Source organism: Litchfieldia alkalitelluris (genome assembly GCF_002153425.1).
In the GTDB taxonomy this organism is placed as follows: Bacteria; Bacillota; Bacilli; order Bacillales; family Salisediminibacteriaceae; genus Evansella; species Evansella alkalicola.
Genome location: NZ_KZ119600.1, coordinates 1,194,071 through 1,243,385 on the forward strand (window position 1 = coordinate 1,194,071; position 49,315 = coordinate 1,243,385).

The following is a 49,315-nucleotide window of genomic DNA, read 5'->3' on the forward strand; positions in this document are numbered from 1 at the left end:
GCAAGGGGAGAAGGGGCATTAAAGCAGGCGAAACTGGAACTCCCTGAAGTGGAATTGATCCAGGCAGATTTATTAAGTGAAAAAGGTCGTGAAGAAGCATTTCAGCAGTTCATTGGTCTGTTCGGTGAGATCGACATTTTGATTAATAATGTTGGTGGAAGCAACGGTGGAGCTGCGGCGGAAACATCATTAGATTTGTTTAAAGACGCAATGAACTTAAATTACTATTCTGCGGTCCACTTCAGTCAAATGGCACTTCCATATATGAAGAAAAACAAGGCAGGATCCATCGTCAATGTTTCTTCAATTTTCGGAAGGGAAGCTGGTGGAAAGGTAACTTACAATTCTGCAAAGGCAGCAATGATTAGTTTTACAAAATCATTAGCTGACGAAGTAGTAAAGGACGGCATTCGAGTGAATGGGATTGCCCCTGGCTCCATTTTACACCCGTCAGGAAATTGGCAGCGGAGAATAGAAGAGAATCCTGAAAAAATGAAGAAGTTTGTTGAAGATCAAATTCCAGCTGGGCGTTTCGGTACGGTGGAGGAAATTGCCGATACAGTTGTATTCATGGCTTCGGAGAGAGCGAATTGGGTGGTTGGTGCCACGCTGAATGTGGACGGTGGGCAGTCACGATCGAATTTTTAGGGGGTAGGTTCGGGGAGAAAGAAATGTGATTTAATTTCCCTTTATGGGGTGTGGCGTCTAGCTCCGGGCACTACCACCCAAGAATAGTGCCCGAAACACACGAATCGATCTAGCTCCGGGCACTATCAACGAGAAATAGTGCCCGAAGCGCTGGAGTCGAGTTTGCTCCGGGCACTATCAACGAGAAATAGTGCCCGAAGCCCCTGAATCGAGCTCGCTTCGGGCACTATCAACAAAGAATAGTTCCCGAAGCACTTGAATCGAGCTTGCTTCGGGCACTATCACCCAAGAATAGTGCCCGAAGCGCCCGAGTCGAGCCTGCTTCGGGCACTATCAACCAAGAATAGTGCCCGAAGCGCTGGAGTCGATCTAGCTCCGGGCACTATCAACAAGAAATAGTGCCCGAAGCACCTGAATCGATCTAGCTTCGGGCACTATCATCAAAGAATAGTGCCCGAAGCGCCGGAGTCGATCTAGCTCCGGGCACTATCAACAAGAAATAGTGCCCGAAGCACCTGAATCGATCTAGCTTCGGGCACTATCAACAGGAAATAGTGCCCGAAGCGCTGGAACCGATCTAGCTTCGGGCACTATCAACAAGAAATAGTGCCCGAAGCGCCGGAGTCGATCTAGCTCCGGGCACTATCAACGCAGAATAGTGCCCGAAGCGCTGGAGTCGATCTAGCTTCGGGCACTATCACCCAAGATTAGGGCCCGAAGCCTCCAAACCGAGCTCGCTTCGGGCACTATAAACGAAGAATAGTGCCCGAAGCGCCCGAGTCGATCTTGCTCCGGGCACTAACACCCAAGAATAGTGCCCGAAGCGGGGAAGTCGATCTAGCTCCGGGCACTATCACCCAAGATTAGTGCCCGAAGCCTCCAAACCGAGCTCGCTTCGGGCACTATAAACGAAGAATAGTGCCCGAAGCGCCCGAGTCGATCTTGCTCCGGGCACTAACAACTAGGAATAGTGCCCGAAGCGCTGGAACCGATCTAGCTCCGGGCACTAACAACCAAGAATAGTGCCCGAAGCGCTGGAATCGATCTAGCTCCGGGCACTAACAACCAGGATTAGTGCCCGAAGCGGGGAAGTCGATCTAGCTTCGGGCACTATCTACCAAGAATAGTGCCCGAAGCGCTGGAACCATTCTTGCTTCGGGCACTATCACCCAAGATTAGTGCCCGAAGCCTCCAAACCGAGCTCGCTTCGGGCACTATAAACGAAGAATAGTGCCCGAAGCGCCCGAGTCGATCTTGCTCCGGGCACTAACACCCAAGAATAGTGCCCGAAGCGGGGAAGTCGATCTAGCTCCGGGCACTAACAACCAAGAATAGTGCCCGAAGCGCGGGAATCGATCTAGCTCCGGGCACTAACAACCAAGAATAGTGCCCGAAGCGCGGGAATCGATCTAGCTCCGGGCACTAACAACCAAGAATAGTGCCCGAAGCGCGGGAATCGATCTAGCTCCGGGCACTAACAACCAAGAATAGTGCCCGAAGCGCGGGAATCGATCTAGCTCCGGGCACTAACAACCAAGAATAGTGCCCGAAGCGCGGGAATCGATCTAGCTCCGGGCACTAACAACCAAGAATAGTGCCCGAAGCGCGGGAATCGATCTAGCTCCGGGCACTAACAACCAAGAATAGTGCCCGAAGCGCGGGAATCGATCTAGCTCCGGGCACTAACAACCAAGAATAGTGCCCGAAGCGCGGGAATCGATCTAGCTCCGGGCACTAACAACCAAGAATAGTGCCCGAAGCGCGGGAATCGATCTAGCTCCGGGCACTAACAACCAAGAATAGTGCCCGAAGCGCGGGAATCGATCTAGCTCCGGGCACTAACAACCAAGAATAGTGCCCGAAGCGCGGGAATCGATCTAGCTCCGGGCACTAACAACCAAGAATAGTGCCCGAAGCGCGGGAATCGATCTAGCTCCGGGCACTAACAACCAAGAATAGTGCCCGAAGCGCGGGAATCGATCTAGCTCCGGGCACTAACAACCAAGAATAGTGCCCGAAGCGCGGGAATCGATCTAGCTCCGGGCACTAACAACCAAGAATAGTGCCCGAAGCGCGGGAATCGATCTAGCTCCGGGCACTAACAACCAAGAATAGTGCCCGAAGCGCCGGAACCGATCTAGCTCCGGGCACTATCACCGGTGCTGCACTAACGGCATTAGTGATTGGTTTCTTGAAAAAGCCAGTGACCAAGTAAATCAAATGAAGAAAAAACGGTTGAGCACCGAGTGGCTCAACTGTTTTTTAGATCTAATAATGTTAGAAATCAAAAATTAGTTAATAAACCATTCGCCACTCGAAATATGTTACGATAAAAAAAACGAATAAAATGGAGGAAGCAGGAATGATTACATTTGATAGTTCACATTACCCTTATCCATCACAACGAAATGTTACATATGGGAAGAACGGCATGGTTGCCACCTCACAGCCACTCGCTTCCCAGGCTGGTCTCGATATATTGAAAAAAGGAGGTAACGCCATTGATGCAGCGATTGCTACAGCTGCATGTTTGACAGTGGTGGAGCCAACTTCAAATGGAATTGGCGGTGACGCCTTTGCCCTCGTGTGGACAAAGGGGGAGCTGCACGGACTGAATGCCAGTGGTCCAGCACCTCAATCCATCTCAATAGAAAAACTGAAGGAGCAAGGGGTGGATGAGATTCCTAAATTTGGTTGGATTCCTGTCACTGTTCCTGGTGTTCCAGCAGCGTGGGCAGAGCTTTCAGAACGATTTGGTAAGCTGCCATTAAAGGAAGTGTTACAACCTGCTATTGATTACGCCAGAGAAGGGTATCCCCTTAGCCCAACTTTAGCGTACTTTTGGGAGCGAGGGGCAGCGGCTTACTCTAGTGTTTTAAAGGGAGAAGAGTTCGAGAATTGGTTTGGAACGTTTGCGCCGAATGGTAAGGCTCCAAAGGCTGGGGAAATGTGGCGGTCTGAGGATCATGCACGTACTCTTGAAGCAATTGCAGAAGCAAATGCAGAGGCTTTCTACCGTGGTGAACTTGCGGAAAAAATCGATGCCTTTTCGAAGAAATACAATGGATTTTTAACAAAAGAGGACTTAGCCTCCTTTAAACCTGAATGGGTGAAGCCGATCAGTGTGAATTACAAAGGCTACGATGTATGGGAAATTCCACCGAACGGGCAGGGCTTAGTGGCATTAATGGCACTCAATATGCTGAAGGAGGATACGTTCCATTCCCGCGATGATGCGGAAACATTCCACAAGCAAATTGAAGCGATGAAGCTCGCCTTTGCAGATGGGGAGAAATACATCACTGAGGAATCAGAGATGAGCAGCTCTTTGTCTGACTTATTGAGTGAAAGCTACGGAAGAGAACGGCGTGGCTTAATTGGAGAGGAAGCGTTGATGCCAGAAGCAGGCGAGCCATCTAAAGGTGGAACAGTTTACTTAGCTACTGCTGACGGGGAAGGAAATATGGTTTCTTTCATTCAAAGTAACTATATGGGCTTCGGTTCTGGACTCGTAGTTCCAGGTACGGGAATTGCCTTACAGAATCGAGGACATAATTTCAGTATGGACCCTGATCATGATAACGCATTGAAGCCAGGAAAACGCACTTATCATACAATCATACCTGGTTTTTTAACAAAGGGTGATGAGCCTGTAGGTCCTTTCGGTGTCATGGGTGGATTCATGCAGCCACAAGGACATATGCAAGTCGTCATGAATACCATTGATTTCGGCTTAAATCCTCAAGCAGCATTGGACGCGCCTCGCTGGCAGTGGATAAAGGATAAGCAAGTATTATTAGAGCAGAATGTTCCGAACCACCTTGCTACTGCGTTGTCTGCAAAAGGGCATGCGGTGCAAGTCACACATCAGTCAGGAAGCTTCGGACGCGGTCAAATCATTTGGCGTGATCCAGTGACAGGCGTGTTGGCTGGCGGTACAGAAGCGAGGACTGACGGCGCGATAGCGGTTTATTAATTATTAGATAACTTTGAGAGGAATTGTAAGATGAAACAAGCTAATTTATTTTTTGCGTTTTTTCGAGTTGGAATGCTTGGGTATGGAGGTGGTCCTGCCTCTATCCCATTAATCCACAAAGAAGTGGTGGAAAAATACAGTTGGATGACAAGCGATGAGTTTTCCGACGTGCTCGCAATCGGGAATACGCTTCCAGGGCCAATTGCAACTAAGATGGCAGGGTACATAGGCTATCGGGTTGGCGGTATTATGGGGATGCTGAATGCTATTGCTGCTTCTGTTATACCAACAGTCGTGCTAATGATTATCCTTCTAGTATCACTATCATCATTTAGGGATTTTGCCTGGGTGCAAGGAATGACCCACGGTGTTTTACCTGTCGTGGCAGTGATGATGGGAGTGTTGACTTGGGGATTCATTGATAAAACAACAAAGGATTTAGGCTGGCTGAAAGTTGTTTTCTTAGTAGTTATGTCAGTCCTACTAATCCAAGTTTTAGGATTGCACCCAGCGATTGTTGTAGGTGCTTTGATTGCATTCGCCCTTTTGAAAAAAACAGATACAGATAAGGGGAAAAAGGGGGAAGCGTCCTCATGATTTATTGGGAAATTTTTCTTGCCTTTTTTATCCCAGGAATTTTAGGTTACGGCGGTGGTCCAGCAACGATACCGCTCATTGAGCACGAGGTCGTTCATCGGTTTGAATGGATGACAGTGGAGGAGTTTGGGGAAGTTCTTGCATTAGGGAACGCCCTTCCTGGCCCAATCGCAACGAAGATGGCAGGCTTCATTGGTTATGAACAAGGCGGGATTTTAGGTGCAGGTGTCGGCCTTTTTGCCACCATTGCCCCTTCACTTATTTTGATGATTGTCTTATTGAGTATTTTGTATCGCTTTAAGGATTCGCCGAAAGTGAAGCTCCTATCAAATATTGTTAGGCCGACAATTGCCGTTCTTCTTGGTGTCTTAACGTTCCGATTTGTGGAGACTTCTTACCTAGAAAGTGGTTGGCTTCAGACTGGATTCCTGCTTGTTGTGAGCTATTATTTGTTGGAAAAAAGAAAGATACATCCTGCTTACGTCATACTCGGTGCCCTCGTGTATGGAGCATTGTTTTTAGCGCCAACGGGGTAAGTCGTTGTAGTGTTGGGTAGGGAGGTTTAAGTTATAAACAGTAGCGTAAGTTAGGTGAGGGCTTTATCTTTTATATGCTGCAACATAGTTTAGTATAAACGAAAGGGTAAAGCTATCACTTTGCTTGAACTATAGGAAAAAGCGCAGTTCACCTTATTGGAAAGGGAGGGACTGCGTTTTTTTAAAAGAATAGCTTGTATATGATGTGATGGCTTCGAATTTAGATTGGAGACTGAACTGAGGTTGAGCTGAAACTTGAGTCTTCATTTTTTGCAGAATAAAGATACAAATGAGGGTGAGATGCAAGTAAGAATTGGCCCGTAAAATGGACGGAGTCTTACTATGTTTAAACATATAGTGGTGTTCGTGGTCAGCACCTAATAAATATAGTAAGAAAGAATGGCTAGGAGGGTTATACCCAAGCCTATTAAAATAAATAGCTTTCTTTTTTTTACCGGAAAATAGGCGCCAAGTAACCAAACTGTTAAACCGATCGCAAAATACAAAACTACTTCAAATTTACTCGGTGTAAAAAATCCTCTTGAGTGGGCTAAAACGATGAAGTTATTGATATTGAACATATCACACCCTCCTCATCTCTCCTAAATGTTGACGTTAAGACAAGGATTCTAAAGCTGCATAAAGTATAGTGGGAACACCTAGCATTAACGTAGTTAGTTCATTTACGTTTTATTGGCGGTTTAGGTTTCTATTTAGGTTACAAATCACAGTGCTCCAAAATACCTTCATGGGGTTACTTGAGAGGTGCAAAATGTCAATTCGTAGAAGTCCCACAGTCTAATTAAAAAAATACATCATAGCGTCATACAAGCTATGATGTATTTTACTCTAACTTTTTTAATTGTCTAGCGTTGTGAATAATGCGAACTATCTCCATTTTTTCATTGTTGAATCTATATATAATTCTATAATTGGTTAATACCATCTCTCTTATCATATCATTGTTTAATTCAGGAACTACCCTACCAGATGAAGGGAATATTGCAATTGTTTCGATTGTGTCAATAACTCTAATAGCGAAAATATTGGCATATTCCTCCGAATCTTGAGCTATATAATTACATATTCCTTCTAGGTCTTTAACTGCAGATTCCGCCCAAACTAATTCAACCATTTCCCTAATTTTTCCTTAACTTCATTATGGGAAACGACTTTTCCATTATTTAGTTCTTGTATTCCTTTTTCAATTTTCTTTCTAACATAAAGTTCCTTGATTATATCTTCAAGAGTCACATTTTCTGGTAAATCTTTTATAAATTTTATTACTTCCTCTTTAGTGCTCATAGCAAACTCTCCTTTCCATTATAATCATTATAAACCAATTAGAAGCAATTATCACCAAACAAGAAGTTGTGTATAAATACTAAAATATTCGTTTCAACTTATATGGATAGGTTGTGTGATGTACTGGATGTTTAGCAATAAAGCCCTAATATCAAAAAATCACATGTGATTTCTGTTGTGAAATCGCATGTGATTCTGCTTGTGAATAGTTTATGTGCACCTCTGAAGTAACTCGTTAAAATTACCTTTATGGTTTTAACTCAGAATTGATTTAAGGGACTAAGACGATGCTTCCGTTCACCTGTTTTTCCTCTAATTTTCTATGAGCTTCTGCTGCTTCTTCAAACGTGAAGGTTGCCCCAACGTGAGGTTTCACGCGTTCATTTTTTAACAACGCACTAATATCTTCTCCAGCTTTTCTAATTTCCTCTTTAGGTGCGGTGAATAATAATATCCCAAGAAGTGCTGCGTTTTTTTGGTTCAATACTCTCCAAGGTAACGTAGGTGTATTGTTGACTGGCGAGCCAATCGTAACAATTCTGCCTCCTACTTTGATGGCTTGAAGATCAGTTTCCAAATTCTCACTAAGTGACATATCTAAAATGACATCAATACCAGCCTCTGAGCCAGTTATATCAGCTAATTTTTCCAAAAGATCCGTTTCTTTGTACAAAATAACGTGGTCAGCTCCAGCTTCTCGGCATATATCAGCCTTCTCCTCATTCCCAGCCGTAGCAATGACGGTGGCCCCAGCGACCTTAGCAAGCTGGATCGCAGCATTTCCAACTGCTCCTGCACCGCCATAAACTAGGACGGTTTCACCTGCTTGGAGATTGGCGCGATAATGAAGGGAGAGGTGAGCAGTGGTGAATGGCATGGCAACCGCTGCCCCTTCCACTTCCGTTATTTTATCTGGGAGCAGGAAGACATCTTCTTGAGTCGCCGTTAAGTATTCAGCTGAAGTACCACTTATGTTTGTCGCCCAGACGCCATCACCAGGCTTCACCTTAGTGATGTTTTTACCCACGCTGTCCACAACGCCCCCTAGATCAAAGTGAGGGATATGAGGAAAGGCAGGAACAGGACGAATTCCTTTTCGAAAATAAGTGTCCACTGGGTTCAAGGCGCTTCCGCCAACCTTGATTAAGATCTCGTTATCTTGAGGGACAGGCTTCTCCATTTCAGTTACGGTTAAAACTTCAGGGCCTCCGTATTCATTGTATACAACAGTTCTCATCAAGCACCTCTCCATTCTATTGGTTTTATTTATCTATTTTTATTGTAATTTGTTTTGAAAAATAAAGCACGGGTTTATGGAAATTACTTAATTAACGGTAGTTTGCTATGTTCCTACTCTTATTTTTTGGAAGTTGTATGGAAAATTCCGTGGTATAATTAAATAGAATAAGATTGTGAAGAAATACACTTGAAATATTTGGAGAGATCATAACAAGATTTTTAATTTTGTTTAAACACTTATTGTGAAAAATATCTTAATTAGATATTTTCAGAGGGGGAGAGAAATGTTAAATTTCGAAAACTTATATGAACACATTATTCTTAATTCGAAGTTTTATTGGAGGGAATTTACAACGGTTGCCTTTGCTTTGTATGATAAAGAAAAGGTGTACTTATACAATCATCCCAATTATTCTAACGAGGGTAAGCACTACTATATAATCCAATGGAATAGCCAATTCAATGGAGCAAATACTCTTATTATGTATGATCATTATCCAACCGCTATAGTTAATTTAGATTATTATAATGATATAGAGAAGATATATGCTATTTTACAACATGAATTATTCCATGGATTACAATATCTAAATGAAGAAAAAAGATTTCCTAACGAATTTTTAGGAATGATCTACCCATTATTAAAAGAGAATTTGGAACTAAGAAGTAGGGAAAGAAAGATTCTTTATAATGCTGTAATAGCACCTTCTCATACTGAAAAGATAAATCTCCTTAAACACTTTATTTCCATACGTGAAAAAAGACGAAGTTATATTAATGACTTCTTGGAGTACGAAACTTCTATCGAAACAGTAGAAGGACCAGCTTTTTATATTGAATTACACGCATACTCACACATTAGTTCCAATAAAAAAGAGGTCGAAATAAAAGAATATGGTTATGATTTACTTGATAACAAAGAATCTGCTTTTAACCTTAGAAAGAGTTGTTATAGTTCAGGATTATATATCTGTTTGTTGCTTGATGAACTTTCCCCTGATTGGAAAGAAGTGTTATTTATGACCGAAAAATCGCTATACGACCTATTGAAAGATACAGTTGATTGGGAAGTTAACGATACCCAAGAAGTGGAAATTAGTTTGGAGACAAATTTTATTTTTAATGCTATAAGAGAAAATACGCAAGAGGTATTCAGGCATTTCGAAAATGATAAGGGCCATCATCTTCTGATTATAGGTGAAATAATTTGCAAGGAATTTGACCCAATGAATGTAGTTGCATATGAAAATCAACTTTTACACAAAACTTTCCTTTCTATCTTAATAAATGAGAAAGAATATTATATTAGCCAGCCTGTTATTACTCACTTTTATCAAAAGGTCAGTTCTATTACTAAATTACATATTGTATTAAATGAAAAACCAGTATATAAGAACGGTGTAGTCAGAATTAAGGGATTAGGAAAGATTAAGGGTCAATACTCTTTTGATAAAGGTTACCATTATGTCGTTATTTAGATATTTATTTGTTTTATTGTGAATTATGGATTAACAAAGCCATTTATTTAAAGATTTTGTTAAAGGATAATGTTGATATTTAACACTGTTGATTTTTATAGATACACCTGTCTCTTTCTCTACGAATAAATGCTCCGTAACGTATCCGTCTAGACAACTGAAGCATACTCGTGATGTTTATGCTTGTTCCTGCGGGATTGAAGTCAGGTAATAAGCCCCGCAGATATTAAAAATACATCGAGGAGGCTTATCAGCCGCCAGCGGAAAGTAAGTACCAGTAACAAAAAATCAACATCAAAGTATAACATAGCCAACAAAAAACCTCACTAGCATTAGCTAGCAAGGTATTAACCACATTAATCAAAGTGTATTCTAGATCCGCTTTCATAATCGGCTTCGTGATGATTAAAGCTGTCACGATTCATAATTTCTTTTACAATCTCCTTATGAATCGTATTCCCCTCCGCATTTAAATATGGCACCATTTGTTGTAGACTATGGTGGAAGTATGCAAGCTCTTTATCTGTCCATTCTGTTTTCGGCAGCATACCGAGCTCTGTCATGTCACGGCCAACGTACATAAAAATCTCCTCCATGAATACGGCTTAAGGGTAGAGACAGTGATCAATTTTTTACGAAAGCGTAAGATGGAAAAGCCATCTCACAGATAGTATCTCTAGAGGACTTGGCCTATATTCGTTATAATGTGAAGTAATCATGACAAAAAAAAAGCTAATAAGGAGAATACATATGGGAAATTCAACGAGAAAAGTTGCCCTCATCACTGGAAGCAGCAGGGGCATTGGAAGACAAATTGCATTATTTTTAGCTGAACAAGGGTATAACATCGTGATTAATTACGCAAGAAGTCGCAAAAAAGCAGAGGAAACTGCAGAAGAAATTCGTGCATTAGGTGTTGAAGTAATGACAGTAAAGGCAAATATTGCCAAGAAAGAAAAGGTGGAGGAAATGTTCCAAGCGATTGATGAACATTTCGGAAGAATTGATGTGTTGATAAATAATGCGGCATCGGGCGTACTCCGACCTGTTATGGAGCTCGAGGAAAGCCATTGGGATTGGACGATGAACATCAACAACAAAGCCATGCTGTTCTGTTCTCAATTGGCCGCAGAACGCATGAGGGCACAAGGGGAAGGCGGATCAATCGTGAGCCTCAGTTCCTTAGGATCACAGCGTTATTTGAAAAACTATACGACTGTAGGTGTATCAAAGGCTGCTGTTGAAGCATTGACGAGATATTTAGCAGTAGAATTAGCACCATTTAATATCAGGGTAAATGCTGTTTCTGGAGGAGCTGTGGATACGGACGCTTTAACACATTTTCCAAATCGTGATGAGTTGTTGTCAGACTCAGCGGAGCGCACACCAGCAGGAAGATTGGTTGAACCTGAGGACTTAGCCAATGCCGTGGTTTTCCTAACGTCACCGCAAGCTAAAATGATCTGTGGTCAAACGATTGTAGTGGATGGTGGAATATCGCTTTTAACGTAAGGGTCGAGTTAGTTTTGTTTGGTAAAGGGTGTTGTTCATTTAAGTTATAAAAACAGGCTTCCATTTTAACGGAAGCCTGTTTTGCTGTTCTAACGTTTGTGTTTAGTGGCGTGGAATTATTTGCCGAAAAGTAAACACCATCTTTGGTGTTTGTTCCAATTTATCTTTCTTAAGGCTTCATCTGTTATCCATAAGAAAAGCGCAACTGTAATCGCTGAAAGGAATGCTATGTCTACTTCCATACCGAATAGTGGAGTTGGCCAGTTCATTGGATAAACGAAACCAAATATTATGGCAAAAATCATATGTACAAATAAGGCAATGAGTGATTTTGCTTTCCTCGATTTTTTCCTAGCAAAGTCTGATAAATAAGTAACTGGTATTCCGTACAATAAAATAAATGGCGATATGATAAGGGTATAAAGAGCTGTTAAAACAACTAACTCAAAAGGGTGCATCCAGGCATCAAAAAACACTGTAAGAATGAGGAGGAGAGAAACAGGAGTTGCTATTAGGGCTGTCGTTAATTTTCTTTTCATGAACGTAGTCTCCTTTGGGTTAGTTTGTTATCTTCTCAGATATAGTAGTGCGTCGTTGTTGTTTCTCTAGGCTATGTCCGTTATGTAAGCTATGTGGTTATACTAGTTAAACTTTATTTTATCATAAGTTTCTAAATATTCGTTAATCTAATTTCTGAGTAGATTACTTTGCAGAATTTATCATTTTCATACGAACCAAAAATTGTGAAAAATTTGTCATTCTTTATCGGGATAAATGAATCGTCACCGGGACATTCTAATCTACGTGGAGGTGATAAGCCATGGCAAGAAGACAACAACAACAAGCGTCTCAAACTAACGCTCAAGAAGTTCGTCGTCAAAACCAACAATCTGCACAAGGTCAGAGCCAGAACTTTGAATTCGCGAGTGAGACTGACGCTCAAGAAGTTCGTCAACAAAACCAACAGTCTGCTGCTCGTAAACAGCAAGCTTCTGGTGGGCAACAACAACAGTAATTAATTTACTGTAAGAATGTTCGCTCTAATTTATTTCATTACCCCTTTTTCCGATTCGGAAGAAGGGGTATTTTTTAGTTTGTCGAGCGTCTTCGGGCACTATTCCTTGATGTTAGTGCCCGGAGCAACCTTGAGACGAGCGCTTCGGGTACTATCCTGTGATGATAGTGCCCGGAGAAACCTTGATGCGAGCGCTTCGGGCACTATTCCGTGATGATAGTGCCCGGAGAAACCTTGATGCGAGCGCTTCGGGCACTATTCCGTGATGATAGTGCCCGGAGCACCCTTGATGCGAGCGCTTCGGGTACTATCCCGTGATGATAGTGCCCGGAGTACCCTTGAGGCGGGTGGCGGTTTGCTTTCTTTGGTCAATTCTGATTGGAAATTGTGTTTAATTTCCCTTTACGAAAGCAGACGCATTGCTTCGGTAAAATAAATCAAGTTTAATTTCCCTTTACAAAGGCATGCGCATTGCTACGGGTAAATAAACCGCATTTAATTTCCCTTTACGAAGGCATGCGCATTGCTACGGGTAAATAAATCAAGTTTATTTTCCCTTTACGAAGGGAGGCGCAATGCTTCGGGTAAATAAACCGCATTTAATTTCCCTTTACGAGGTCAGGCATAGTGCTTCCGGTAAATAAATCAAGTTTAATTTCCCTTTACGAGGTCAGGCACATTGCTTCGGGTAAATAAATCGCGTTTAATTTCCCTTTCCGAGGTTAGGCATAGTGCTTCGGTAAAATAAATCAAGTTTAATTTCCCTTTACAAAGGCATGCGCATTGCTACGGGTAAATAAACCGCATTTAATTTCCCTTTACGAAGGCATGCGCATTGCTACGGGTAAATAAATCAAGTTTATTTTCCCTTTACGAAGGGAGGCGCAATGCTTCGGGTAAATAAACCGTATTTAATTTCCCTTTGCAAGGTCAGGCATAGTACTTCGGGTAAATAAATCGCGTTTAATTTCCCTTTCCGAGGTTAGGCATAGTGCTTCGGTAAAATAAATCAAGTTTAATTTCCCTTTACAGAGGCATGCGCATTGCTACGGGTAAATAAATCAAGTTTATTTTCCCTTTACGAAGGGAGGCGCAATGCTTCGGGTAAATAAACCGTATTTAATTTCCCTTTGCAAGGTCAGGCATAGTACTTCGGGTAAATAAATCGCGTTTAATTTCCCTTTACGGTGTCAGGCACATTGCTTCGGGATAATAAATCGCGTTTAATTTCCCTTTCCGAGGTTAGGCATAGTGCTTCGGTAAAATAAATCAAGTTTAATTTCCCTTTACGAGTTCATGCGCATTGCTACGGGTAAATAAACCGCATTTAATTTCCCTTTACGAAGGCATGCGCAATGCTACGGGTAAATAAATCAAGTTTATTTTCCCTTTACGAAAGCAGGCGCACCGCTTCGGGTAAATAAATCAAGTTTAATTTCCCTTTACGAAAGCAGACGCATCGCTTCGGGTAAATAAATCAAATTTAATTTCCCTTTACAAAGCCAGGCGCACCCCTTCGATCAAATAAACAAAGCACTAATTAGAACTTTCAAGAAGCTGCCAGTGAAATAGCCTTCAAGTCACCTTATCCATGCATTAATTCTCTTCCAAGACCAAGCCCCTTTTCGCTTTTCTACTATAGAAACATTTTAAATTTGGTTAAACAATAGTATAATGATGATGATAGAAACAGGAAAAGAACCACCATTTTTTCCAATAGTATAATATAGGCTCTGATGGAGTAACTTTAGGAGGGAATTGCATTGTTCAATTGGGGGAACCGCAAGAAACCTAAGGGGGACGCAAAAGGAAAGTCGTCAGAGAAAGAAAAAAAGATCATCAATGCGTCTATTGACGAAGTGAGACAAGCAGTAAATGCTTACGCTTCTTCCATGAAAAAAGGGATATCACTAAGAAGTGTGATACAGGAAGATCATAAAATTGACTATGATATGATCTACTCTTATTTAGGGGGCATACCTGATAAGCAGTTTTACATGTCAAGGGAGACATTTGAAATTTTTGAAGACCCGCAATATCCCAAGTATATTGATCTTTGTCAAATTGCCTGTGACCAATACTATCTGGAAAAAAACGAAGAGCCAGTTACGCCTGGTGATCCGTATAGGAAGTTAAATTATTTGAAGCTTAAAGATTATTTAAAGGAAAAGCCACCATTTCAGCTTTATTTGCACCCACGGGATAAAATGGTGACACATCGATCTCCAAAAGAATAAGAGAGAAAGGAGCAAAACTGTGATTTTTCCCAAGACTGGCAGTAATATTTTAGTACAAAGCTATAAGCATAATGGACAGCTTCATCGAGTCTGGGAAGAGACAATCATTCTCAAAGGTACGTCCCATGAGGTGATTGGGGGAAACGATCGAATTATGGTGCAGGAATCAGATGGGCGACAATGGCGGACGAGGGAACCTGCTATCTGCTATTTCACGGCACACCATTGGTTTAATGCTATCGGTATGATCCGCAATGACGGAATTTACTATTACTGTAATTTAGGTACCCCATTTACATACGATGAAGAAGCATTGAAATACATTGATTACGACTTGGACATTAAAGTTTTTCCAGATATGACGTACAAGCTGTTAGATGAAGATGAATTTGCATTACATAAAAAGCAAATGAACTATCCTGACGAAGTGGAAGTCATTCTGCGCAGAAGCGTTGATGAGCTAGTATCTTGGATTGGTCAACGGAAAGGGCCATTCGAACCTGGTTTTATCGAATATTGGTATGAACGTTTTTTACACTATCGATAAAAGTAGAGTGGACAAGGCATGATAGATGGTTATATGTTCGGACCGGGATCTAATAACTAAGTAACTGAGGTCCGAAGCGTGCCAGTCATTAAAGTTTTACCAAAACATAAGAATAATTTAATATAGGAAGAGGAGAGTGCGGTTTTAATGAAAACCGTCTTTTCTTTTGGGGAAAAATAAGGTTGCGAGACATGAAACAGATGATCATCAAGCTTTATTTTTCTCGGAAAAAAGCAGGGGTGAGAGTAAGTTCAGATCCCCCAACTCAGTGATCTATCACATGGATTGAGAATGTAGAAGGTGGTTGAAAGATGGATAGTATTAAGCGGTACATGACATACATAAAGCCGTATTGGAAAGAAATAACAGTGACAGTACTCATCGGGATGCTAAAATTCGGTATTCCGTTATTAATTCCATTGATTTTGAAATACGTCATCGATGACATTATCGGTGCGACAGGATTAACGAACGACGAGCGATTAACGCAATTATATTGGCTCATGGGTATTGTACTTGTCGTATTTATTTTCCTGCGACCGCCAGTGGAATATTACCGACAATATTTCGCACAGTGGACTGGAAGCAAAATCTTGTACGATATAAGGGAACAACTTTTTTCCCACTTGCAAAAACTTAGCTTAAAGTTTTATTCCAACAGGAAGTCTGGAGAAATCATTTCAAGGGTCGTTCACGATGTGGAGCAAACGAAAAACTTCATCATCACAGGAATGATGAATATTTGGCTAGATATGTTTACCATCGTTGTGGCTATCGTCATCATGTTAACGATGGACGTGTGGCTCACGATAGTAGCCATTGCATTATTACCTTTCTACGGATTTGCCATTAAGTTTTTCTACAGCAGGCTTCGTGATCTTACTCGGAAACGTTCGCAAGCCCTAGCAGATGTCCAAGGCCATTTGCACGAGCGACTTCAGGGAATGAATGTCATTCGGAGTTTTGCCTTGGAGGATCACGAGCAGAAGGCATTTAATAAACAGAACGCAAATTTTTTACAAAAAGCATTGGACCATACGCGTTGGAACGCGAAGACGTTTGCTGTCGTGAACACGGTGACGGACATTGCGCCGATTCTAGTCATTGGTGTCGCTGGATACATGGTGATCCAGATGAACCTCACTGTGGGTACGCTCGTGGCATTCACTGCCTATATGGACCGCCTGTACAATCCACTGCGCCGACTTGTTAATTCGTCGACGACTTTGACGCAGTCCATTGCGTCTATGGACCGAATGTTTGAGCTAGCTGATGAAAAATATGATATTACTGACAAACCAAATGCAGTTCCATATTCCATGCCGCAGGGAGAAGTCGTGTTTGAAGGTGTAGGCTTCAGCTATGACAACGATCATTCAATCTTGAAGGACATCAACTTCCGCGCCAACCGTGGCGAGACGATCGCAATCGTTGGAATGAGTGGTGGTGGAAAAAGCACGATTATGAGCTTGATTCCAAGGTTCTACGATGTTACTTCAGGAAGAATTCTCATTGACGGCAAGGATATTCGCGACTATCAAGTGCGCACCTTGCGTGATCGCATTGGAATGGTGCTTCAGGACAATATCATTTTCAGCGACTCGGTCCGCTTCAATATTTTGATGGGAAAACCTGATGCGACTGAAGAAGAAGTCATTGCAGCAGCCAAAGCGGCCAACGCCCATGATTTTATAATGGAGCTTCCAGAGGGCTACGATACGAACATTGGAGAGCGTGGCGTCAAGCTTTCTGGTGGGCAAAAACAAAGAGTTGCTATTGCACGCGTGTTTTTAAAGAGTCCAGAAATCTTGATTTTTGATGAAGCGACAAGTTCGTTGGACTTAGAAAGCGAGCATCTCATCCAGCAATCCTTGTTCCGATTAGCGGAAAACCGCACTACCTTCATTGTGGCTCATCGTCTATCAACGATCACCCACGCCGATAAAATTATCGTCATTGAAGATGGGCTCTTGAAAGAAGTAGGCAACCATGAAGAGTTGATGGAACGGCAAGGAGCTTACTATAACTTGTTCCAAGTGCAGAAGTTGAATTAGAGGTTAGGGAACGGGTTTGAAGTAGTGGTGAATGAAAGCTGGGGAGTAGGACTTGGGTTTAGCGCGGGTGTGTGGTGAGTGGGAAATTGAAATGTGGGAGTTAAATGGTAGGAGATCTAAAAAAAGCTGCAGTTTGCAGCTTTTTTTAATGGGTAATAGAGCTTTTTCGATTTTAGAACCAATGATTGTTTGTTTCTAACTGGGGGATTAGTTCCCTTTGCAATGGTCTTGCTGAGGTTTCGGGCACTATGAACCAGGAATAGTTCCCGAAGGCCTCGTCTCAAGGTTGCTTCGGGCACTATGAGCAAGGAATAGTGCCCGAAGCGCTCGTCTCACCGTTACTCCGGGCACTATGAGCAAGGAATAGTGCCCGAAGCCCTCGTCTCAAAGCTGTTCCGGGCACTATGAACAAGGAATAGTTCCCGAAGCCCTCGTCTTACTGCTGCTCCGGGCACTATGAACAAGGAATAGTGCCCGAAGCGCTCGCATCAAAGTTGCTCCGGGCACTATCAGCTTGTAATAGTGCCCGAAGCGCTCGTCTCAAGGTTACTCCGGGCACTATTTGTACGGAATAGTGCCCGAAGGCCTCGCATCAAAGTTGCTCCGGGCACTATGAACAAGGAATAGTGCCCGAAGCGCTCGCCTCAAGGTTGCTCCGGTCACTATCAACACAGAATAGTTCCCGAAGGCCTCGTCTCACTGCTGCTCCGGGCACTATGAACAAGGAATAGTGCCCGAAGCGTTCGTCTCACCGTTACTCCGGGCACTATGAACACGGAATAGTGCCCGAAGCGCTCGTCTCACCGTTGCTCCGGGCACTATGAACAAGGAATAGTGCCCGAAGCGTTCGTCTCACCGTTACTCCGGGCACTATGAACACGGAATAGTGCCTGAAGCGCTCGTCTCTCCGTTGCTTCGGGCACTATGAGCAAGGAATAGTTCCCGAAGCCCTCGTCTTACTGCTGCTCCGGGCACTATGAACAAGGAATAGTTCCCGAAGCGCTCGCATCAAAGTTGCTCCGGGCACTAACAACAAGGTATAGTGCCCGGAGCCCTCGCCTCAAGGTTACTCCGGGCACTATCACCAATTTTTAGTTCCTTATCTACTGGCAGATTAATCCCCTTACCAAAAGGCAACACAATTTTTTTTACCCAAAAGAAAGGGTTTTGAAGTATGGTCTTGAACATGTAAAGGAAGTTATTTAACGCTTGGAGGTAGTCAGATGATAATAGATGACGCGTGGTTTACTGTGCAAGAAATTGATTCAAATACATATGCAATCAGTGAATACGGGCATTGGGAGAAGGTACACTCATTTTTATTGTTGGGTAAAAAGAAAGCCGTTTTAATTGATACAGGTCTCGGCATTGATAATATAAAAAGAATCACTGACCAATTGACAACATTACCAATTGAAGTTTTCACCACACATGTTCACACTGACCATATTGGAAGTCATGGAGAATATGAAAAGATTTATGTCCACGAGGGGGATAGGGATTGGTTAGTGAACGGAATACAGGGCTTATCAATCGAGCAAATTAGAAAAGACATTAGTAGAGATATAACTTTGCCTACACCAGATTCATTTGACCCTAACACATATCAACCATTTCAAGGGGAACCAACGGGTTTATTACGTGATGGAGATGTATTTGATTTGGGGAATAGGGAGTTAGTTATCTATCATACGCCTGGACATTCTCCTGGCCACATTTCCATTTTTGATAAAACTAACGGGTACTTGTTTACAGGGGATTTACTATATGATGAAACGCCTGTATACGCTTTTTTCCCTTCTACGAACCCTGTGGATTTAGTGAATTCTTTGGAAAAAATTTCAGAGATACGTAATATTACAATGATTTATGGTTCACACAATAGTTTAGGGCTGAATCCGGAAATTTTAGAAGAGGTAAAAACGGCAGTTACGTATTTGAGAGAAAACGAGCTTACTAAATTCGGTACAGGCATTCATCAATTTAAAGGCTTTAGTGTACAGTTTTGAAGTCTATTCAGTAAGGCTAAAGAAAACTACAATCTGAATGAGCTAGATTTTTAAGCTTGTAGTTCTTGTTATATATGGATTATATGTATTAAAAACTCTGCTTCCGGGATTGCTATATGTTACCAAAAGTGTAAGCTGTCTGTTGGGAATTTGTGTTAAAATGGTTTTAATACAACACGTGATGAAGGGAGGCAGTGTTATGATTCTCTCGGCCATCGTTGATTTCTTTATTATACTTATCCCTTGGTGGTTATTTCTCCTTTTTTTCCAAAGGGTCACCCACCGCTATCCAAAGAAAAATAGTTGGAAAAAAGACATTTTCCTTACACTAGTTCAAACTATTGTAATTATATTCATATTTTTACCCCTCCTTAATTGGATGTTGAATTGATGCTATGGTTACACGATTTGAGTAGGGAGTGAATGGTAATTTTTATAACCACATATGTGAATTTGTTCACAATCAAGGGTCGTGGCGGACTTTTCGCTGTAGTACTAACATGTTAAAGCAATGTGAAACGAGAGATATGATAGGGCTTGCTCTGTTTCAACTATTCAAAAGTTTTTTCATCAAATTTACTATATAAACTGAAAAGGCGGAGATGGAACATGAAACGTACTTGGATCTTATTGATTTGTTGTTTCGTCATATTGTTTGGAACAGGGTGTACTAGCATGTGGGATAGTACGATGTATAAAGACAAATATGTCAGTCACATCATTCTTGAGGATGTTAAAAATGGTGGTGAATACTCGAAAACCTTTAGGGATCATAAACGTATGAATGTATTTATTGATGCTATTGAGAACGGGGAGGAGCTGCCAGGGATTTTAAGTTATTCAACAGAATTCTGGTTGTCAATTAACTTTGATGACGGTTCAGTAGAGCAATTTGATTTCAGTTTGGGGACAGACGATGACATAGAAGGTTTACTTGTAAATCTCATCAATACTCATAAAGGATTTGCCATCACTATAGAAGATTCCAATGCATTGCGAGAGATTATTTATTGACTTTTTCGGAAAAAATTAGTCCTTATTCTTCCATAATAGGTGATAAAATGAAAGGTGAATTATGCAATTCTTTGTCATCAACAATTGGGGGAGGCTCCTAGAACAAATGCTTAAAAGTTGGGGAAGTATGTCTACATGGGGAAAATTTTGCCTTGTATCCAGTGTGATTTTTTTATTAATAGGAGTTATTTGGCTCATTTTTGATGTTTTTACAAGTGGACTGTCGTTTTGGTCTCCAGCTAGGACGTTCCTCATCGTCGGGATTTGTTTATTTCTCATGATGTTGAGTGAGAACGAGACAGAAGCGTGAGGTAAGGTCTTGTTATATAAGGTGGGTACATAGGAGGGGGTGAGACTTTGAAAAAATTTGTAGCTTTATTTTTAGCAATAGTAGTATTCATATTCTTTATTTCTGGTTGTTCTGGAAAACAAGAGTTAACAGTAGATGAGATATTAGGGATCCTTGATAATGAAGGAATAAGCTATGAAGAAAGAGAAGTACACCCGTCAGAGGAACTCTCAAAGACAGTAGAAAATTACGTTTATGAACTAGAGGAAGGAAGATTTCGTATCCACTTTTTCTCTTCAGTAGACGATAGAATGGAAGTCGAAAAGGATCCATACCCTGCTGCGATCTTTATGCCAAACGCATCTTATAGTAAAGATAAAATTTTGTTATATTATGTGGCCGGAAACGAAGCCTTAGTCGAAAAACTAGACAAGGCCTTTGAAGGGTGGAATTGAATTTAGTACATATTTTCTAAAGGTCCGAATTGTGTTCTTGAAGGGGAGGCGAAATCTAGTGATCTCAGAATTAAAGAAATCTGAATTTTTCAAATGTGAGGGTTTGTTAAATGAGCAAGGTCATTTAGAACCAAAGGCAATTGTCAAAGGCATAAACCCTGGACGTATTTTTGTAGATGACATCGATTCTCCAACTTCGGGTATGATTTGGTTAGGTAATAACGATGGATTTTTCTTTATTGCAAATGAACGAAACGAAGGTTTTAACGCCGAAATAAACCATTTCATAAATACAATTATTAGTCCAGAGGCCAAAAAGGTAGGTTTAACTTGGTTTGAGGGGATCGGTAACCATAGTAGATGGGATGAAACTATACAAAAGCTATTTAAATATCGTAATTTAGAAAGTTGGAATCAAAGGGTTTATTCATTGGAGAAAAAAGATTATAAAGGTAACTTAGATCTTGCTGTAGAAGAGTATAATATTGTCAGAATTACTGAAACACTTTTTAATAACAGTAAGAATTCAATTAATAATATTGATTTTTTGCAATCAAAGATACTAGAGTTTTGGACAACACCAGAAAGGTTCTTTCATGATGGCATTGGTTACTGTGCTGTTTATAAAAATAAAATAGTAAGTATTTGTATTTCGGGGTTTGCTGTTTGTAATGTTCACTGTATTGATATTGAAACGTTAGAAGAGCATCAAGGTAAAAAATTAGCACAAAAAGTAGCTTTGACTTTTGTAAAACATTGCTATGATAATAATCTAGTACCCTATTGGGATTGTATGGAGTCTAACAAAACTTCGATTGCAGTTGCAGAAAAAATCGGTTTAAAAAATGCATTTAACTACAAGGGATATACCTTTAAGTTTGAATAATTTACTCTATTTTTTAGTGAGGTATGTTAATGACAGCAAAGTTTAACAGAGCGTTTTAAAAAATGTTTTATAAATAAACTTGATGGAAAACGCTATGGTATTGCAACGAGTTAGTTTGATAACAATTGGAGCTTTTGATTTACCTTTACTTCGCTCTTTTTATAAAAGTCTTGGATGGGAGGAGACAGAAATTAGTTCTGATAATTATGCCGCTTTTAAAACAGCTGGAGTAATCCTTTCTATATACCCAATTGAAGAATTAGCAAGAGATGCAGGTTTGAAAATTAACATGAATACAGATAGCTTCCGCGGTGTTTCTTTTGCTATAAATGTTAATAAACTTCAAGAAGTAGATGAAACCATCGATGAAATAAGAAAAGCTGGTGGAAAAATATTAAGAGAGCCAAGTGATGCTTTTTGGGGAGGAAGAACAGCGTATTTTGCTGATCCGGAGAACAATATATGGGAAGTTGCATATAACCCATCATCTGTTTTTGATGAAAGGGGAGCAATGCTTTCCTATTAAACAGGGGTTACAGGGGGTTATGGTTTGGAAAAAATATGTCTGGTGGTGTTGAAAACTTGAAGCAGTTTGTTAATGGATTATTAGTAGTTATCTTTTTCATTATCTATATTAATGTTTTTAATATACTTATAAGTTATACTATTGGCGGTTTTTGGTCTGGATTATCTACATTGATAGGTACCATCATTGTAGTTGTTGCATCGATTATTTTAGGGATAGTAACGAAAGAAAAAGTTGTTGAAATAATCAAAGGTTAAATGATTAATAGACGTAGCATAAGGGAGGAAACTGTCATTACTTTTAAAGAAAAAATAATTGTTACTGTAATTGGTGTTTTAGTTATTTCTTTTGTTATTTGGTTAAGTGGAGTGCCTGGGCTATTGATAAATGGAATCAGTCATCTATCAAATAATGAAGACAAGTATCATAACATGGCCCATCAGGTGGAAGGAGAATTTGTTGTTGAAATTGACTTAAGCGATCTTGAAAGCAACGAAGGGAAAATCTTATATGATGATAAAACTCAAATTTATATTTCACATCTCAACGTTGAAAATGATTCAAATTATGAAGTAATTTTCAGGTCAAGTGGCAATTATAATACAAGTGGCGCTTCATTAGTATCTGGAATTGAGCATGCTACATTTAATAACGAACCTTCGAAGATATTTCAGGCTGAGGCAAAAGCGACATATGGAGGAGAAACCTTTGTCTTATCACCAGCCACTTCTACTGACTTAGTCTATCGGGACGGAGATAAATTTGGATTTTACTTATTCCCAGAAGGGGAAGAGGTTGAAATTGATTTGGACACTGACCCAATTATTGAAGTGGAAGTAACCAATTTATACCGGAATCTTTGGGTGAAGAAACCTTAATAAGAGTAAGGTAGCGTTTGATTATTGTGGAGGGATTAGTAAGATGACTTTTAATAAAAAAATCGTTGTAAATCTATTTATTTTCGGTTTTTTCGCTGGAATCGCAGTTACAGGAATATATTATATGTTTGTAATATAAGTCTTCAAGTTTGATAAGATTAATTACTTTCATTCTCGATACATAGTTATCTAGTTTTTGTTAAAAAGAAAATGTCTTGGGGTGGATGTAAAGTGGAGCTACTCTTATATGGCTTTATAGCTTCAGTTATCATTCATTTCGTTTATATACTATGCATGGTAGGCTTTGGATATATAAAAACAAAGTTACATAAGCCAGACATATCAAAGGTAGATCAACTTCCAAATAAAGTTGCTCATGGCAGGCGAAGTTCCCCAGTTTTCCTAGTATTTTCTCTGGTGGGAGTAGCCCTAATTTGTTGGTTGATTTTACTTCTATATAATAATATTTTTGGTTAACAGGGCATTTCTTGAGGAAGGAGAAATGCTCTTTTTTGTCGAAGGTATTGGGATAAAACAGCTTGTGCATATGCTTAGGGACTTATACGAGTTTTGGCCAAAAAAGCAAGTGGGTGGGTTGGGGGAAAAACAGTGGAAAAACTAGATAAACAAAGTCAGAAAAATCTCACGGAAGCTTATCATGTACTAGGAAATGTGGTAATGGTATGTGCCCTTTCATTTATCGTACTTTTTTATTCAATGGAATCTATACCAAGCTGGTCTTACGGAATTGTAGTTAGTTTAAGTGGAATTATCGTCATAAATCTATGTAGAAAAATAACCTTAAAGCAAATGTATGGAATCAACTTTCTTTTAATCCTCATTTGTTTTCTAATCTGATGTTCAGATAGAAACAGTAGGACATTTAGGCATTACCCCTAAATCGCCAAGGGTGCATCTTGTATAAACATAAATTAGGTGAGGGTGGGATATATTTTGAAATATTGGTGGTATTTATTTATCAGTGGTTTTGTTACATTTATAACCTATACGGAACGGCTTTTCTTCTGGTATCGAATGGACGAAAGATTTCCTGGCTCCATGAGTGATTGGCAGATGTATATATGGTGGGGAATCATCGCGTATTTATCCATCTTATTGTTCATTAAGTGGCGGCATGAGAGGAAATCCACTTATCGTGACTCCAATACTGGGGAAAAAACTAGTTCGGCAAGCTAATCATAGAAAAAGGGCTGAGACAAAAGTGTTTTAACATATGAAAGTCCGAACATTCGCTACGGAAATATACTTCGCTTTCACCGAAGGCATAAGTGCGACATCTGCTCATTCTTCGCAGTGTCTTCTTTACCGCGGGCGGCTGGTGAGCCTCCTCGCTGCGTTGCATCTGCGGGGTCTCACCCCTGCCTTTGAATCCCGCAGGAGTCTTTGTATATTTCCTCCGCTTTAGTTTATGGTTCGGAATTTTAGTTAAGCACTTTAGTTATGTCCCAGCCTCTTCATTTATAACTCTTTATCTTTGATCTTTAATTTATTATCAGACCTGTGGTATTTGAAGAATCCGTCTACAAGGCGGTCTAGCCTTTCTAGTTCCTCACTGTATTCAATAATTAAGGCGATGACTGGGAAAAAGTGAATCCAGTCGTTTCGATCAACTTCGCCTTCATCGTAAAACGACATGAACAGGTCCGTCAACTGTCTTTTTCCAAGACCGACTTCCTCATAAATTTCCTCTGGAGTCTGCTTCACTTTCCCACTATATTTTAAGAAGATACGTTCCTGATAATTGGTTAAGTAGTCCAAATGATCACGAATAATATCCTGCATAGCTACTGGTAATTCATTTAGCTCATTCTCATACTTGCTTAATGCATCTAAAATCCGATAAGACTTCGACGTGCTGTTCACCATCTGGCGGAATAAAACCACTTTACGCATACGTGGAAACTCATTTTTTCGCAAATAATGACGCTCTTCCCGATATAGTGAAAGTAAATTCTCAATCTTACCTAATGAGAGCTTCAGCTTCGGAAGGTCACTCTTTAAGGCTCGAAAATCCCCTTCATGACGAGTCACGACGCGAATCCATTGAATGATTTGATCGTTTGTATCAACCACCTTGTGATAAAGGAGGTTCTCATGCTTCGGCGGTAAGAAGATCATATTCACGATAAATGCAGCAATGACGCCGATAAAAATAAGGAAGAAACGATTCATCGCAAAATGAATGAAATCATCAGTAGGACTTCCCATAATTACGATGGACGTAACCACTGCCAACGGAATGATTGCTTCTTTCTTCAACTTCAAATGGATCGCAATCACTAACATAATTACGACACCGACTACAAACGGTTCGTGGCCGAATGCTAAAACAAAGATGATTGCCAAGGCTGCGCTTAGAATGTTTGCTTGAATCTGATCCCAAATTAGGACAATACTTTTGTGTACAGATGGCTGCACGGATAAAAATGCAGCAAGCGCTGCGAATGCAGGTGTTTCAAAGCCTAGCCATAGTGCAGAATATAATGCCAATGTAACAGCTAAACCTGTTTTAAAAATACGGGCTCCAAGCCTCATTTGTATTCATGACCCTTTCTACAGTTAATATTTCAATTTCATATAGATGATTTGATTTTCATTAGGTGAAGCGGGGGAAGCGGGTTAAGCGCTGTTTCCCCGGTCTTTTTCTCGGTTTCGTACGTGTGATTTACATATGAATATACTTTAATATATAAATCATATCGAAACATACTCTACACTGGATTTAGTAAACAATCAAGCCTAATCTATAATAAGGAATATAATGTCTTAAAGATTGTGTCTTTTTTGTTACCTTCGTTGCTACCTTGTTACCTGGTAACTTGCATGCACATCAATGGTGGCATAAGCCTTGAGGGACAACAACTATGCCCTTTGATGTGCGATATATTGGTTGAGTTACCAGTTAACGTGCTCTTACGAGCACGATATCACTCTAGAATCTAGTGTCCCACTTCCACTATATTAGTATTCTTCCATTCTTATACATGAAACAAACTCCCGATCTACAAGAAGTAGATTGGGAGTTTGCTTTATTATATACAGTCGTGAACGTGTGTGCGATATACCGGTTGGTTACCTGGTAACAAGGTGAGGTGCGTTATATGAGTTGGTTACCTGGTAACGCAATGAGTATTTCATTCGAAATGCTACAAACATATGCGGCGCAACGTTCGATATATGATGTGATTACCAGCTAACAAGGTTACTCCGTGGATACTGCTGGGTCCGCTTGCTCCTTCACAGGAATCACCTGCAAGAAGTTTTGCTTTGGATCCTGTAACAGCTCCGCTACGAAGGCAGCTTCGTCAGCCTGGCCGTGTTCCTTTAATTCATTGTGATAGATTGTGAGAAGCTCAGTGACGTCCATGACACCAGTTTCTGACAACTCTTCAATGCTGACCATGGCACCTTTTGCGATACGGGACTCAAGGGCAGCTTTATCCAAACCGTTTTCAGGATCGTGTCGGAGGTAGACAGCACCACCAGTCATACCTGCACAAATCCATGGACCTGGGTCACCAAGGACAAGTCCGCGACCATTTGTCATATATTCAAAGGCAAACCCTTTAATATTGGCGTGAACGCCAATATTATGCTTGCGAGAGCTGTCAATTGGCTGCTTTAGGCGGCCACCGAAGATCATGTCAGCGCCAGAGAGACGGATACCTGCACGGGAGTCAGCATTTCCTTGAATGATGAACAACCCTTTTTGAGCACCGTAGCCTGCACCTTTACCAACAGAACCGTTGACGTATTCCCCGTGAAGCCCTTTTGATTTTAAAATCTTGAAGCTTCCACCAAATGAAGTTTTCCCAACGCCGTCTTGAGCACCACCAGTGATGTGAATGTTGACGCCGTCACTGTTATAAGCCCCGAGGCCGTTCCCGACAATGGATCCGTTTGTATACTTCAGATCGATTTCAGGAAGCTGACGGTAGGAACCGTCTAACTTTCCGCGCACTCGGTGACAAGCAACGCGGCTACCTAATACTCGTTGTTCTGCTGTGACGGAGGAGTATTCACGGGAAGTCATTAACTCTTCGACATTTCCATCTAAATACTCAGCGCCCACTGCAACAGCTAGCTTAGATTCAACTTTCTTCACTTCCTGTACTTGTGGTTCGATCGTTGTAATATCTTGCTCAGGAAGTGTTGCAAGAAGTTCTTCTAGGTTCATTTGGTCAAAACCTTGCACTTGTTCTAATAAATCTGCGCGACCAACTAAGTCTTGCGTTTTTTCAAAACCTAAGGCTGCAGTTAAAGTTTGTAGCTCTTTACCGAAAGCATTGAACATATTCATAAGGCCTTGAACAGCGAGATCATATTCACGAGGGACAAAGCGTCGTAAGCCGTGTTCCTTCGCTTGTGCTTCCGTTTCAATTTGCGTGGCAATACCAACGTGACAAGTGTCTAAGTGACAGCCACGACAAGCCGTACAACCAACTGCGATCATGGATAATGTTCCGAAACCAATGCGGTTTGCACCAAGAAGCATTAACTTTAATGAATCTAGGGCGCTCTTCACACCGCCGTCAGCCCAGATTTCCACTTTGTGGCGAAGGCCTGCTTCAAGCAAGGCAAAGTGAGCCGCTTTAACACCAATTTCCGCTGGAAGTCCAACGTGTTGGAGTGCGTGAACACGGGCTGCACCAGTACCGCCGTCAAAACCACTAAGTGTGATGTAATCAGCACCAGCTTTTGCAATACCGACAGCGATGGTTCCGATATTTGGTACGATCGGCACTTTTACAGCAACTTTTGCTTGGTCGTTAGCTGTTTTAATCTCTGTGATCATTTGCGCTAAATCTTCGATAGAGTAAATATCATGGTTGTTTGATGGTGAAATTAAGTCAGATCCAGTTGTTGCGTTACGTGCTGCTGCAACCTTTTCTGTAACTTTAGAACCTGGTAAGTGACCACCTTCACCTGGCTTAGCCCCTTGACCAATTTTTATCTCAAGTAGATTTGTTGAATTTAATAACTCTACGTTGACTCCGAATCTACCAGAGGCAATTTGTTGTCCACGAGTATTTGGATACTTTCCGAGCATATCCTTGATTTCTCCACCTTCACCGTTGAAGCTGATCATGTTGAGGCGATCGGCAGCTTCTGCATAAGCGCGGAAGGCAGTTTCATTTTGAGAACCGAAGGACATGGAGCTGATCATAAATGGTAGGCTATGATTTGCAACACCTACATCTACCTTTTCAGCTGCTACATTTGAATCTACCTTTTTCAGATCCGTTAAGTGACGGATACTGATAGGGTTTTTTGATTCCTGTTCACTAAGCTTTTCGCGGTACGCATCGTAGTCGCCGCGACCAGAGGCCAAGTCACCTAGAGCTTTCCAAAGGCGAGGGAAGATGTGGAACGTTTTCCCTGGACGAGCCTTTTCGTTCATGTGATCTTTCATTCGCTCTAGGCTATCCTGCTCCATTTGCTCGAAGTTGTAAGCTAGATTTTTTCCACCTAAGAAGTTCACGATATTGAGATGGTCGGCAATCTCTTCATTTAATCCCATAGAGGAGAAGAGGCGTCCGTAACCCCTTAGCTCGTGAATTCCGATCGTTGAAATGATCTTTTCCAACCCTTTGTTAAGGGCACCAAATAATTTTTCCGCAGGGGTCAATTCTTTCTCCACAACAGATGCAAACATCACATACGGGTGGACGAGATCAGCACCTAGGCCGAAGATAACGGCGATATCATGCAAGGAACGAATGCTGCCAGATCTTACGACAAAGGAGCAGTCGCGACGCTTTTCTAGCTTCGTTAAACCTTGGTCCACTGCTGAGACAGCGAGATGTGGATCGATCCAATAGTTGCCGTCTTGATGAGCCTTCATGTCGTCAAAAACTAGGAAGGACTTCCCTTCATCGATGGCTTGACTCGCTTCCTCCGTTAGACGGTTGAGAGTATCCTCCACTGTCTCCTCTTCGTAACGCACCATGGAAAGGGTCTTCGCTTCATTTGCTTGATTGAATGTTGCAAGGAGTCCCTCGAAAGTCGGCTGACCATGAGCTTCTTGCAAGGATTTACCAGCCACGCCCTCTGCAATGATTGGTGAATTTAACTCGACAATAGTTTGTAAAGCTTCTTTATTAAATAGGGCAGGGCGTTTTCCGATGACAACGCGAGTGGAGAAGTGCTCCATTTCACGGTCACGGTCAATCGCAGGGTTCGTTACAACTGCCACACTTTCTTTAATAAAATCAGCTACATTTTTTCTGCCTGGGTGTAACGCAGCAAGTGGGGCATCATGTCCGAGTGAGCGGATTGGCTCGGCCCCTTTTTCCGCCATCTGTTCAATAAGTTGAATGTGTTCACGATCCCAACCATTCGCGGAATATACTGCAGGTGTAACGGTTTGCTGAAATTTAATAGACTCTGTATTTACAGATAAGTTTGTGTTGAGGCGTTCATGAGCGTTTTCAATTGGCAAGCGACCAGCCATTCTGCTGTACACTTCCTCTTGCAATTCATCATGCCAGAAAACATCGATGACGCCCGTTTCTTTGTTACGTACTAACCCTACTTTTTCACCAGGAGCTAATGGTTTCGGCTCTGCCTGATAATGGTCAGAAGTGAAAAGCCCTTGCTCTGATGAAAAGGCGTAGCTTGTTTTTGTTTCAAGCATCCAAACTGGACGGAGGCCTAAAGCATCTACACTATACACCGCTTCATTTTTATAGCGGGAAATGATCCCTGCAGGCCCTTGCGCGAAATGGCCCCACGCTTCACGAATGTAAGTATATAAGTCTTGCAAATGAGCTGGAAAATTCTTAATCTCATTGATAATCGGCGGGAACAGAACCTCCATCGCTTCAAATAGGGAGAGCTCATGTCTTGAAATGAACGTATCAAGGACACGGTTTAAGTCCTGTGAGTCACTACCCCCATCAACAAGCGGTACGCCAAGCATATTCGCCTCGTCCCGTAATTTAGCGATCGTATTAATTTCCCCGTTGTGACCAATGACACTAAACGGCTGCACGCGGAAAAAATTAGATAGTGTATTTGTCGAATAACGGTTATGCCCTAACGTTGTCGTTGAGGCTACGAATGGGTTAGCCAAGTCGTTGTAATACCTTGGGAGAATGTCTCCTCCACCCATTACTTTGTAAACAGCATGCTCATTGCTGAAAGAAGCCACATGAACTAACGTATTCTCTTCTATTTCAATCATTAATTCAAAGAGGAGAGAGGCCAACGGTTTGTCTTGGTCAAGCTGTTCTCCAACTAACGCCACTTGCCAAAAAACAGGTTCGTGTTTTTTACCAATTGGCCCTAGTGCTTCTCGGTTTGTTTCACTTGTGCTTTCAAAAATAAAGTTGAAGCCTTTGCTCGTAATTTTATCGCGCATCTCTTGCTGCGTCTGTTCTGCATCTGCTTCGTTATCAATGAAGAAATGTCCCACTGTGAATGTCTCTTCATTTACGAGTGAAGGATCTACATTCTTGGATTCGAGCTTCTGTTTCCAAAGGGCTCTTGGAATATCGATATGGATTCCGACACCGTCCCCTTCATCGTTAATAAATCCAGCACGATGATTCATTTTGATGAGTGCCTGAATGGTGTTGTCAATGTTGTCCTTTGTAGGAATGTTCTCTTTCTCTACGAATGATACGATTCCACAACTGTCATGCTCCTGTTTAAGTGCTCCCCGGAAGGTCTCAATTAGTTTGTTTTGGTTTCTCATATTGATGGTCATAATCTGACCTTCACCTCCTAAAGTGATTCGTCCTCTGTAATTCCGGAGATAATCTGACATCAAAAGGCAATAATTATCCATGATTACAGAATTGTCTGAATTACTTTAACGATATCACCGGATGTATAAAAGAACAATATTTTATACAGGGGGTTTCGGAAAAATCAATCTAATTTTGATATGAGTTAATCTCATTTTGGTATTAGATTGTTGATTTTATAAGTGTTTTGTAAGCGTTTGCAGTTGTGGGAGGGGGCAAAAATGAGCACCTCCTGAGAAGTGCTCGCTTATATTTATTCATTATTTTGTATATTTCCAATTAGAGAATACCGTTTGTACAGCCTGGATTGTCTGCTCCACATCCTTTTCTGTATGAGCGATGGTTAAAAACCAAGCTTCATATTTAGAAGGGGCTAAATTAATGCCTTGCTGAAGCATTTGTTTAAAAAAGTAAGCGAACATTTCTCCATTACTGTTTTCTGCGTCCTCATAATTTTTCACTTCACCAGCTTCAAAGTAAACGGTGAGGGCACCTTTTAAGCGGTTGATCGTGATTGGGATTTGGTATTGTTGACCTGCTTCTGCAATTCCAGCCTCAAGTTTTTCCCCAAGCTTGTCTAAATAGTCGTAAGTGTCTTCTTTCTTCAATACTTCGAGGCAAGCGATTCCTGCGCGGATAGATGCAGGATTACCTGCCATCGTCCCAGCCTGGTACGCTGGTCCAAGTGGCGCCACCTGCTCCATAATTTCCTTCTTCCCGCCATAAGCACCGATTGGAAGACCGCCGCCTATAATTTTTCCAAGGGCCGTAATATCTGGCTCGACCCCAAGGAGGTTCTGGGCACCGCCGTACATGAAGCGGAATGCGGTGATCACCTCATCGTAAATGACGAGGGCACCAGCTGCGTGTGTCAGTTCATTTACTTTTTCTAAAAAACCAGGTGCTGGCTCTACAATGCCAAAGTTGCCTACAATCGGCTCCACCATAACTGCAGCAATGTCATCGCCCCAATGGTCCAGTGCTTCCTTCAAGGCGTCCGTGTCATTGAACGGAACAGTGATGACTTCTTTGGCGATGCTCTTTGGCACCCCAGCGGAATCTGGGTTCCCCAACGTGGATGGCCCTGACCCTGCAGCAACGAGCACAAGGTCGGAGTGGCCATGATAGCAACCAGCAAATTTAATGATTTTGTCCCTACCCGTGTACGCTCGGGCGACTCGGATGGTTGTCATCACGGCTTCTGTCCCAGAATTAACAAATCTGACCTTTTCCAAGGAAGGGATCGCTTCCTGAAGCATGGCCGCAAATTTGTTTTCGTGTACGGTCGGTGTGCCGTAAAGAACTCCATCTTCCGCAGCTTCTTGAATGGCCTTTGTAATGTGGGGGTGGGCATGTCCCGTAATGATCGGCCCGTATGCAGCCAGATAATCTATGTATTGATTGCCGTCTTCATCCCAAAAGTAAGCCCCTTTTCCTTTTTTCATAAAAACTGGGGTGCCGCCTCCAACGCCTTTGTAGGAGCGGGACGGACTGTTAACGCCACCTACGATTACATCTTGGGCTTCTTTATATAATTCCTCTGATCGATTGAAATTGAGATTCAATGTGGATCCTCCTTTTATGTGTGTGGTTAGGTTGTTAGATTGTTAGGTTGGTTGAGCCTGATATGGGCTTGTGCTGTTAATGGTATTTGTTGATATGAGCTTGTGCTGTTATGGCATTCGTTGATATGGGCTCATGCTGTTATACGCTCGTATGGTGACTATTGTACCATTTTATATGAGGAGAGTAGAAATGATATATGAGGGGGGAGGCTGAGTGTGGAGTTTTGGAGGGAGAGTTGGGCGGGGAAGAGAAGGGCATGGTTGGGAATCGGGTTGGGGCATTTGGAGGGGGGAGGTTTAATTCCCTCAGATGCGGCTAGTAGATAGAAAAAAGGTAATTAAAAGGGGTTTGGTTTGTTTTTTTGGTTGGTGTGCTCGTGGTATAAGGGTTTATAGTAGGTTTAATTGCCCGGAGCAACGGTGGGTCGATGGTTTCGGGCACTAATCCAAGCTGATAGTGCCCGGAGCAACGATGAGGTGAGTGCTTCGGGCACTAAACCGAGCTGATAGTGCCCGGAGCAATAGTGAGACGAGCGCCTCGGGCACTAATGCATGTTGATAGTTCCCGGAGCAATGGTGAGACGAGTCCTTCGGGCACTATTCCTAGCTGATAGTGCCCGGAGCAAAGTTGATGTGAGCGCTTCGGGCACTAATCCGAGCTGATAGTGCCCGGAGCATCGGTGATGCGAGTGCTTCGGGCACTAATCCGAGCTGATAGTTCCCGGAGCAACGGTGATGCGAGCGCTCCGGGCACTAATCCATGCTAATAGTGCCCGGAGCAATAGTGATGCGAGTGCTTCGGGCACTAATGCATGTTGATAGTTCCCGGAGCAACAGTGAGACGAGTGCTTCGGGCACTAATCCGAGCTGATAGTGCCCGAAGCAACGTTAAGACGAGTCCTTCGGGCACTAATGCATGCTGATAGTGCCCGAAGCAACAGTGAGACGAGTGCTTCGGGCACTAAACCGAGCTGATAGTGCCCGAAGCAACGTTAAGACGAGTCCTTCGGGCACTAATGCATGCTGATAGTTCCCGGAGCAACAGTGAGACGAGTGCTTCGGGCACTAATGCATGTTGATAGTGCCCGGAGCAAAGTTGATGTGAGCGCTTCGGGCACTATTCCGAGCTGATAGTGCCCGGAGCATCGGTGATGCGAGTGCTTCGGGCACTAAACCGAGCAGATAGTGCCCGAAGCAATGTGAAAGGCGATCCAAAGGGAACTAAAATCAAACCGCAGGATAGCACATAAACCAATTTAGTCTTAAAAAAGGTAATTATTCTTCGGGGTGTAGCCCCAAGCTCTTGTTTTGACCTATCTTTCAAGCAAGTACCTTGATTAGTTATTTCGATTGCTTTAGAAAAAAGTATTTAACCAGGATGTTGCGATCCAACCATTGTCGCGGCTTCGTCCACGCCGCCACCCCAATCCCCCCTCCTCCCACACGCAAAACCACGAACAATCAAAAAAATCCAACTCACTTGTCCTATTTCACTATTTTTTTTCATAAAGTAAATGGAGGTGATTACAATGATGGACCTCCTAATTATGTTTGCTATGTTCATTGCGAGTGCGGGAGTTATTGTTAGCTTAGTTTTGTTATTGAGAAACCAGCCTCCAGAAGGGCGCAGGATATCCACGAGGAATTTCATAATCCTGATCATTGTTTATGCGACGGTGATGTCAGGGTTTGCGGTTATTTACATGGGCTTGGAGCTGTTAGGTCAATCTGTTTTAGTGGAGGGGGAGACCCTTGAATTTACATCTTTGGGGCATTTAATAGAAGATGTCATGTATTTCAGTGCAGTGACGATGCTGACAGTGGGGTACGGGGACATTACACCACAGGGGATCGGGCGCTGGGTTGCCATGGTTCAGGCTTTGATTGGGTATTTATTGCCTGTGGCATTCGTAGTGACGACGGTCATTTACAGTGAGGAAAGGAAGCTCCCGAAAACAGAACGTTTGTAGCATTCTATCAAATTGGTTATCCTATTAATATAGAACTAGTTTGAAGGAGGCTGCAAAAACATGACGATTGAAGTGGGACAAGAGGTGCCTAACTTAACTGTAAAAGGAAATGATGGTAGGGACGTGAGCCTAAAGGATTTCCGTGGAAAGTATGTCGTACTCTATTTTTACCCAAAGGATATGACGCCTGGCTGTACAACGGAGGCTTGTGATTTCCGGGATCAGCATGAGAGCTTTAAGGATCTTGATGCGGTGATTCTTGGCGTGAGTCCAGACCCTGTGGACCGTCATAAAAAATTCATCGATAAGCATGATCTACCGTTTGAGCTTCTGGCAGATGAGGATCATCAGCTTGCGGAAGCATTTGGAGTTTGGAAGCTGAAAAAGAATTTTGGCAAGGAATATATGGGGATTGAGAGATCCACTTTTGTGATTGATCCAGATGGCAAGCTTCTGAAGGAGTGGCGCAAAGTGAAGGTGAAAGGCCACGTGGAAGAAGCTTTGGAGTATTTAAGAGAGGTAAAGTAATAGATATGGGGTTCCGTGATGCGGGGCCTCATATCTATTTTTTTATCAAAAAACTGGAAGGTGATGTTAAAATGAAAGTAGGATAATACGGGAGGAGATAGGGTTGGGTGCAAATGTGAAACTACCGATAACTGTTGATGAAAATCCTGAAAGTAGCAAACAGTGGTTTGATTTTACTGATGAACGGAAGACTTATCGTGAAAAAACAGGTTTTCCAAGTAATAGACCACTGAAGTCTTGGAAAGGGGATTAATGCGATGAAGCAAAACAAATATGATGATCCGAAATTTTTTTCTGCATATGAGAAGATGCCCCGTTCAACAGATGGACTTGAAGCTGCTGGAGAATGGCATGAATTTCAACCACTCATACCTGATTTGGAGAATAAGGACGTATTGGATTTAGGTTGTGGTTTCGGGTGGCATTGTCGATATGCTCGTGAAAACTATGCTCGTTCTGTTATCGGCGTTGATATATCTGAAAAGATGTTAGACAAGGCACGGGAAAAAACGAGTGACCCTCGTATTACATATCTCAAAATGCCCATAGAGGATATTCATTTTTCGCCAGCTCAGTTTGATGTTGTGATTAGCTCTTTAGCTTTCCACTATATCCGTTCGTTCGATTCGTTATGTGAAAAAATATATGATTCCTTAAAGCCAGGAGGTACTTTTGTTTTTTCAGTAGAGCATCCGATATTTACTTCGCGAAGTGATCAAGATTGGATTTACGATGAAGAGGGGAACCGCCTCCATTGGGCAATAGATGATTATCAATCTGAGGGAATACGTGATACCTCATTTTTAACGGAGAATGTAATCAAATATCATCGAACTATTTCTACATATATAAACGACTTAATCCAGGCAGGCTTTCATGTGAAAACGGTCAAGGAACCGAGGCCGTCAAAGGAAATGATCAAGCGTGTTCCCGAGATGAAAGAGGAACTGAGGCGACCGATGTTTTTAATTATTTCCGTGCAAAAATAATGAGCCCTCCATTATTTGTTTATGTTGCTAGTTATACTGGCCATCGCCTTTTTTGTGGATTGGAAAAATAGGGAAATGGTGATAAGCTAATCATACTCAAACGTTGGTTTTTTGTTGTAGATACTAGCTTTTACGCAAGGGCGTTATAAAATGACATTGCTCATCATATCAAAATTTTAAGTAGCCTTTAAAATCAATTGAGCTTGGAAGGGAGTAGATGAAATTGAACAAACAACAAGTCTGGTTAACCTTATCAATTGTGTGCCTTCTAATTGGAATGGCTGCTTGGATACCCAACATCATACTCGAACAAGCAAGTAGCTTCTGGCTATTAACATTTGTGGTAAACCCAATCGGCGCACTCCTTGGTTATTTCGGTAAGAGTAAAGCGGCAATTATATTAAACATCATCATGGCCTGCAGTTTCTTCCTAGTCATGTTTTTCGGCTACTTTTTTGCAGCTATCACAGGTGGCCAACCGTAGAAATGACTGCAGCTAGAAAATCCGGGAATTTACCAAACTTCACTTTTCAGAAAAAAAGGGAACCGCAGAACAACACTCATTAGGGGGAACCAACATGTTTCATAGAAAAATTATGGTAGCCATCATTACATCGTTGATTGCAGTCATCGTTCTGAACATCGTAGCGCCCATGTCCGAGGCAGACGGCGGGCTGTTTCTAGGATTACTTGTGTATCCAATATATATCGTACCCGTTGTTTTTATATATGGTATTATATCTTCCGTCATTTCTGAGCTGATTAGCGCCAAAGTAAAGTCGTTCAACAATGCCCTTTCCCTACTCCTACACATGGCATTTGGGGCAGGATTTATTCTTCCTTATGGCGTCTACTTAGAATCGATCCCCTTCACCCAGCACAGCTTCACAGAAATCTTACTACACCCAATGACCGTCTATAGCACCATTTTTGCGACGATCTTCTTTTTAATTGACTATATTGTAAAAACTTTTTTCTGGAAGGAGCAAGAAGAGGTTGTTCCTGATTCGGACTGATGTCTGGAAATAATTTTTTCATTATTAAAAAAATGGAGTTCGCGTGAAAAAAGGAGGAGAGAGCGATTGAGGTTTTTCCAGTCGAAAAAAGCAAGGTTAATCTATCAAATTAGCTTGTTTATTTTGCTAGTTTTGTTGGGATCCCTCCTTTATCCATCGGGATTTTCAACCACACTGTTCATTATGGCAGGAGTCGGTTTTTTCATAATCATCAATAATCTTAGTTCATCAACTTAATATACATTTTTTTACGTCAGGGGGGATTGGATTGTATCAGTATTTTAATGGACTTGTGATAAGGGAAGGGACGGAGGGGGTTCCTGCAGATGCCGTTGAGGCCCTCTTTAAAGATGCTGGTTGGTCAAGAACAACACCAAACTGGCAGAAGGAAAAGTTCACACTTATTTTTCAAAACGCAACGTGGGCATTTACGGTTTGGGACGATGAGCAGATGATTGCAATGGTCAGGGTGATCTCAGACCAAGTGATGGCTGCAAATATAATGGATTTAGTTGTTCGATCAGACTACCGTGGAAGGGGAATTGGTCAAAAATTAGTTGCGTTATGTGTGCAAAAACTTCCCCATGGTGACTGGTTTGCTCACACTTCATCTAACAACTTCCCTTTCTATGAAAAATGTGGATTTGAGGTAAAGGACATAAGTCAAAATGGGACATGTGCGTATTACGGATATATTCAAGCGAGAAAAGAAGGGCATAGAAAACCGTAATTCCTTTAAAGTGTAGGCAAGAGATGCATGTGGCAGGGGAGGTTGGTTGTAAATGATCGTATTTTTCTTATTTTACGTTTTTATTATTCCTATTTGTATGCTATTACATGAAATCGGGCACGGCCTTGGCATTGTTCTTTTTTCTAAATCACCTGCGCACATTTATTTAGGGAATCATAGTGAAGAAAACAAAGAGAACTTTAAGATAGGAAGATTCCATTTCCATATCCATTGGTCTTACTTTGGTTTTTGCAGGTGGCCCAGTCGACTAACGAAGGGGCAAAAGTTTGCGGCAATGGCAGGTGGGCCTCTTATGTCTCTATTTCTTGTGATTCTGTTTTTCTTGCTATTACAGGAGGTCCCCCAAGGAGAACTGTATAGATTAATACAAGGTATCGTCATCTTTAATGCAATGAATTTTTTAGTAACAGCGATTCCAATGACCTACCCTCGGTGGTTGGGCTCATATGCAGGTCACCCTTCAGACGGGCTGCAATTGTTACGACTATTTCGGGAAAAATAAAAGGGGTGAATACTGTGACGGTTAAGGGGCTTAATCATCTATTATTCTCTGTTTCTGATTTAGAGACCTCGATCAAGTTTTACACAGAAGTATTTGGTGCAAAATTGTTGGTTAAGGGCAGGTCAACTGCCTATTTTGATTTAAACGGGATATGGCTCGCGCTTAACGTGGAGAAAGATATTCCACGTAATGAAATCAGTGAATCGTATACGCATATTGCATTTTCAATCGATGAGGAGGAATTTGACGATATTTACCGAAAACTAAAGGGACTTGATGTCAATATCCTGCCAGGACGCCCGCGAGATGAGAAGGATAGAAAGTCTATTTATTTTACGGACCCAGATGGCCATAAATTCGAGTTTCACACTGGGACACTAGAGGATAGACTGGATTATTACAAAAAAGAAAAGCCACATATGGAATTTTTTGATTGATGCATGGCAACCAATGAGAGTCTGCTGATTCGCAGATTTGCCAACTAGCCAATTCGCCAACTAGCCGACTTGCCGAATCGCAAACTGGCCAATTAGAAAAAGGAGGTCACACGATGATACAAGGATTGTATGAAGCGCATTTACCAGTTAGTAATCTAGAAAAATCAATCGAGTTTTATAGTAAGTTAGGGTTAGAGCTTTCGCACAGGCATGAGGATAAACTAGCATTTTTTTGGATTGAAAAAGATAAAAGCTGGCTCGGACTTTGGGAGACGGACAAGGTGGAGTTGGATTATCACCCTTCCATAAGACATATTGCTTTTCAAGTTTCACTAGAAGGGTTAAAAAATTCAGTTTCTTGGTTAAATGAACGTGGTTTGGAAGCAAGAGAAGCTTTCGGCTTTGAGCCCCATGAACCCTTTATGATGGCACATAACGGCATGGCCCATGCAAAAATTCATTTTTACGACCCAGACGAAAATAGCTTAGAATTGATTTGCAAAATCCCTAATCCGAAAAACATTTCGAAGCGAATGTATTTAAGTGAGTGGGAGAAGTTGAATGAAGAAATCTAGATTGTAAAAAGGAGCAACAGAATATGGAAAGCATAGTTCAGTTAGATCATTACTCAAAAGGATATGAAGCTGATTTAGCTTCATTTGAACTTCCAGAAGAACAAAATCGCTATACATCTTTACCTAACAAGTATACTGAATCAATCGATGGACAGCATCGGATTGTCATTTTAAGTGGTGGAGAACCAGTAGGTTTTTTCATATTACATACATCTGATAGAGTGAAAGATTATTCAGACAACTCAAACGCCATGTTATTAACTTCCCTGTCTATAAATCAAGCACAACAAGGAAAAGGTTATGGGAAACAAGCGATGTTTATGCTGGGTGATTTTATTAAGCGAGAATTTACTAGCTGTAATGAAGTGGTGTTGGCAGTTAATCACAAGAACCTGGCAGCCCAACAACTATATACAAGAGTCGGCTTCAAAGACACAGGAAGGCGGAAAATAGGCCCAATTGGGGAACAATTTATTTTGAATTTTAGGCTTTAGCATGATCCAAAGAAAAGCATCGTTTTGTAAATACAGAAAGTGAGTGTTACTAATGGTTAGAAAAGCCGTCGGGGCCATTGTTTTGCAAAAAGAAAGGTTCCTTCTTGTGAATAAAACAAAGATTAATACAAATCAAGGCAAACAGGAGATCTCAGGGGAATGGGATTTTGTTAAAGGTGGCGTTGAGGACTCGGATCAGAATCTTACTGAAGCTGTGCTGCGTGAATTATATGAGGAGACAGGCTCAAGGGAATATAAGATTGTCAAAGAGTTTACGGAAAAAATATGTTTTGAATTTCCTGAAGAAATAAAGTCGAAAATCGGTTACGACAAACAGGAAACGACCATGTTCCTTGTAGAATTAACAGGAGATGCAAACTCCCTTCAGCCAGAGGACAGTGAAATTTGGGAATTCAAGCTTTTGGAAAAAAACAAGGTGGCAGATGTACTTACCCATCAAGATACAAAGGACTATTTTTTAAAGTATATGAAATAACACATTTGTCTACGTTAATTTGGTTTGCAAATTGTACTGACCGGTGGTGTGAGCGAAAGTCCAGAGTAAAATGTCTCTTCCTCTACAAGCATTTGCTCTGTAGCGTATCCGTCGAGACAACTCGAAGCTTATACGTGATGTAAACGCTCGTTCCTGCGGGATCAAAGGCAGGGGTGAGACCCCGCAGATGCAACGCAGCGAGGAGGCTCACCAGCCGCCCGCGGAAAGCGCCTGGACTGTAGTGAACACCAACACCTGTATCTATAGAATAAACAATTAATTATAAGTAGGAGGGGACCAATGCCAGATCATTCGAAAGTATACACAAAGCAAACGGAAATGTATGACCAAATGATTTCAAAGCAACCTAGTATGCTTGAAGTCATTGAGGAGATTGCGCCGGTAAATGGGATTGATGTCATTGATATGGGGGCTGGTTCGGGCCGGTTAACGACCGTTCTTGCGCCACATGTTAACTCCATTTTGGCGTTGGATTCATCTGCTGAAATGTTGCGGATTATTGACGAAAAGCTGACGGCCCGCGAAAGCTCTAACTTCAATACACGAGTTGCTGACCATCGTGACCTTCCGGCAGAAAACAACAGTGCGGATCTCGTTGTAGCTGGTTGGTCCATTTGTTATCTCGGTAGCTCGAACGTGGAAAACAATGTTCAAAATATCGAGACGGTGATGGCGGAGATCATGCGTGTACTTCGCCCGAATGGAACAGTAATCATTTTTGAAACGATGGGGACAGGCTTCGAAACACCCAATCCACCTGACTTTTTAAAAGAGTACTATTCCTTGTTAGAGAACAAATATGGTTTTTCCCACAAGTGGATTCGTGCTGACTACCAGTTTGATAGTTTGGAGCAAGCTGACGAGTTAACAAGATTCTTTTTTGGCGACGAATTAGCAGATCGGGTGGTACGGGAGAATTTAGTGACGGTGCCTGAGTGTGCAGGCGTTTGGTGGTTGAAAAAAGAAAGTTGAGCAAAGGTAGCGGGCGGAATTTTAAATGATAGCTAGATTTTACTGCATGGCAGATTGAAAAAATAGACTACTCTTTTTGGATAGGGGGGAATCATGATGGGTTTTTATACAATGTGTGCAATTATATTTACTGGAATAGTTATCTGGGGAATGTATGATACAAAAAAGAAAAGCAAGGTAAGAATAGAAGAAATTAGACTAGAACGGGAAAAAGTTATTTTAGAACAAAAAAAGTTAGATAAAAAGCAAGAAGCGTGAGGCTGAGGTGAAAAATAACTAGGATCTTGGATAAGTCCTAATACAGCTATCGGTATTAGAAACTCAAAAGATGAAACTGTATAGCTTTTCCCTTTTTACATATACTACCACTTAACTTCTCATAAATAGGGGGAAAGCAAGTGGATAGGCAATCATTAAATCAAGATGAACTGAAAGACACGAAAGAGCATCAGCAGAACAAAAAATTAGTTTCATCTGAGTTAGGAGATTTATTTGCAAATTATCTTGGTGACTCCTTATTCAGCTGTGTTTTTGAACATCATCTTCAAGTAGTACAAGACAAAGAAGTAAAAGAATTTTTGGAATTTGTATTGAAAAGCTCTAAGAAACATCTGCAAATGATTAAGGACATTTACATAAAAGAGAATATACCAGTACCTGTTGGATTTGGTGAGGATGATGTTAGAAAAGACGCTCCTCCATTGTTTAGTGATATTTTTATGGTTTTTTATATAACAGAGATGGCGAGGGCTGGTCTTCAAACATATGCAAGTGCCCTGTCGATGGCTTTTAGAAAAGATATTATAGACTATTTTACGATGTGCATAAATGAATCTAATGAAATCTATAATAAAGGAACGTATTTATTACTTTCAAAAGGCATGGATATCTCACCGCCAACGATCCCGTACCCTAAAAAAGTGGACTTTATTGAAAAAGACTCTTTTATATCTATTATTGCTGGGAAAATGAGACCTTTAACTGCAATAGAGATAAAGCATTTACAAGCAAACATTAATACAAATATATTGGGAAAAGCAGTGATGTTAGCATTCAGTCAAGTAGCATCGTCGGACGAGCTAAGGGAATACTTTCGAAGAGGAGCTAATTTGGCAAACGAACAAATAGTTGAGCTTGGAAAGTTCCTGATGAGTGGTAATCTACCAACACCAAAGATTATGGATGCACACATTACTGACACAACTACTTCACCTTTTTCAGATAAATTAATGCTGTATCACTCCTCCCTTGCTTGTGGAATTGGGATACAAAACTACGGTACAGCCATTTCGAAAGTAATGAGACACGATATCCATATCCAATTCGGCACTCTCACAGCAAGTATCGGGAAGTTTAGCAATGATGGCTTAAATCTTTTAATTGAAAAAGGCTGGTTGGAGGAGCCACCTACAGCTGCTGATAGGGAAAAGCTATCTAAAATGTAATGACAGACATATGTGAAAAGAAAGCCCATGGCGGCCGTAGCCCCTCTTGAGTGATGGGAAGAATTTTCACGCAGACAAGGGGTAGCCTTTGCTATCTTAGTGCAGCGTTTGATTTGGAAAAAATGAATATGATTTTTTAACAAGAAGGTAAGCTAACACAATGTTTTTACACAGCATTAGCTTGCCTCTTTTTGCATCTGTTAAATAGTTTGTTAGAACAGTAAGCACACATGAAGAAAGTGAGTTAATACATAATAGCTTTCATATTTACTTTCTACCTGAATGTTTTCCCTATAATGTTTATTAGGAATATACTATGATTTTTTTTGGAGGAATGATCTGTTGTGAAAAAAATAGTCTATTTATTAATGCTCATTGTCATGCTTTTTCTAATCGGATGTAGTGATGATCGGAAGGAGTCCCATTCATTTAGCCCAGCAATGGCTGCATCAGGTATGAGTTTTTTAGCAGGAACAAATGAGGTTTTCTATGGAGATTTCGAGGAGTTGTTTGATCCCCAATTGGACGCGAGCTTCGTCCGTGAAAAATATGAGTTAGTGAATCGAACGAAAGCAGATCGTTCCTCCATTTCTACGCTAGCATACATTACATACGAAAACGGGAAGTCTCTGCTTGTTCAACTCCGCCATGATCCGGATCCGGACAAATACTATATTTATAATGTCATCGAAGTTCCAGAAGACGTGGCCGCATTTTTTGAAGAGGAGCTGTAGGTCTAGTAGTTGAAACGAGGGCTGTCGCGGGAAGTCATATACAAAAAACTAGTGAAGAATACACATGACGTGCATCTACAAAAATATAGTGGGTAGGGAAAATGATGTCGACTATCTACAAAAAAATGGAAAAAAGTCATTCCATGTCGAACCTTCCTATTATATAATAGAAGCAAATGATAGATTTCTAATGTTAATAACATAATTGAGTGGGTGACGTCTTGAAGCAGTTTATTCCCTTTATTTTAATCGCAGCAATCGTTGGTGGAATTATGTTCTTTATGAATGATGACTATGAGATAGAAGAATTTGAACCCACAATGTCAATGGAGCAGCACACCCGAACGTGGGATATTAGTCTGTTTGTAGAAGAAGTGGACGATGATTTAGAGATTGGGCTGAAGCTCGATGCCAAGGACGAAGAGATGGAGCTAGAAGCTATTGAGTTTTTTCTCATCTCCATGTCGGAGGGTATTTTCTACCAAGACTTAGAGGTGGAAAACTTTGATGGAACTATTCAATATGCTGAGTTATGCACGTTTTGTGGAGAAGAAGACGAGGAAGATGGCTTGTTTTCGTATTCACATTATATGCCATATCTATCTGTAGTAATTAATTGGCGTGAAGCGCATGGCTTTATCCAAACGGATTATGTGGATTTCGATATGTTCAATTTCAGGGAACGATTACATGGAGAACTGGAGTAGGTATTGTGGTGGGAAGGGAATAAGGACAGGAGTAGGAAGCGGAATATGCTCATAAGTAAGGACTGTTATAGGAATAGGTAGCGTAATTTGCTCAGAAACAAGCACTGTTATGGCGAGCGGGATATGCTTAGAATAGGTTTAGGTTAAATCACTAATTCCTTTACTTATGAGGCATTTGTCCAATCCTGAATATACGATTCTCATACACTAACATTACATGGTGACATAACGATCCCTCTGAATTTTAATTGATCTGGTGCTCTCTGTTGTTATCGAGACGAAAGGAATACCTTCGTCTCGATTTTTTCTGTTTACATAGTGTGGATAGGACTGCGTCGTGGGAACGCTGAACCCGCCATCCAGGGCTCAAAATGTGTCATCGGCGTGAACAACCTCGATTCTGGCGCGTAAGAGGGGCAAATCGGCGCGTAAGACAGCAAAATCCGCGCGTAGAACGGGGAAATCGGCGCGTGGAACCGCCACCCCCGGGTCAAAATGTGAAAACGGCGTGAACAACCCCGATTCTGGCGCGTAAGGCCGTCAAATCGGCGCGTAGAACTGCAAAATCCGCGCGTAGGACGACGAATTCGGCGCGTAGAACCGCCGTCCCCGGGTCAAAATGTGAAAACGGCGTGAACAACACCGATTCTGGCGCGTAAAACCGCTAAATCCGCGCGTAGAACAGCGAAATCCGAGCGTAGAAGCCCAAAACTTGAGCATACCCCAGCACAACCCGCGCAAAAAACCATCTCTCCTGTGCGAAACGCCCTCCTCCTGCACGAAAACACCCCTCCCCCTCTCATTTTTTAACACCTTTGAGATAGAAAGGTCGTAGTTTATAATAGAAGTATAAATTTTTTCGCAGGCAACAAAAAAATTAAAGGGTTTTGTCCGTGGGCGGAGAATATTACTTCCAAATGATCCGTCTAAAGACACATAACTGATAACATATCCTTTAAAAAGCCGGAGGGGAATAGCATGAAGCTGATGATTTGTGTGATTCATGATCGATATGCAGATGAAATAGAGCAAGGTTTGAAGTCGAAAGGTTACCGTATGACTGAACTGGCGAGTAGCGGGGGTTTTCTTAAAAAAGGTAATACGACGTTCTTACTTGGTGTGGACAACAAAGATGTGAAGGCTCTCCAAAGTGAAATGAAGGAGATCTGTACAAAGGTGGAAGAGAAAAAAGGGAAGCTAAAGGGGAAAGAAAGTAGGTATACGTCCTTTGTCGTTGATGCGAAAGATAGCTTGCCATTTTTGACCCAAGGGAAGTAGTCCTAGCAAACTTCGAATTTTTATGAATGAAAAGTAAATAATATTATATATATGGTATAGAAGTTGTTAAGATTGACAAAGATAATTTTCATTATGTATACTAATTGTAAAGATTATAAAGTAAGAATGTTTACTTGGAAGAGGTGAAGCTAAATGGAAAACCATCGACTTCAAGAAGCGTTAGATTCTTTAAAAAGTACAAAGGTTCGTATGACGCCGCAACGCCACGCTATTTTAGAATTTTTATTTAACGCAAAGACTCACCCAACAGCCGACGATATATATAAGGCTTTGGAAGGGAAATTCCCGAATATGAGTGTTGCGACGGTATATAATAACCTTCGTGTTTTTAAAGAAGTCGGTCTGGTTAGAGAATTGACTTATGGCGACTCTTCCAGCAGATTCGACAGTAACACTTCTGATCATTATCATGTCATCTGCGAAGATTGTGGGAAGATTGTAGATTTCCATTATCCAGGATTAGATGAAGTTGAAACGTTAGCAGAACATGTAACAAACTTTAAGGTGAAGGAGCACCGTATGGAAATTTACGGCGCTTGCCCAGAATGCCATAAACTGAAACAACATTAAGATTTGTACTGGATTTCCAAAGGGGAGTCCAGTTTTTTTGTTGTTGAAATGCCCCGCCCAAACAACAGCATTTCATGAATAGCTTTCTATTTGTTGATGCGCGGAAACCTGGCCAAGCAAGAATGCATGATAATGGGAAAAACATAGCTTTCCCTTCTCCACAACTGACCACCGTACAAATCAAAAACACCCCTCATACTCTCCATAGAGTGAGGGGCGCTTCATCACTTTCGATCGCAATCGAATCAACAAATTAATATGAACTAACAGTTTGCAGCCATAGTCTCTTCAGCTGTCGCATTCAGAAAATGTGATGTCGAACGTATTTAGCAATAACAGATGGCTACGTAGCCAACAACCGATGTCTAGCGCGCCAATCACGATACCGAGCGTAACAACCGATGACGATCGCAGCAACCGCGACCCTGAATGCGGAAACTGCGATAACAACCACATTCACCATCCGAATCACCAACCGCCGCAACACCTAAAATCTATTTCTTCTTTTTATTATAATCCTCATCAAACTCTTTGCCCTCTAGTGCCTTATCTAAAGTTAACGGTTCATTACAGAACATACAGGCATCTACGCGCCCCAGCATCTTCGTTTCCTTACCGCAACTAGGACAGGTGACATGAACCGCTTTGGAAGACATCATGCCGATCCAAAAATAAATAACTGTACTTGCGATAATACTTAAAAAACCAAGAAGCATGAAAAGTGTCATAAAGAACGGACTAGTTTGAAAAAATATACCTAAGTACATAATTACAATTCCAGCGAAGATAAGTACGAGTGCAAATGTGCGAATTTTATTAATTTTATTTGAATACTTTACTCCCATAATAAACAACCTCCCTAATTTGAGAGTATAGCACATATTTGTGAACAATCGCTATGAAAGACGTGCGTCTAAAGAATTTATGGAAGGTATTTTTTCAGCTTCGTCGAAAATATGTTGAGAGGGAATATTTATATTTTGATTTTAGGAGGAGTTCACCTCATGGATGATTTATTAAGACAACTTTATCAAGACCGCTCAAGCGATAAAAATACATTAGGTATTATTACAATGGAAAAGAGATCTAATATGGATGCCAACACAGATTACTTCGACTGCGTCCTACTAGTGATCGTTTCTGAGGAAAGACCTAACTGGGAAGTGAAGCACTATGCCTATAATGGCTATAAAGTAGCTATGCACCTGGTGAATACAAAGCAAATACACGACTGGCTTACTAATAGTACAAATAGAAGAGTCGTGGATTGGCTCATGAACGGCAAGATTGTTTTTGACCGCAATGAATTTACGAAGAACTTTAGACAGTCTATGATCGACTTCCCTTATGAAGAACGTAAGGTTCGGACAGGCGTCGAGTTTTCAAAACTCATTAGACGTTTTACAGACGGGAAAGTACTATTTCACGAAGGACACTATCTAGACGCCTATAATCAAATCGTTCATGCTTTGCATCATCTGGCGCGGCTATCTATTATCGAACACGGATTTTATCCGGAAGTAACCGTGTGGCAGCAAGTAAAGCAAATTGAGCCTGAAATCTATAAGCTATACTCTGAGCTTGTTCAAGGCGATGAATCTATCGAGAAAAAACTCGAGCTGCTTCTCATTGCCAATGAATTCGGTTTGATGAAAAAGACGAAACTCGGCAGTGCTCATATATTAGAATTGCTCAAATCGAAACAAGGACCTTGGACAATAGAAGAAATTAAACAGCAAGTGGGCATAGACGATTATTCTTTAGATTTAAGTATCCTTCTAGAATATCTGATTCAAAAAGGATATGTTGATGTGGTGAAAACAGAAACGAAAGGAAAGACGATCTTCCATCGTCATTACATTGTTAATGAAGTAGTTGGAACCGAGAACTAACATAGGAAAGCATAAGGCCTCTCTGTGAAGGGAGGCTTTTTGGTGAAAAAAATTAAGTCGTACAGAATAAACGTTGGCAATATCTATGTGTTTATTCATGTGAATCGCTGGGAAGGGAGTGGTAGTGAAAGGATTGTATCTACATAAAGGAAGGAATGCAGAGTGGGCAAAAAAAGGTTGAGAAGATGACAGGTGTTTTAAGATCCTTCTATATTATAGATAGTTTTGAAATTCGGTAACTGTTTAATAGGATCTTTGAGACGAGGTAGGGAGTACTTTCGTATGGAGAGATGAAGATATTGTTCTTGGAAAACGAAGGTCGTGAAAGGGGTAAGAGGGAATTGTTGTAGAAAATTGTATTTGCATATTGAAAATGTAAGATAGGTGTGGTAGATTATATATCCGCCCATCAAAACATGTCCATTTGAAGAGAAAAAAGAATGTTGACTTTTACTTTTGAGGGTGTTATATTATTACTTGTCGCCAAAAACGACACAACAAACTTTCTTGAAAAAGTTGTTGACGGAAACTTGGAAAGATGTTATGATATTCAAGTCGCTGTCAAACGACGCTTTAAGAAAATTGACCTTTGAAAACTAAACAAAAAGCCAAGCGAAGTGGGATAAGAAGTTATTTCATATTATATGAAGTGATGAAGAATATCCCGTCAATGAATTACAAAATTAGCCAGATGGAAATCTGCAGCTAGACATCAAACACTTTATTGGAGAGTTTGATCCTGGCTCAGGACGAACGCTGGCGGCGTGCCTAATACATGCAAGTCGAGCGAACTTCTTTAAAGCTTGCTTTAGAGAAGTTAGCGGCGGACGGGTGAGTAACACGTGGGCAACCTGCCTTACAGACTGGGATAACTTCGGGAAACCGAAGCTAATACCGGATGATCAAATGAACCGCATGGTTCAATTGTAAAAGTTGGGATTTATCCTAACACTGTGAGATGGGCCCGCGGCGCATTAGCTAGTTGGTGAGGTAACGGCTCACCAAGGCAACGATGCGTAGCCGACCTGAGAGGGTGATCGGCCACACTGGAACTGAGACACGGTCCAGACTCCTACGGGAGGCAGCAGTAGGGAATCATCCGCAATGGGCGAAAGCCTGACGGTGCAACGCCGCGTGAACGATGAAGGTCTTCGGATTGTAAAGTTCTGTTGTTAGGGAAGAACAAGTGCCATTCGAATAGGTTGGCACCTTGACGGTACCTAACCAGAAAGCCCCGGCTAACTACGTGCCAGCAGCCGCGGTAATACGTAGGGGGCAAGCGTTGTCCGGAATTATTGGGCGTAAAGCGCGCGCAGGCGGTCTCTTAAGTCTGATGTGAAAGCCCACGGCTCAACCGTGGAGGGTCATTGGAAACTGGG

Annotated in this window: 50 protein-coding genes and 1 other annotated feature (1 of these 51 only partly in view); of the genes, 40 read left to right on the plus strand and 10 right to left on the minus strand. The window is 41.5% G+C overall.

What is annotated here, in order from left to right:
* From BW724_RS05505 to BW724_RS05520, 4 genes are all read left to right on the plus strand, one after another.
* On the plus strand, window positions 1-648 hold the 3' portion of the coding sequence (locus tag BW724_RS05505) for an SDR family NAD(P)-dependent oxidoreductase (RefSeq protein ID WP_088074254.1). The gene continues 111 nt to the left of window position 1, outside the view; 648 of the gene's 759 nt are visible here — the last part of the coding sequence; its start codon lies off the left edge, out of view; it ends in the stop codon at window positions 646-648.
* Window positions 649-3,010: 2,362 nt separating this feature from the next.
* Window positions 3,011-4,624 (plus strand): gamma-glutamyltransferase family protein, encoded by a 1,614-nt coding sequence (locus BW724_RS05510; RefSeq protein WP_088074256.1) that lies wholly within the window; start codon window positions 3,011-3,013, stop codon window positions 4,622-4,624.
* Between the two features lie 30 nt (window positions 4,625-4,654).
* Window positions 4,655-5,221 carry a chromate transporter gene (locus tag BW724_RS05515; RefSeq protein ID WP_088074258.1) on the plus strand — a complete coding sequence of 189 codons (567 nt, stop codon included), beginning with the start codon at window positions 4,655-4,657 and terminating at the stop codon, window positions 5,219-5,221.
* Window positions 5,218-5,757 (plus strand): chromate transporter, encoded by a 540-nt coding sequence (locus tag BW724_RS05520; RefSeq protein WP_088074260.1) that lies wholly within the window; start codon window positions 5,218-5,220, stop codon window positions 5,755-5,757. Before BW724_RS05515 ends, BW724_RS05520 begins: the two co-directional genes overlap by 4 nt.
* Window positions 5,758-6,134: 377 nt before the next feature.
* Here the strand turns inward: BW724_RS05520 and BW724_RS05525 are convergent, their stop codons facing one another.
* From BW724_RS05525 to BW724_RS05540, 4 genes are all read right to left on the minus strand, one after another.
* Entirely contained in the window at window positions 6,135-6,338 is a 204-nt protein-coding gene (locus BW724_RS05525) for a hypothetical protein (protein ID WP_088074262.1), read from the minus strand.
* A gap of 263 nt (window positions 6,339-6,601) precedes the next feature.
* A complete protein-coding gene (locus BW724_RS05530; RefSeq protein ID WP_088074264.1) occupies window positions 6,602-6,892 on the minus strand; it encodes a type II toxin-antitoxin system RelE/ParE family toxin in 291 nt (96 codons plus the stop codon).
* Complete coding sequence (locus tag BW724_RS05535) at window positions 6,880-7,062, minus strand: hypothetical protein (RefSeq protein ID WP_088074265.1); 183 nt, start codon at window positions 7,060-7,062, stop codon at window positions 6,880-6,882. Before BW724_RS05535 ends, BW724_RS05530 begins: the two co-directional genes overlap by 13 nt.
* A 271-nt stretch (window positions 7,063-7,333) precedes the next feature.
* Complete coding sequence (locus BW724_RS05540) at window positions 7,334-8,299, minus strand: NADPH:quinone reductase (RefSeq protein WP_088074268.1); 966 nt, start codon at window positions 8,297-8,299, stop codon at window positions 7,334-7,336.
* 286 nt (window positions 8,300-8,585) lie between these two features.
* Between BW724_RS05540 and BW724_RS05545 the strand changes: the two genes are divergently transcribed.
* Entirely contained in the window at window positions 8,586-9,779 is a 1,194-nt protein-coding gene (locus tag BW724_RS05545; RefSeq protein ID WP_088074269.1) for a hypothetical protein, read from the plus strand.
* Between the two features lie 356 nt (window positions 9,780-10,135).
* On the opposite strand, the gene BW724_RS05550 is transcribed toward BW724_RS05545, so the two are convergent.
* Window positions 10,136-10,360 carry a hypothetical protein gene (locus BW724_RS05550; RefSeq protein WP_088074271.1) on the minus strand — a complete coding sequence of 75 codons (225 nt, stop codon included), beginning with the start codon at window positions 10,358-10,360 and terminating at the stop codon, window positions 10,136-10,138.
* A gap of 169 nt (window positions 10,361-10,529) precedes the next feature.
* Here BW724_RS05550 and fabL point away from each other — a divergent pair, with 169 nt between their 5' ends.
* Window positions 10,530-11,291 (plus strand): enoyl-[acyl-carrier-protein] reductase FabL, encoded by a 762-nt coding sequence (gene fabL / locus BW724_RS05555; RefSeq protein ID WP_088074273.1) that lies wholly within the window; start codon window positions 10,530-10,532, stop codon window positions 11,289-11,291.
* Between the two features lie 116 nt (window positions 11,292-11,407).
* On the opposite strand, the gene BW724_RS05560 is transcribed toward fabL, so the two are convergent.
* On the minus strand, window positions 11,408-11,830 hold the full coding sequence (locus BW724_RS05560; protein WP_088074274.1) for a hypothetical protein: 423 nt from the start codon (window positions 11,828-11,830) through the stop codon (window positions 11,408-11,410).
* Window positions 11,831-12,111: 281 nt separating this feature from the next.
* Here BW724_RS05560 and BW724_RS05565 point away from each other — a divergent pair, with 281 nt between their 5' ends.
* The 14 genes from BW724_RS05565 (at window position 12,112) to BW724_RS05640 (ending at window position 24,398) form a co-directional block, all read left to right on the plus strand.
* Window positions 12,112-12,306: a gamma-type small acid-soluble spore protein gene (locus BW724_RS05565; RefSeq protein ID WP_088074276.1), complete on the plus strand. Its 195-nt coding sequence runs from the start codon at window positions 12,112-12,114 to the stop codon at window positions 12,304-12,306.
* A gap of 1,763 nt (window positions 12,307-14,069) precedes the next feature.
* Complete coding sequence (locus tag BW724_RS05570) at window positions 14,070-14,543, plus strand: DUF3939 domain-containing protein (RefSeq protein ID WP_088074278.1); 474 nt, start codon at window positions 14,070-14,072, stop codon at window positions 14,541-14,543.
* A 19-nt stretch (window positions 14,544-14,562) separates the two neighbouring features.
* The gene (locus BW724_RS05575) at window positions 14,563-15,090 is read left to right on the plus strand and encodes a nucleoside tri-diphosphate phosphatase (RefSeq protein WP_088074281.1); all 528 of its coding nucleotides are present in this window, start codon (window positions 14,563-14,565) and stop codon (window positions 15,088-15,090) included.
* 311 nt (window positions 15,091-15,401) lie between these two features.
* Window positions 15,402-17,144 carry an ABC transporter ATP-binding protein gene (locus BW724_RS05580; RefSeq protein ID WP_088074283.1) on the plus strand — a complete coding sequence of 581 codons (1,743 nt, stop codon included), beginning with the start codon at window positions 15,402-15,404 and terminating at the stop codon, window positions 17,142-17,144.
* A 1,223-nt stretch (window positions 17,145-18,367) separates the two neighbouring features.
* Window positions 18,368-19,153, plus strand: a complete 786-nt coding sequence (locus tag BW724_RS05585) for an MBL fold metallo-hydrolase (RefSeq protein ID WP_088074284.1) — start codon at window positions 18,368-18,370, stop codon at window positions 19,151-19,153.
* 609 nt (window positions 19,154-19,762) lie between these two features.
* Window positions 19,763-20,167, plus strand: coding sequence for a YhfM domain-containing protein (locus tag BW724_RS05595; RefSeq protein ID WP_140354914.1), 405 nt, complete (start codon window positions 19,763-19,765; stop codon window positions 20,165-20,167).
* Window positions 20,168-20,273: 106 nt separating this feature from the next.
* A complete protein-coding gene (locus BW724_RS05600; RefSeq protein WP_140354915.1) occupies window positions 20,274-20,477 on the plus strand; it encodes a hypothetical protein in 204 nt (67 codons plus the stop codon).
* A 47-nt stretch (window positions 20,478-20,524) separates the two neighbouring features.
* Window positions 20,525-20,911 (plus strand): hypothetical protein, encoded by a 387-nt coding sequence (locus tag BW724_RS05605; protein ID WP_088074292.1) that lies wholly within the window; start codon window positions 20,525-20,527, stop codon window positions 20,909-20,911.
* A gap of 58 nt (window positions 20,912-20,969) precedes the next feature.
* A complete protein-coding gene (locus tag BW724_RS05610) occupies window positions 20,970-21,797 on the plus strand; it encodes a GNAT family N-acetyltransferase (RefSeq protein ID WP_088074294.1) in 828 nt (275 codons plus the stop codon).
* A 94-nt stretch (window positions 21,798-21,891) separates the two neighbouring features.
* Window positions 21,892-22,323, plus strand: a complete 432-nt coding sequence (locus BW724_RS05615; protein WP_088074296.1) for a VOC family protein — start codon at window positions 21,892-21,894, stop codon at window positions 22,321-22,323.
* Between the two features lie 35 nt (window positions 22,324-22,358).
* Window positions 22,359-22,580, plus strand: coding sequence for a hypothetical protein (locus BW724_RS05620; protein ID WP_088074298.1), 222 nt, complete (start codon window positions 22,359-22,361; stop codon window positions 22,578-22,580).
* On the plus strand, window positions 22,581-23,201 hold the full coding sequence (locus BW724_RS05625) for a hypothetical protein (protein ID WP_088074300.1): 621 nt from the start codon (window positions 22,581-22,583) through the stop codon (window positions 23,199-23,201).
* A gap of 609 nt (window positions 23,202-23,810) precedes the next feature.
* On the plus strand, window positions 23,811-24,059 hold the full coding sequence (locus BW724_RS05635) for a hypothetical protein (protein ID WP_088074304.1): 249 nt from the start codon (window positions 23,811-23,813) through the stop codon (window positions 24,057-24,059).
* Window positions 24,060-24,155: 96 nt separating this feature from the next.
* Window positions 24,156-24,398 carry a hypothetical protein gene (locus tag BW724_RS05640; protein WP_088074306.1) on the plus strand — a complete coding sequence of 81 codons (243 nt, stop codon included), beginning with the start codon at window positions 24,156-24,158 and terminating at the stop codon, window positions 24,396-24,398.
* Window positions 24,399-24,680: 282 nt separating this feature from the next.
* Here BW724_RS05640 and BW724_RS05645 read toward each other — a convergent pair whose 3' ends face one another.
* From BW724_RS05645 to BW724_RS05655, 3 genes are all read right to left on the minus strand, one after another.
* Complete coding sequence (locus tag BW724_RS05645; RefSeq protein WP_088074308.1) at window positions 24,681-25,757, minus strand: aromatic acid exporter family protein; 1,077 nt, start codon at window positions 25,755-25,757, stop codon at window positions 24,681-24,683.
* Between the two features lie 667 nt (window positions 25,758-26,424).
* Window positions 26,425-30,933 (minus strand): glutamate synthase-related protein, encoded by a 4,509-nt coding sequence (locus BW724_RS05650; protein WP_088074310.1) that lies wholly within the window; start codon window positions 30,931-30,933, stop codon window positions 26,425-26,427.
* Between the two features lie 300 nt (window positions 30,934-31,233).
* Entirely contained in the window at window positions 31,234-32,538 is a 1,305-nt protein-coding gene (locus BW724_RS05655; protein WP_140354916.1) for a glutamate-1-semialdehyde 2,1-aminomutase, read from the minus strand.
* A 1,529-nt stretch (window positions 32,539-34,067) separates the two neighbouring features.
* Here BW724_RS05655 and BW724_RS05660 point away from each other — a divergent pair.
* The 19 genes from BW724_RS05660 to perR all read left to right on the plus strand — a co-directional run bounded on the left by BW724_RS05660 (window position 34,068) and on the right by perR (window position 46,044).
* Window positions 34,068-34,508, plus strand: a complete 441-nt coding sequence (locus BW724_RS05660; protein ID WP_176371310.1) for a potassium channel family protein — start codon at window positions 34,068-34,070, stop codon at window positions 34,506-34,508.
* Window positions 34,509-34,568: 60 nt separating this feature from the next.
* Entirely contained in the window at window positions 34,569-35,036 is a 468-nt protein-coding gene (bcp, locus tag BW724_RS05665; RefSeq protein WP_088074313.1) for a thioredoxin-dependent thiol peroxidase, read from the plus strand.
* A gap of 103 nt (window positions 35,037-35,139) precedes the next feature.
* On the plus strand, window positions 35,140-35,289 hold the full coding sequence (locus BW724_RS05670; RefSeq protein ID WP_176371311.1) for a hypothetical protein: 150 nt from the start codon (window positions 35,140-35,142) through the stop codon (window positions 35,287-35,289).
* 4 nt (window positions 35,290-35,293) lie between these two features.
* Entirely contained in the window at window positions 35,294-36,025 is a 732-nt protein-coding gene (locus BW724_RS05675) for a class I SAM-dependent methyltransferase (RefSeq protein ID WP_088074315.1), read from the plus strand.
* A 223-nt stretch (window positions 36,026-36,248) separates the two neighbouring features.
* Complete coding sequence (locus BW724_RS05680; protein ID WP_417891351.1) at window positions 36,249-36,509, plus strand: hypothetical protein; 261 nt, start codon at window positions 36,249-36,251, stop codon at window positions 36,507-36,509.
* A 94-nt stretch (window positions 36,510-36,603) separates the two neighbouring features.
* On the plus strand, window positions 36,604-37,041 hold the full coding sequence (locus tag BW724_RS05685; RefSeq protein ID WP_088074319.1) for a hypothetical protein: 438 nt from the start codon (window positions 36,604-36,606) through the stop codon (window positions 37,039-37,041).
* 268 nt (window positions 37,042-37,309) lie between these two features.
* Window positions 37,310-37,771 (plus strand): GNAT family N-acetyltransferase, encoded by a 462-nt coding sequence (locus BW724_RS05690; protein ID WP_088074320.1) that lies wholly within the window; start codon window positions 37,310-37,312, stop codon window positions 37,769-37,771.
* A 52-nt stretch (window positions 37,772-37,823) separates the two neighbouring features.
* Window positions 37,824-38,294, plus strand: a complete 471-nt coding sequence (locus tag BW724_RS05695; RefSeq protein WP_088074322.1) for a hypothetical protein — start codon at window positions 37,824-37,826, stop codon at window positions 38,292-38,294.
* Between the two features lie 14 nt (window positions 38,295-38,308).
* A complete protein-coding gene (fosM, locus tag BW724_RS05700; protein WP_088074324.1) occupies window positions 38,309-38,731 on the plus strand; it encodes a FosM family fosfomycin resistance protein in 423 nt (140 codons plus the stop codon).
* A gap of 113 nt (window positions 38,732-38,844) precedes the next feature.
* Window positions 38,845-39,306 (plus strand): VOC family protein, encoded by a 462-nt coding sequence (locus BW724_RS05705; protein WP_088074325.1) that lies wholly within the window; start codon window positions 38,845-38,847, stop codon window positions 39,304-39,306.
* A 23-nt stretch (window positions 39,307-39,329) separates the two neighbouring features.
* Window positions 39,330-39,800 (plus strand): GNAT family N-acetyltransferase, encoded by a 471-nt coding sequence (locus BW724_RS05710; protein WP_088074327.1) that lies wholly within the window; start codon window positions 39,330-39,332, stop codon window positions 39,798-39,800.
* Between the two features lie 52 nt (window positions 39,801-39,852).
* On the plus strand, window positions 39,853-40,296 hold the full coding sequence (locus BW724_RS05715; protein WP_088074328.1) for an NUDIX domain-containing protein: 444 nt from the start codon (window positions 39,853-39,855) through the stop codon (window positions 40,294-40,296).
* A gap of 300 nt (window positions 40,297-40,596) precedes the next feature.
* The gene (locus BW724_RS05720) at window positions 40,597-41,289 is read left to right on the plus strand and encodes a class I SAM-dependent methyltransferase (RefSeq protein ID WP_088074329.1); all 693 of its coding nucleotides are present in this window, start codon (window positions 40,597-40,599) and stop codon (window positions 41,287-41,289) included.
* 96 nt (window positions 41,290-41,385) lie between these two features.
* Window positions 41,386-41,547 (plus strand): hypothetical protein, encoded by a 162-nt coding sequence (locus tag BW724_RS23520; RefSeq protein ID WP_176371312.1) that lies wholly within the window; start codon window positions 41,386-41,388, stop codon window positions 41,545-41,547.
* 140 nt (window positions 41,548-41,687) lie between these two features.
* On the plus strand, window positions 41,688-42,734 hold the full coding sequence (locus BW724_RS05725) for a DUF3231 family protein (RefSeq protein ID WP_088074330.1): 1,047 nt from the start codon (window positions 41,688-41,690) through the stop codon (window positions 42,732-42,734).
* Window positions 42,735-43,078: 344 nt separating this feature from the next.
* On the plus strand, window positions 43,079-43,468 hold the full coding sequence (locus BW724_RS05730) for a hypothetical protein (RefSeq protein ID WP_088074331.1): 390 nt from the start codon (window positions 43,079-43,081) through the stop codon (window positions 43,466-43,468).
* A gap of 221 nt (window positions 43,469-43,689) precedes the next feature.
* Window positions 43,690-44,175, plus strand: a complete 486-nt coding sequence (locus BW724_RS05735) for a hypothetical protein (RefSeq protein ID WP_088074332.1) — start codon at window positions 43,690-43,692, stop codon at window positions 44,173-44,175.
* Window positions 44,176-45,153: 978 nt separating this feature from the next.
* Window positions 45,154-45,453, plus strand: coding sequence for a cyclic-di-AMP receptor (locus tag BW724_RS05740; RefSeq protein ID WP_088074333.1), 300 nt, complete (start codon window positions 45,154-45,156; stop codon window positions 45,451-45,453).
* 153 nt (window positions 45,454-45,606) lie between these two features.
* Complete coding sequence (perR, locus tag BW724_RS05745) at window positions 45,607-46,044, plus strand: peroxide-responsive transcriptional repressor PerR (protein ID WP_088074334.1); 438 nt, start codon at window positions 45,607-45,609, stop codon at window positions 46,042-46,044.
* Window positions 46,045-46,538: 494 nt separating this feature from the next.
* Here the strand turns inward: perR and BW724_RS05750 are convergent, their stop codons facing one another.
* Window positions 46,539-46,889 carry a YgzB family protein gene (locus BW724_RS05750; protein ID WP_088074335.1) on the minus strand — a complete coding sequence of 117 codons (351 nt, stop codon included), beginning with the start codon at window positions 46,887-46,889 and terminating at the stop codon, window positions 46,539-46,541.
* 159 nt (window positions 46,890-47,048) lie between these two features.
* Here BW724_RS05750 and BW724_RS05755 point away from each other — a divergent pair, with 159 nt between their 5' ends.
* Complete coding sequence (locus BW724_RS05755) at window positions 47,049-47,936, plus strand: nucleotidyltransferase-like protein (protein WP_088074336.1); 888 nt, start codon at window positions 47,049-47,051, stop codon at window positions 47,934-47,936.
* Between the two features lie 729 nt (window positions 47,937-48,665).
* Window positions 48,666-49,224, plus strand: a sequence feature (16S ribosomal RNA rRNA prediction is too short).
* Window positions 49,225-49,315: the final 91 nt, after the last annotated feature.

What these genes read in the sequence shown, in the direction of transcription:
- BW724_RS05510 (WP_088074256.1), top strand. Translation starts at nt 3,011, where the DNA reads ATGATTACATTTGATAGTTCACATTACCCTTATCCATCACAACGAAAT.
- BW724_RS05515 (WP_088074258.1), top strand. Translation starts at nt 4,655, where the DNA reads ATGAAACAAGCTAATTTATTTTTTGCGTTTTTTCGAGTTGGAATGCTT.
- BW724_RS05520 (WP_088074260.1), top strand. Translation starts at nt 5,218, where the DNA reads ATGATTTATTGGGAAATTTTTCTTGCCTTTTTTATCCCAGGAATTTTA.
- BW724_RS05525 (WP_088074262.1), bottom strand. Translation starts at nt 6,338, where the DNA reads ATGTTCAATATCAATAACTTCATCGTTTTAGCCCACTCAAGAGGATTT.
- BW724_RS05530 (WP_088074264.1), bottom strand. Translation starts at nt 6,892, where the DNA reads ATGGTTGAATTAGTTTGGGCGGAATCTGCAGTTAAAGACCTAGAAGGA.
- BW724_RS05535 (WP_088074265.1), bottom strand. Translation starts at nt 7,062, where the DNA reads ATGAGCACTAAAGAGGAAGTAATAAAATTTATAAAAGATTTACCAGAA.
- BW724_RS05540 (WP_088074268.1), bottom strand. Translation starts at nt 8,299, where the DNA reads ATGAGAACTGTTGTATACAATGAATACGGAGGCCCTGAAGTTTTAACC.
- BW724_RS05545 (WP_088074269.1), top strand. Translation starts at nt 8,586, where the DNA reads ATGTTAAATTTCGAAAACTTATATGAACACATTATTCTTAATTCGAAG.
- BW724_RS05550 (WP_088074271.1), bottom strand. Translation starts at nt 10,360, where the DNA reads ATGTACGTTGGCCGTGACATGACAGAGCTCGGTATGCTGCCGAAAACA.
- fabL (WP_088074273.1), top strand. Translation starts at nt 10,530, where the DNA reads ATGGGAAATTCAACGAGAAAAGTTGCCCTCATCACTGGAAGCAGCAGG.
- BW724_RS05560 (WP_088074274.1), bottom strand. Translation starts at nt 11,830, where the DNA reads ATGAAAAGAAAATTAACGACAGCCCTAATAGCAACTCCTGTTTCTCTC.
- BW724_RS05565 (WP_088074276.1), top strand. Translation starts at nt 12,112, where the DNA reads ATGGCAAGAAGACAACAACAACAAGCGTCTCAAACTAACGCTCAAGAA.
- BW724_RS05580 (WP_088074283.1), top strand. Translation starts at nt 15,402, where the DNA reads ATGGATAGTATTAAGCGGTACATGACATACATAAAGCCGTATTGGAAA.
- BW724_RS05585 (WP_088074284.1), top strand. Translation starts at nt 18,368, where the DNA reads ATGATAATAGATGACGCGTGGTTTACTGTGCAAGAAATTGATTCAAAT.
- BW724_RS05595 (WP_140354914.1), top strand. Translation starts at nt 19,763, where the DNA reads ATGAAACGTACTTGGATCTTATTGATTTGTTGTTTCGTCATATTGTTT.
- BW724_RS05600 (WP_140354915.1), top strand. Translation starts at nt 20,274, where the DNA reads ATGCTTAAAAGTTGGGGAAGTATGTCTACATGGGGAAAATTTTGCCTT.
- BW724_RS05615 (WP_088074296.1), top strand. Translation starts at nt 21,892, where the DNA reads ATGGTATTGCAACGAGTTAGTTTGATAACAATTGGAGCTTTTGATTTA.
- BW724_RS05620 (WP_088074298.1), top strand. Translation starts at nt 22,359, where the DNA reads ATGTCTGGTGGTGTTGAAAACTTGAAGCAGTTTGTTAATGGATTATTA.
- BW724_RS05625 (WP_088074300.1), top strand. Translation starts at nt 22,581, where the DNA reads ATGATTAATAGACGTAGCATAAGGGAGGAAACTGTCATTACTTTTAAA.
- BW724_RS05645 (WP_088074308.1), bottom strand. Translation starts at nt 25,757, where the DNA reads ATGAGGCTTGGAGCCCGTATTTTTAAAACAGGTTTAGCTGTTACATTG.
- BW724_RS05650 (WP_088074310.1), bottom strand. Translation starts at nt 30,933, where the DNA reads ATGACCATCAATATGAGAAACCAAAACAAACTAATTGAGACCTTCCGG.
- BW724_RS05660 (WP_176371310.1), top strand. Translation starts at nt 34,068, where the DNA reads ATGATGGACCTCCTAATTATGTTTGCTATGTTCATTGCGAGTGCGGGA.
- bcp (WP_088074313.1), top strand. Translation starts at nt 34,569, where the DNA reads ATGACGATTGAAGTGGGACAAGAGGTGCCTAACTTAACTGTAAAAGGA.
- BW724_RS05675 (WP_088074315.1), top strand. Translation starts at nt 35,294, where the DNA reads ATGAAGCAAAACAAATATGATGATCCGAAATTTTTTTCTGCATATGAG.
- BW724_RS05685 (WP_088074319.1), top strand. Translation starts at nt 36,604, where the DNA reads ATGTTTCATAGAAAAATTATGGTAGCCATCATTACATCGTTGATTGCA.
- BW724_RS05695 (WP_088074322.1), top strand. Translation starts at nt 37,824, where the DNA reads ATGATCGTATTTTTCTTATTTTACGTTTTTATTATTCCTATTTGTATG.
- BW724_RS05705 (WP_088074325.1), top strand. Translation starts at nt 38,845, where the DNA reads ATGATACAAGGATTGTATGAAGCGCATTTACCAGTTAGTAATCTAGAA.
- BW724_RS05710 (WP_088074327.1), top strand. Translation starts at nt 39,330, where the DNA reads ATGGAAAGCATAGTTCAGTTAGATCATTACTCAAAAGGATATGAAGCT.
- BW724_RS05715 (WP_088074328.1), top strand. Translation starts at nt 39,853, where the DNA reads ATGGTTAGAAAAGCCGTCGGGGCCATTGTTTTGCAAAAAGAAAGGTTC.
- BW724_RS05720 (WP_088074329.1), top strand. Translation starts at nt 40,597, where the DNA reads ATGCCAGATCATTCGAAAGTATACACAAAGCAAACGGAAATGTATGAC.
- BW724_RS23520 (WP_176371312.1), top strand. Translation starts at nt 41,386, where the DNA reads ATGGGTTTTTATACAATGTGTGCAATTATATTTACTGGAATAGTTATC.
- BW724_RS05740 (WP_088074333.1), top strand. Translation starts at nt 45,154, where the DNA reads ATGAAGCTGATGATTTGTGTGATTCATGATCGATATGCAGATGAAATA.
- perR (WP_088074334.1), top strand. Translation starts at nt 45,607, where the DNA reads ATGGAAAACCATCGACTTCAAGAAGCGTTAGATTCTTTAAAAAGTACA.
- BW724_RS05750 (WP_088074335.1), bottom strand. Translation starts at nt 46,889, where the DNA reads ATGGGAGTAAAGTATTCAAATAAAATTAATAAAATTCGCACATTTGCA.
- BW724_RS05755 (WP_088074336.1), top strand. Translation starts at nt 47,049, where the DNA reads ATGGATGATTTATTAAGACAACTTTATCAAGACCGCTCAAGCGATAAA.